Here is a 57,671-nt window from a genome sequence, read left to right on the forward strand (position 1 = left end):
TCAGCCAGGGCATCAGGGCGAAGCTCTGGAAGACCAGGGCCACGCCGGGGTTGGGCCCGTCCAGCTGCCTGCCCCGGTATTCGACGCTGCCCTTGCTGGCCGGTACCAAGCCGGCCAGAATGCGCAGCAGGGTGGACTTGCCGGCGCCTGAGCGGCCCAGGATGGCCACCACCTCGCCCTCGTGCAGAGTGAAGTCGATGTTGTCGAGGACAGTCAGTTCCGCGCCCTTGTCGGACTGGTAGGTCTTGGTCACGTGCTCGGCCGTGATGATCCCGTTGGAATTGATCTTGGTCATTGTCGAACCTCTCAGACTTCTCATGTCAGGGAATAGCGCCGTTGTGCCAGTGATTGCAGGGGAGACCAGAAGAACCGGTCGGCCAGGACCACGAAGACGCTCATGACGGCCACCCCCAGGATGATGCGGGGGGTGTCTCCAGTGGCGGTCACCTGGGCGATGTAGGCTCCAAGGCCCCGGGCCGTCAGTGCGGTCTTGCCGTAGGAGACCACCTCGGAGACGATGGAGGCATTCCAGGCTCCGCCGGCCGCTGTAATGCCGCCGGTGCACCAGGAGTCGAACAGGGCCGGCAGGATCAGGGTCTTCCATCGTTGCCAGCGGTTCTGGCCCAGGCTGCGCGACATCTCCAGCAGGTCGTCGGGGATGGCCGAGGCCCCGGCGATGACATTGAAGAGGATGTACCACTGGGTGCCCAGGGCCATGAGCAGGATGCTGCCCCAGTTGATGTCGATTCGCCAGATGATGAAGATCATGGTGACGAAGGGGAAGATGAAGTTGGCCGGGAAGGAGGCCAGGATCTGCACCATGGGCTGCAGGTAGCGGGAGATGCGCGGATTCATGCCGATCAGAGCGCCTATCGGGACCCATACGATCGTGCAGGCCACCATCAGGATCAGCACTCGCAGGAAGGTCAGCAGACCCAGCTGGAAGACGTGCCCGACCTCGCCCAGGCCCAGAGGGCGGATGACCAGACGGTCCAGTTGCCAGAGTCCCCACAGGCCAATCGAGGCCAGGCAGGCCCACCAGAACAGGTCGCCTGCATGCCTGCGTCCGCCGCTCCGGCTCCAACGCGCCCCGGTTCGGCCCATGGGGCGGGTGATCCGGTCCAGCAAGTCAGTCAGGGGATGGCCCACCAGACCCAAGAGGTCCTTGACCCCGGACAGACGGATGACCGTCAGTACCAGGCTGTGCCGGGGCTCGCTTGACTGGCTGCTGGTGTAGCGGAACTTCTCGGCCCAGGCGGTCAGCGGCTTCCAGAGCAGGAAGTCAATCAATAGGACCACCACGATCATGGTCAGGATGGCCATCCCCACCTTGCCCAGGTCCTGCTCGGCGGTGGCCTCCTCCACGAAGGAGCCGATGCCGGGCAGGGCAAGGGTCCTGTTGTTGACCGAGATCATCTCGGAGGCGGTCAGGAAGAACCAACCGCCGCCCATGCTCATCATGCAGTTCCAGAGCAGGGGGATCATGGCGTTGGGCACGTCCAGCTTCCAGAAGCGCTGCCAGCGGGTCAGGCGCATCAGCCTCACCGCTTCGTCCAGGTCGGCGGGCTCGCTGGTCAAGGAGTTATAGAAGGAGAAGGCCATGTTCCAGGCCTGGCTGGTGAAGATGGCGAAGATGGAGGCCGCCTCCACGCCCATGATGGACCCGGGGAAGAGGACCAGCCAGATGGAGATGGTGGCCGACAGGAAGCCCAGGACGGGCACCGACTGCAGGATGTCCAGCAGGGGGATGAGCACGGCGCCCAGGCGGCGGGAGCGCGCGGCGGCCAGTCCGTAGAGGAAGGCGAAGACCAGGGAGACGATCAGAGCCGCGAACATGCGGAAGAGGGAGCGCAGCGCGTAGTAGGGCAGGTTGGCCGGGTCGGTGGAGACGTGCGAGGGTACGCCTGCAGGACCGATGGGGGCACCCAAGGCTGGCAGCAGATAGGCCAGGGCCCCCAGCAGGACCAGCGCGCCTATGGCTACGGCCAGGCCCGTCCATATACGGGTGGAGCGCGATGCCTGGCTGCGGTCGTCGTTCAGCGGAGAACGGAGCATTCCTGGCAGTGCGACAGCATTCACGATGGCCTCCCTCCAAGGTGCGGAACATCCCTGTCGGCAGCCTCGAAGACGGCGTGGCGATCGGCCATGAGCCGACCATTGTCATCGTTCAAGCTTCGGCTTCGCATGGTATTTGGCCCTGCATTAGTCCCTGCCTTGATCCGACGGGGACTGTTGACCTGCGCGGGGTGTCTCCACCACTTTGCGGCAGCATGCCTTGTCCATGCGGTAGCTTCACCTACCGACCACCCAATAACATAGATGGCACCAAGAGCAGTGTCAAGCATTTGCCAAACCAGCGTTGCCGTCCTTGCCAGGACTGACAATGACAGGGTCTGCACGCAGTCAGTGCAGGCACGAACTTGAATGTAAGGAGCGAATCCCTATGAAGATCGTGGCAGTCACGGCCAACCCCGAACCCAAGAGTCTGACCGATGCGGCGGGCAATGCCCTGCTGGACGGGGCGGCCGAGGGCGGGGCTCGCACCGAGTTGATCGACCTTTGCGCCGAGGGGTTCAATCCCGTCTTCGGCATGGAGGACAGGACCCACTACCTGGGCCTGGGCCCTATGCCCGAGGATGTTCAGGCCATGCAGGAACGCATCAAGGATGCGGACGTGCTGGCCCTGGTCTTCCCTGTCTACTGGTACAGCATGCCGGCCATCATGAAAGGCTTCATCGATCGGGTCATCTGCCGGGGCTTCGCCTATAACGTTGATGGAACCCCCGGAGCCTTGGCCGGACGTCGGGTGGAGCTGATCATGCTGACCGGCGGGGAAAAGGAATGGTACCAGTCCAGCGGCATCGGTGAGGCCCTGGACAACCAGCTCCGTCGGCAGACCTTCCTCAAGTACTGCCAGGTCGCCCAGGTGGAGACCATATATGTGGATAATCTGGAGTCGGGCAACGACGAGCAGCAGGCGCGCGAGGCCGCCGACCGGCACCTGGTGGCCCTGGCCCTGAAGGGTCGTCGGCTGGCCGCAGGCACCGAGCCCGGAGCAGGCCAGGACGCTCAGTGACGCTCAGCATCGGGTTCGTCTTCGATGACACCCTGGATGTGCTTGACGGGGTCCAGCAGCACATTCTGACCCTGGGACGGGAGCTGTGCAGGCGGGGCCATAGGATCCAGTATCTGGTCGGGCAGACCGCCCATCCGCCGGTTGACGGAGTCCACTCCCTGTCCCGCAACGTCATGGTCTCCTTCAACGGCAACAGGATGCGCATACCGCTGCCAGCTCCCAAGGCGCCCATCCGCCGGGTCCTGGAGGCCGAACACTTCGACCTGCTGCACGTCCAGGCCCCCTACAGCCCCTTCCTTGCCGGTCGGGTCATCCGGGCCGCAGACCCGGCAACGGCCCTGGTGGCCACCTACCACATCGCCCCCACGGGGAATCTGCAGCTGCTGGGCGGCCGGCTGCTGGGGTTGATCAACCGCAGGACCCATAGGCGCATCGACAGAGTCATAGCGGTCTCGCCTGTGGCGGCCAGCTATGCCCGGCAGACTGCCGACGCGCCCAGCAGGGTGGTGGCCAACCCTGTGGACGTGGCTGCCCTGCGCCGGGCCCGTCAGGCCGCTGGCGACCAGGAGGTGGCGCGCCTGCACGGCCAGGGGCCGCATCTGGTCTTCCTGGGGCGGTTCGTGGCCCGCAAGGGGGCGGGGATCCTGCTGTCAGCCCTCCAGGCGGGGGAGCGGACCGGCATCCTGCCCGAAGGCCTGCATGTGACCATGGCCGGCAAGGGGCCGCTACTGGAGGACTGCCGTCGAAAGGCTGCAGCCCTGCGCACCCCGGTGGCCTTCCCCGGCTTTGTGGATGAGAAGGACAAGCCCGCCCTGCTGGCCTCATCCGATCTGACCGTCTTTCCCTCCACCAGGGGCGAGTCCTTCGGTATCGTCCTGCTGGAGGCAATCGCCTCGGGCACGGCTCCGGTGCTGGCCGGGGACAATCCCGGCTACCGGTCCACCCTGATGGGTGATGAGCGGGCTCTGGTGACTGTCGACTCGCCCAACACCCCCGAACTGCTGGCCCGGCGAATCGTTCAGGCTCTGGGGGACCCCTCCTGGAGGCGAAATGTGCGCCATGACCAGCTGGCGCTCTTGGACCGCTACGACGTGACCACCGTGGCCGATCAGGTGGAGGAGGTCTACCGGCAAGCCATTCAAGACCGCCGTCTCATGTAGGGTAGGTACATGTCATTCTTTGATTTCTTCGGTTCCATGTTCGACCCTGAGGGCGGTCCAGGCGGACCAGGCCGGCGTCGCAATGACGACGACCCGGTCATCCTGCATGTGCAGACCGATGGGGAGGGTCCCGGCCAAGGGGGCGGCAGCACGCCCCGTTTCCGCTTCGCCGGACCAGGTGACCCCCGGCTGACCTCCCGCAAGAAGGACAGTAACGGACCTTCCCGGGGCATGCGGATTCTGGCCGTGGTTGTCGCTGTCGTCCTGGTCGTCCTCCTGCTCCTGTTCGGGCTCAGTCGCTTCATCACCGATGTCATGTGGTTCTCCCAGTTGGGGGCGGCACGGATTGTCTGGACCCAGCTGGGTATCAAGGTGGGCCTGTGGCTGGCCTACGCCCTGCTGCTGGCCGCGGTGACCCTGTTCTCGGCCTTCCTGGCCATCCGCAGCCGTCCCGATTCGCCCGACGGGTCCACCATCAGGGTCAGGGGCGATCTGATCGAAGTCGGCAAGGGGGTCTCTTCACGCAAGGCGCTTAAGGTGGCCGCGGTGGTCTCCCTGGTCGTCGGTGTTTTCTTTGGCTTCCAGTTCAACGCCGACTGGAAGCAGGTGCTCCTGCTCTTCAACGCCCAGTCCTTCGGGGTGCGCGATCCCCAGTTCGGCTTGGATAACGGCTTTTATGTCTTCATCCTGCCCGGGCTGCGGCTGCTGGTCTCCTCCCTGCTGATGATGCTGCTGGCGGCCACGGTCTTCAGCCTGGTCACCAACTTCCTCATGGGCGGGATCCGGCTGACCATGCCCGTGCAGGGCCGCGGCATTCTGGAGATGACCCGTGCCGCCCGCAGGCAGGTAGCCGTCTGGCTGGTCCTGTTCATGCTGGTATGGGCCGGCGATACGGCCTTGGGCGTCTTCGGCAGGCTGACCGAGGAGGGCGATCGGATCACCGGCGCCTCCTACACCTCGGTCAAGGCGGCCATTCCCGTGACCCTGATTATGGCCGTGGTCATGGCCCTGCTGGGCATTATCCTGGCTGTCTGGATTCTGCGCTCGCCCACCCTGGAACCCGGCCGTGTCCATGCAGGATCGCTGGGGTCGGCCGTCAAGCAGTGGCGGGTTCCCGTCCTGGCTGTGGCCGTCACCATTGTGCTGTCCCTGCTGCTGACCGTCTTCTGGCCGGCACTGGTCCAGCGCTTCCGGGTCAACCCCAACGCTCAGGAGATGGAGTCCGCCTACATCCAGCGCAACATCACCGCCACCGCCCAGGCCTATGGGCTGGACAGGCTGAAGACCGAGGCCTATGACGCCACCACCGAGGTCCAGTCAGGCGCCCTTTCCCGGGATGCAGAGACCACCGCACAGATTCGTCTGCTGGATCCCCAGGTGGTTTCGCCCACCTTCCGGCAGCTGCAACAGTCCAAGCAGTACTACACCTTCGAGGACACCCTGGCCGTCGACAAGTACGACATCGACGGGGTCAGCCAGGATACGGTCATCGGCGCTCGCGAGCTGGACCTGGAGGGCAACGACAACCGCAACTGGGTCAACGACCACACGGTCTTCACCCACGGCTACGGCATTGTGGCCGCCTACGGCAACAAGGTCACCCCGGACGGGCAGCCCGAGTTCTTCGAGCAGGACATCCCCACCAGGGGCAAGCTGACAAGCAGCCAGCACTACGAGCCGCGAATCTACTTCTCGCCCAACGCGCCCGAGTACTCCATCGTCGGCGCGCCCCAGGGCTCCTCAGGCTGGGAATTCGACTATCCCACCGGCTCCAAGGGAGCCACCAACACCTTCAAGGGCAACGGCGGCCCCTCGGTGGGCAACTTCCTGGCCCGGGTCCTCTACGCCATCCGATTTGGATCCGACCAGATCCTCTTCTCGGACCGCGTCACGCCCGACTCGCAGATCCTCTACAACCGCTCGCCCAAGGAGCGCGTGGCCCAGATCGCCCCCTATCTGACCCTGGACGGACGCGTCTATCCGGCTGTGGTTGATGGACGGGTCAAGTGGATCGTCGACGGCTACACCACCTCTGATGCCTACCCCTACTCCCAGAAGGTGGATCTGGGTCCCATCACCCAGGACACGACCACCCTGAGCTCGGAGGCCGTCAAGGGCCTGGGTTCCCAGAAGGCCAACTACATCCGCAATTCCGTCAAGGCCACGGTCGATGCCTATGACGGCTCGGTGGACCTCTATGCCTGGGATGCCAAGGATCCGGTGCTCAAGGCTTGGCAGAAGGTCTTCCCCGGCCAGTTCAAGCCGCTCTCATCCATCTCGGGCGACCTGATGAGCCACATGCGTTACCCGGAGAGCCTGTTCAAGGTGCAGCGCCAGCTCCTGTCCCAGTACCACGTCAACTCGGCCAGCCAGTTCTTCTCTGGCGAAGACTTCTGGCAGACCCCCGTGGATCCGACCGGAACCAGCAAGGAGCAGAAGGCCGGGGTCAAGCAGCCTCCCTACTATCTGACCCTGCAGACGCCGGGGACTGACAAGCCCGCCTTCTCGCTGACCTCCACCTTCATCCCCGCAGGCACCTCCACCAGGGAGATTCTGACCGGGTTCCTGTCTGTGGATTCCGACGCCGGGTCGACCAAGGGGGTGATAGGCCCGGACTACGGGACCATCCGGCTGATGGAGCTGCCCAAGAATTCCAATGTGCCCGGCCCAGGGCAGGCTCAGAACAACTTCAACTCGGATGCCGCGGTCTCCACCGAGCTCAACCTGCTCCAGTCCGGGTCCACCAAGGTCAAACGTGGCAACCTGCTGACCCTGCCCATAGGCGGCGGACTGATCTACATCCAGCCGGTCTACGTCCAGTCCAGCGGCGCCACCAGCTTCCCCCTGCTCAAGCGGGTTTTGGTGGCCTTCGGAGACAAGGTCTCTTCCTCGGCCACACTGGATGCTGCTCTTGACAAGACCTTCCAGGGCAACTCGGGTGCGTCGGCCGGCGATGCCGACAACACCGGACGCACCAAATCTGATGCTGATCAGAGCGACCAATCCGGTAAAGCCCCGGATAAGACCGCCGGCTCCGGTGGGGCGTCGGCCACAGCAGGACAGGCCCTGAAACAGGCCTTGGACAAGGCCAACCAGGCCATGAGTGACGGCGATGCCGCCCTGAAGAAGGGCGACTTCAGCGCCTACGGCGAGGCGCAGAACCGTCTGCGCGAAGCCCTCAAGGAAGCCTCCGACCAGGAGGGTGGCAACAGGTGAGCGCCACCCGGCGCATCCGGCTCTGCCGCCGCGGGGACCTGGAGGCGGTCACCGCCATCTACAACCAGGCCGTCATGGATGGCGGTTCCACGGCGGATACGGCCCCGGTCAGCCTGGATCAGCGCCTGCAATGGTGGCTGGACCACGATCCTGACCAGGGCCATCCGGTCCTGGTTCTGGAGCAGGAGAGCAAGGTGCTGGCCTTCGGCTCCCTGTCGGCCTACTACGATCGGCCCGGCTACCAGGAGACCTGCGAGCTGAGCTATTACGTGGATCGTGGCAGCCGTGGACGCGGCCTGGGCGTCCTGATGGTTTATTCGCTTCTGGAGCGCGCCCAGCAGGTGGGCATGCGTCTGGCCGTGGCCATCATCTTCGATGACAATACGGCCTCCAAGGCCCTGCTGCACCGCTTCGGATTCAGCCGCTTCGGCCTCCTGCCCCAGGCCGCCTGGGACCGGTTCGTCCTGCATGACGTCTCCTACTGGAGCCTGTCCCTTGAGCGAAACGGGGTCGGGGAGCCTGTGTAGAATCTCACCGTCCCGTTTGAGAGCAGGAGGTATCACCTACATGGCATCCGATTTCTGGCTGATAGCCGGACTGGGCAACCCGGGTGACGAGTACAAGGGCACCAGGCACAACATGGGCTTCATGTGCGCCGATCTGCTGGCTGAACGCTGGTCGGTCAACCTGCGCGACCACAAAGGTCTGGCCCAGCTGGGCCGTGGCACCCTGGATCTTGACGGACGCCGCACACCCTTCTTCCTGGCCAAGCCGTTGACCTTCATGAACGACTCCGGCGATGCCCTGGCCTCCATCTGCTCTTATTACCACATACCAGTTGGCCGGGTAGTGGTCATCCATGACGATATGGACTTGGAATTCGGCCGGATCAAGGTCAAGACTGGCGGGTCCTCTGGCGGGCACAACGGCATCCGTTCCATAGACCGCTCCCTGGGCAGCAATGCCTACGCCCGGGTCCGCATGGGTGTAGGGCATGCCCGGAGAGGTCCCGATGCCCACCGCCGCACTGTGGACTGGGTTCTGGGCACCTTTGTCGGCGATCAGCGCAAGCGTCTGCCCGAGTTCCTGGCCGACGGCGCGGATGCCGCGGAAACCGTGATCATCAAGGGTCTCAGCCAGGCTCAGGAGCAGTTCAATGGTCGATGAGCATACCCAGACAGGGCAGGGGGCCAGCAAGAATGCGGAGCCCCAGGAATCGCTGAACGGGTCCCTGCGTCCCCTCCTGGACGCCCTGCAGGCGGATGCTGCTTTCAATAGATTGGTCCATGGAGACTCCCAGCCTGCGGCTGACACCGACACCTCCCTCATGGTCCAGGCTCCCCAGGGGATCAGACCAGCCCTGGTCGCCGCAGCGGCCGGACGTGGCCCGGTCGTCCTGGTGGTCCCCTCCGAGCGTGACGCCCAGGAGATGACCGGCGCCATCCGCTCCTGGTATGAGGGCGACCCGCGTGATGTGGCCCTGCTGCGCTCCTGGGAGACCCTGCCTCACGAGCGGCTCTCACCCCGGGCAGACACCGTGGCCTCGCGGATGGCCGTCTTCAGGCGGCTGGTCCACCCGGTAGAGGATGACCCTGATTTCGGCCCCATCCGCATCCTGGTCATGCCTGTGCGCTCCCTCCTGCAGCCGGTGGTCAAGGGTCTGCAGGATGTCGAGCCCCTGGTCTTCCTGCGCGGCCAGGACATGCCTTTGGACCAGGCAGTCGAAGCTCTGGTCCGCAACGCTTACACCCGTGTGGATCTGGTCATGGAGCGCGGCCAGTTCGCCGTCCGAGGCGGCATTCTGGATGTTTTCGTCCCCACTATGGCCCATCCGGTGCGCATCGAGTTCTTCGGAGACGAGGTGGACACTATCCGCAGCTTCCACGCCTCCGACCAGCGCACCTACGGCCCAGAGCTGGACCGGATCTGGGCGCCGCCCTGCCGCGAGCTGCAGCTGACTGACCAGGTCCGAACCCGTGCCCGCTCCCTGATCGGGAGCATCCCCAACGCCGACGACATGCTGGAGTCGATCGCCCAGGCCATTCCGGTAGAAGGCATGGAATCCCTCCTGCCTGCCCTGGTCGACGATCTGGTGCCGGTAGGGTCCATGCTGCCCGAGGACGCTCTGGTTCTGCTGTCGGAACCACAGCTGCTGGCCCGCTCCGCCCAGGACCTGGTCAAGACCGCCAACGAGTTCCTGGCCGCCAGCTGGCATGTGGCAGCCTCCGGGCAGGGCTCGGGCGCGCCCATCAGCTTCGACAGTGCCAGCTTCCTGGACTACGACGAGGTCATCTCATCCCTGGAATACCGCAAGGGGGAGGTCTGGAAGCTGACCGACCTGTCGGTGGATCCGGACCAGGAAGGGGCTGAGCGTCTGGATGCCCTGGCACCGGACCAGTACCGCGGAGACGAGGATCGGGCCGCCTCAGGCATCGCCTCCCTGTTGGAGCGAGGCGACCGGGTCGTGGTCACCGCTCCGGCCCAGGGGACGCTGAGTCGTCTGCGTCGGGCCGTGCAGACCACAGGCATCACCGGCTTGGAGTACCACCGCTCCCTGGCTGTGGACGGTTTCGTGGACCAGTCCGCCCATCTGGCCCTGCTGACCGAGCGCGACCTGACGGGGCGCACCAGTGTGGCCGCCGGCAGCAAGACCTCCAACCGCCGGCGCAAGGCCATCGACCTGGATGAGCTCAAGCCCGGCGACTACGTGGTCCACGATCAGCACGGCATCGGCCGCTTCCTGGGCATGCGCCAGCGCAGCGTGGGCGTAGGTCCCAGCAAGGGCAGCCGGGAGTATCTGGTCCTGGAGTACGCACCCTCCAAGCGCAACGCCCCGCCAGACAAGCTCTTCGTGCCGGCCGACCAGTTGGATCAGGTCAGCCGCTACATCGGCGCCGAGGTTCCGAGGCTCAACAAGCTGGGCGGATCCGACTGGTCGGCCACCAAGGCCAAGGCCCGCAAGCATGTTCACAAGATCGCCCAGGGCCTGGTCAAGCTCTACTCGGCCCGGCAGCGCACCAAGGGCTTCGCCTTCAGTCCTGACACCCCCTGGCAGAAAGAGCTGGAGGATGCCTTCCCCTACCAGGAGACGCCCGACCAGCTGACCGCTATCGACGATGTCAAGGCTGACATGGAGAAGCCAGTGCCCATGGACCGCCTGATCTGCGGGGATGTGGGCTTCGGCAAGACCGAGGTAGCCATTCGTGCCGCCTTCAAGGCTGTTCAGGATGGCAAGCAGGTGGTGGTTCTGGTGCCCACGACCCTGCTGGTTCAGCAGCACTACCAGACCTTCACCGAGCGCTTCGAGGGCTTCCCGGTGGACGTGGCCGCCATGAGCCGCTTCCAGACCGCCAAGGAGAACCAGGCCACCATGGAGGGCCTGGCCAGTGGGGCCGTGGACGTGGTCATCGGCACCCACAAGCTGCTCAACCCCCGCATCCGCTTCAAGGATCTGGGTCTGATGATCGTGGACGAGGAGCAGCGCTTCGGCGTGGAGGCCAAGGAGACCCTCAAGGCTATGCGGACCAATGTGGACGTCCTGTCCCTGTCGGCTACGCCAATCCCTCGCACCCTGGAGATGGCGGTGACCGGCATCCGGGAGATGTCCACCCTTGCTACGCCCCCCGAGGACCGTCTGCCGGTGCTTACCTATGTGGGTGCCTACGAGGACGCCCAGGTGACCGCAGCCATTCGCCGCGAACTCCTGCGCGGGGGACAGATCTTCTACATACACAACCGGGTCGAGGACATCGGCAAGGTCTCGGCCAAGGTGCAGACCCTGGTCCCCGAGGCCAAGGTGGGCGTGGCCCACGGCAAGATGGGGGAGAAGCAGCTGGACGGGGTCATCCGCGACTTCTGGCACCGGGACATCGATGTGCTGGTCTGCACCACCATCGTCGAGACCGGCCTGGATATTCCCAACGCCAACACGCTGATCGTGGACCGGGCCGACCGTTTCGGGCTCTCCCAGCTTCACCAGCTGCGGGGCCGGGTGGGACGAGGTCGGGAACGGGCTTACGCCTACTTCCTCTATGACCCCAGCAGGCCCATGACCCAGACCGCCCACGACCGGCTAGCCACCATCGCCCAGAACACGGCGCTGGGTTCCGGCTACGACGTGGCCATGAAGGACCTGGAGCTGCGCGGCACCGGCAACCTGCTGGGAGACGAGCAGTCCGGCCACATCGAAGGGGTCGGCTTCGACCTTTACGTGCGTATGGTCTCCGAGGCGGTGGAGGAGTACAAGGAACCCGGACGGACCGAACCTGTCACCGTCAGCATCGACCTGCCCCTGGAGGCCTCCATTCCAGTCGACTACATAGACTCGGACAAGTTGCGTCTTGAGGCCTACCGCAAGCTGGCCTCGGCCCGCAACGAGCAGGATCTGCGCGACCTGCACGAGGAACTGACCGATCGGTATGGGCGTCCGCCGGCCCAGTTCGACACCCTTTTCGCTGTGGCCCGGCTTCGGGCCAAGGCTCGTTCGACGGGCATAGCGGAGATCGCCTCCCAGGGCTCCAGAGTGCGGATCAGGCCTGTGGCCATGCCCGACTCCCTCCAGGCCAGGATTGCTCGCATCTACAAGGGCAGCCAGTATCGACCGGTGACGCAGACACTGATGGTTCCCGCGCCATTTGCGGGGTCGCTGGGTTCGGGCCCCATGGATTCGGCGGCCATGACCGCCTGGGTGGACACCCTTCTGGACGACCTGGCCTGGGGGCTGCCCAAGTCCTCGGATCAGGGAACGCCGACGGGCAACGCACCGGTCCAACAAAACTAGTATCCTGTAAGAGACATCACAACAACTTATTGAAGGAGCAGTTGTGGCAGCAATTGAAAGCGTGTTCGCGCGCGAAATTCTTGATTCCCGTGGCAACCCGACCGTCGAGGTCGTTCTGCAGACCGAGGACGGCGCCGAGGGGCGCGGTCTGGTTCCCTCCGGCGCTTCCACCGGCGAGGCCGAGGCCTGGGAGCGTCGGGACGGCGACAAGAAGCGTTATCAGGGCAAAGGTGTCCTGGATGCCGTCAAGGCGGTCAATGAGACCATCGCTCCCAATGTCATCGGTATGGACGCCACCGATCAGCGCGCTCTGGACGAGACCATGATTGATCTGGACGGCACCCCCAACAAAGGCAAGCTGGGTGCCAACGCCATTCTGGGCGTCTCATTGGCTGCGCTTTATGCGGCTGCCGAGTCCGCCGAGCTGCCTCTTTACCGTTACTTGGGCGGCACCAACGGCCATATTCTGCCTGTGCCCAACATGAACATCATGAACGGCGGCGCCCACGCTGACTTCGCCACGGACATCCAGGAGTACATGATCTCCCCCTACGGCTTCGAATCCTACCGGGAGGCCCTGCGCGCCGGCGTCGAGGTCTACCACACCCTCAAAGGCATCCTGAAGAAGGACGGACACGAGACCGGCCTGGGCGACGAGGGCGGCTTTGCCCCCAAGATGAAGTCCAACGAGGACTCCTTGAAGTACATTGTCGACGCCATTCAGGCTGCCGGCTACGAGCCCGGCAAGCAGATCGGCCTCTGCCTGGACGTGGCCTCCTCGGAGTTCTACAACAAGGACACTGACAAGTACCACTTCGACGGCGAGGACCGCGACGCCGACTACATGCTGGACTACTACCAGGGTCTGGTCGAGAAGTACCCGCTGGTCTCCATCGAGGATCCCTTCGCTGAGGAGGACTGGGGCGCCTGGCAGAAGATCACCGCCGCCATGGGCGACCGCCTGCAGTTCGTGGGCGATGATCTGCTGGTGACCAACCCTAAGAGGCTGCAGAAGGGCATCGACCTGAAGGCCGCCAACTCCCTGCTGGTCAAGCTCAACCAGATCGGCACCGTGACCGAGACCCTGGACGCCATCGAGCTGGCCACTGCAAACGGGTTCACCTCCATGGTTTCCCACCGTTCCGGCGAGACCTCTGACACCACTATTGCAGACCTGGCTGTGGCCAAGAACACCCGCCAGATCAAGACCGGTGCTCCGGCCCGTGGCGAGCGCATCGCCAAGTACAACCGGCTGCTGGAGATCGAGGAGGAGCTTGGTTCCACCGCTGAGTACGCCGGATACAGCGCCTTCAAGGCCTGCAAGAAGTACACTAAGTAAGGCCTTGCCAGTCGGGCCGGACCTCTTGCAGGTTTTGACGCGACTGTAGAGTCTTTCACCCGTGGCGGTCCGCGTCGGCTGCCGCGGGTATTTTTATGGGTATGGCCAAGAACAAACGTGGCGGCGGCGACCGGCGGACGAGCAGGCGGTCGTCGGGACCCATCACCTTCTTTGTGGCGATCATCATCGTGGCCCTGGGACTGATCCAGCTGGTCTCCACCTTCCATGCCTATGCCATCAATCTTTCCGAGCTCAACGGCCTGCGCAACCAGCAGGCCCAGCTTGTCGAGCACAAGCGCGACCTGGAGAACCAAATCCGGCGCTGGGACGACAAGGCCTATGTGACTGCCCAGGCCCGTGACCGTCTGGGATTCGTCTTCCCCGACGAGGAGGCTATCCGGGTCCTGCACCCGGAGGCAGTCACTGGAGGCAAGGACAAGGACCAGGCCGGAAGCAGGGGAGTTCGGGCCCCGAGGAAGAATTCTCTGCCCTGGTATCAGGAGATGGCGTACTCCTTTGCCAAGGCCGATCAGAACTCGGCTGCCAATGGGAGCAAGGGGAGCACAGGCCAGCAACATGGCGACGGAACCAGTCCGAACGAATCTGCTAGTCCGTCTGGTTCAAGCAGTCCAGGTGGCTCTGAGGGCTCCTCCTCATCCGAGGACGGGGGAGGGCAGTGAACTCCGAAGGTTGGGATTTCGTCGTGCCAACTGTTAATGAACTCAGCAGCAGGGAACAATCAGGAAAGATGAGGACAGCGTGATCAAGGCCCAGGAAAGGCCCCAGGCAGCAGTGGAATCTCGAGCCGCAGTCAAGCTCTGGACCGAGCCTAGACTCTCCAACCTGGTTACTGACCGGGACCTGGTGGCGGTCAGCAATCGCGTCCAGGAGCTTCTGGCGACCCCGGCCACACCGGATCAGATAGCCGTCGTGAACAGCCAGCTCGGCCGCTACCCGCGGGGCATGGTGGCTGTGGGTGCCCGTTGCGTCTGTGGGAATCCGCTGGCTGTGGTCACTCGGCCCCAGCTGGAAGATGGCACACCCTTTCCGACCACCTGCTATCTGACCAGCCCCGAGGCCGTCAAGGCCGTCTCCCGGCTGGAGGCTGACGGCGTCATGGCCGACTGGAATGCCGAGCTGGGTTCGGATCCGGATCTGGCCAGCGCCTACCATAGGGCCCACGAGCTCTATCTGGTCTTCCGCTCTGCATTGGCCAAGCTGTTGGGCGACGACGAGGGGCACATCGCCGGAGTCTCGGCCGGTGGCATGCCCAAGCGGGTCAAGTGTCTGCATGCTCTGACCGCCCAGTCTCTGGTTATGGGTTCGGGGGTCAATCCCCTGGGCGACCGGGTCCTGGGGCTGGTGCGTCAGGCATTCGACCCGCAGGTCTGCCGGTGTGCCCAGCCTTGGACTGAGACATCCGGGCAAGAGAACTGGCAGGGAAACCAATGAAAGGGGCTTCCATGGATCAGGTGACAGTGGCGGGCGTGGACTGCGGCACCAACTCTATACGTCTGCTGATAGCCCAGGTGGACTGCCAGGGACTCCATCCGGTGGCTCCCAGGCTGATGCGGGTCATCCGGTTGGGGGAGGGCGTGGACCGTAACCGCCGTTTCGCTGACCAGGCCCTGGAGCGCACCTTTGAGGCATGTCGGATCTTCGCCCAGCAGCTGCAGGAGCACCCGGTGGATGGCCTGCGCTTTGTGGCCACGTCAGCCACCAGGGATGTCGATAACCGCGAAAGTTTCGAGGAAGGGGTGCGTTCCATATTAGGAGTTATGCCCGAGGTTATCAGCGGCTCCCAGGAGGCCTCGCTAAGTTTTCTGGGCGCGGTCAGCGTTCTGGAGCAGCGGGTCAGCGCCGACATGCCTCCTGCACCCTACTTGGTGGTCGATCTGGGTGGTGGCTCCACCGAGCTGGTCCTGGGCGGGGACGGGAGATATCTGCCTGTTGACCAAGTCAGAGCCTCCTACTCCATGAACATCGGATCCGTTCGGATGACCGAGCGCCATCTGCTGGACGATCCGCCCACCCAGGAGCAGATCAACCAGGCGCTTGAGGATGTCGACTGCTGGATCGACCGGGCCTTCGGCCAGGTCCCTGTGGCCAGGGTAGGCAGTGTGATCGGGGTCTCCGGCACGGTCACCACCATGAGCGCCCTGGCCCTGGGATGCCCGGTATACGATCGCCATGCCGTCGATGGCCAGTCCATTTCGGTCGATGCGGCCCGCAGGGTTGACAACCAGGTGCTGAACATGAGCCGTCAGGAGCGTCGGGAGCTCAAAGCCATCCATCCCGGGCGTGTGGATGTGATCGGCGGCGGCGCCCTGATCTGGAGCCGTCTGCTGGAGCGACTAGGCGAGGTCAGCCCGAGTGCACTGGCTTCTGGAACCTATGTGGCCAGCGAGCACGGCCTCTTGGATGGCCTGGTCCTGGACTACGGTCGGACCCTCCTGCGCGAATGATATAATAAGGCGCTATGGGTTACGGCCCCGGTGGCGAAATGGTATACGCATCGGACTTAAAATCCGCCGCCTTCACCGGCTTGTGGGTTCGATTCCCACCCGGGGCACCAAGGCCTCGTCGGCTTGGACGGCAGTGTTGCAACTTGTCACCCGGCCGACGAACCGATACTCTGGTACGCAAGAAAACCAAAGGAGTTGTCATGAGTGACCGATCCATGCCCGAGGTGAACGCCGAATTCGGCGCCACGCCGACCATAACCTTCCATGGTCCTGCGCCCAGCGGGCTACGCGCCGTGGAACTGGTCGAGGGGGATGGGCCTGTCGTCCACAAGGGCGATACTGTCACCGTCAACTATCACGGCGTCGTTTGGGGTTCGGACCAGGTCTTCGACTCGAGCTTTCAGCGTCATCAGCCGGCCAGCTTCGGCATCGGCGTCGGGCAGGTCATTCGTGGCTGGGACCAGACGGTGCCCGGTCATAACGTGGGGTCCAGGTTGGTGGTCTCCATTCCGCCGGAGTACGGATATGGTCGTCAGGGGATGCCCCAGGCGGGCATCGGCGGCAACGATACTCTAGTCTTCGTGATCGACATTATATCGACACGGTAGACAAGGGTCTCCAGGCGCCGGTGAGGGCCGGCGCCTTTTTCATACTCTTGACTTTGCAGTCCAGGTCGGGCCACGAGACAAGTGCATCAAATAAGGAGGAATCACATGGCTGAGGAAAAGACGATTCTGCTGACACAGGCCGCTTACGACAAGTTGAAGGAGGAGCTTGACCATCGTCAGGGCGAGTACCGCGACGAGATCACCGAACGCATTGCGGCGGCTCGGGCCGAGGGCGATCTGAGCGAGAACGGCGGCTATCAGGCTGCCCGCGAGGAGCAGGGCAAGAATGAGGGGCGGATCAACGAGCTGATCGTCAAGCTTCGCAACGCCAAGATCCTCAAGGCCCCCAAGGCGGGCACGGTGGGCAACGGCTCCCTGGTGACCCTGACCATGGCCGGCAACGAAATGGTCTATGTGCTGGGCTCCAGGGATCTGACCGTGGCCACCGAATATGACGTCATCAGCCCCGAGTCGCCCATCGGCGCGGCCCTGATGGGCGCCAAGAAGGGGCAGACTGTGACCTACAAGGCTCCCAATGGCAAGGACATTTCGGTCACCGTCAAGGATGCCCAGCCCCTCAAGTAGCGGGACGACCCCTCACCGTCCCAGCCCGGCTTGAATGAAGCCGCTCCCCGCCACGATCGACGGGGGCGGCTTCATCTATAAGCAGCTGCTTGATTCGTAAGGCAGTCGGACTGGCGAGCTTGCTCAGCGCAGGTTGCAGACCACCAGGTAGATGGCCACGATGTGGCAGGCGTAGCCGATGACCGTGCCGCAGTGGAAGATCTCATGGAAGCCGAATACCCGGGGCCAAGGGTCCGGCCGGCGCAGGCCGTAGACAATCGCACCCAGAATGTAGGCCAAGCCACCCGCCACAATCAGCCAAACGACAGGCGGACCGGCCATGGGGGAGTCCCAGAAGAGCTTCAGGAAGCCCACCCCCGAGACTCCGAAAACCACGTAGACCAGGGTGTAGAGCCAGCGGGGAGCATCGATCCAGAAGACGTGGACAATTATGGCCACCAGGCTGGCCCCCCACATGCCCAGGATGATGACCCGCCGCCAGAAAGGTTCCAGTGCGAAGGAAATAGGCGTGTAGGTGCCGGCGATGAGCAGGAAGATGTTGACGTGGTCCAGGCGGCGCAGCACGTCCGTGGTCCCCGGGGTCCAGTCACCCAGATGGTAGAGAGCCGAGTTGCCGAAGAGGGCCAGCGAGGCGACCATGAAGACTGCACATGCCAGCTTGAGGCCAGTGCCGTGGGCCAGGCAGATCAGTACGATGCCGGCAGCCAGGGCCAGGGGGGCGGCCACAGCGTGGATCCAGCCGCGCAGCAGGGGCTTGGGGCGACCGTGCACATCCAGACGGACCTTGCGCTCGATCTCCATGTCGGGGATTCCCTCGATCCGTGAGGCCTTGATCTCGGCTTTTGCCATGATCCTCGCAGCCTTGGCCTTGGCCTTGGCGCGCACTGCGTCTGCCCTGGCCTGCAGATGGGCCTCGTGAGCCACTTCCGCATCCCGGCGCAGGTAGGTCAGCTCCTGGCGGCGCTGCTGGCGGCGGCGTTCGAGTTCGGCATCGACCCCCTGATCCTCGGGCGGTCTGTCGTCCTCGTTGGTCCTGGTTGCCATGGCCCTCCCTTGGCCCCTTGACTGGTCCGGGTCTGTCGTGTCCGGTTGTCGGGGCGAAACATCCGTGAACCACCCTACCCCAGACCTATGCATTGGACGCGCATGTCACCATCGCCCTTGGCATGACCCGCCTGTCTGCTTCCGAGGGCTCTTTGTATGATGGAGTGCATGGCTGATTTTTCCGAGATTCTGGCATCATGCGACGACTGCAATGAGGAGGACCGCGAGTGGCTCCACCACCTGGTGGCCGACTGGCAGGTCATCGCCGATCTGAGCTTTGCCGACCTGCTGCTCTTGCTGCGCACCGGCGAGGGGGAGTTCACCGTGGCCGAGCAGTGCCGGCCCTCCACGGTCATGTCACTGCGCACCGAAGACGTGGTGGGGGAGCACTTCCCGGCTGATCGCCGCGAAGAGCTGGAGGTGGCCATGCAGTCCAAGGGGGTGTTGCGATCCAACAAGCTGCGCACCATCGGCCGTGCCACGGTCTGCGACGTCTATGCTCCTATCCGTCACCAGGGCAGGACCCTGGGTCTGGTGGTTCGCGAAACCAACATGGCCACCCGCGAGTCCAACGGCCGGTACGAGAGTGAGAGCATCAACGCGGGCAAGGAGCTCTTCGAGATGATCACCCGAGGCGAGTTCCCCTACGCGGATTCGGTGCTCAACCAGCGGCACAACGCCAGGGTGGCCGACGGTTTCTTTGTGCTGACGTCAAGCGGCGTGGTGCGTTACGCCTCGCCCAACGCCATCAGCTGCTTCCGCAGGCTGGGCTCGGTCGAGACCATGATCGGCCAGTACCTGAGCGAGATCGGCACCTCCCTGCTCAAGGAGAACGATCCCGTGCCCGACTCCCTGCCGTTGGTTCTGACGGGCAAGGCGGCCGTGGACTCTGAGCTGGACGCCAACGGGTCGGCCGTCTCCATGCGCTCCCTGCCCCTCTATGGCAAGCAGGGCAGGATTGGCGCCATCGTGCTCTGTCGGGATGTGACCGAACTGCGCCGCCGGGAGAAGGAGCTGCAGACCAAGGATGCCACCATCTCCGAGATCCACCACCGGGTCAAGAACAACCTCCAGGCCGTGTCGGCCCTGCTGCGGCTGCAGGCCAGGCGCACCAAGTCCGACGAGGTCCGCAAGGAGCTGGAGGAGGCCCAGCGACGGGTCCAGACCATCGCTGTGGTTCATGAGGGCCTCAGTCAGACCGCCGACGAGATTGTGGACTTCGACAAGGTGATCGCCAACCTGCTCAAGATGAGCGTGGACCTGGCCACCACCAGCGACCAGCACATCACCATCTCCTACGTGGGCAAGTTCGGGATGATGCCCGCCCAGGATGCCACACCCCTGTCCTTGGTGCTGACCGAACTGGTCAACAACGCGGTCGAGCACGGCTTCGAGGGCCGTGACGAGGGGCATATCACCATATCGGTGGGCCGGGGCGGCAACAATCTCAATGTGGTAGTCGAGGATGACGGCAACGGCTACAGCACCGAGTCGGATCAGGGCCAGGCTCGTTCCACCGGATCCGGGCTGGGCACGCAGATCATCAACACCTTCGTCACCAACGACTTCGGCGGCACGGTCAAGTGGGAGCCCCGCCGGGATGGCGGCACCCGGGTGGTCATCAACATCAAGCTGCGCGTGGCCCAGGACGTGTGATGCCAGGCACTTTTGAGAAAAAGAGAGGGGAGACGGCATCAAGCCATCGCCCCTCTCCTGTTTTGCGCAATCGGAAAGATGTCAGGACTGCATCTGCATGGCCTGGGACCTGCGCGCACGCATGGCCCTGCGCTTCAGAGCCCTGCGTTCGTCCTCGCTCAGTCCGCCCCAGACACCGTAATCCTGGTTGGTGTCCAGCGCGCACTTCAGACAGGCGTCAATGACCTTGCAGGTCCTGCAGACAGCCTTGGCCTCCTCGATCTGCTGATAGGCTGCACCGGTGTTGCCGACGGGGAAGAACAGCTCAGGGTCCTTGTCACGGCAAGCAGCCTTGGCGCGCCAATCAAACGCATTACTCATCTACCTAAGCCTCCAAGAAGTTTTTATCGATGCTTTTATCACTACCCTATGCAAGATAAGCACGATGAGTGACTTTTTTCAAGGGTTCATTTGTTTTACGGCTAAAGAGAACACCTGTAGCGGAATGGCGAGACCCGCTTCCAGAACCAGACACCGTCCGGGAATGGCGCTGGCCCGGGTGGGGAGGGTGGCCAGCTGATCGGCGGGGATGCCAGCTGCCAGATCGGCCCCCCGTTCGCCGCAGGGGAACACCAGACGACGGCTGAAACGCTCTGGTCTGTGCAGGGCGCTGGCCGTATCCACGGCCAGGATCACGGTGGTTCCCTCCTGTCCCAGAGCCTCCTGCAGAAGAGGGGCCAGGGGATCCCGACAAAGCGGATCCAGCAGATCCTGGGCATCGTCAAGAATCCAGACCAATGCACGGCTGCCATCCTGACGGCCTTGAGGCGGTGACGGCACCGGGCCGGGAAAGTCCCGGCTGCTGTAACCATGACCTGTTCGACGCGTGATGCGCAGGTCGAAGCTGGGCTCAGGTCGGGCTCCTGGCTTCATCAGGGTGAGCAGGGAACGCGCCAGCAGCGCCAGCAGGGTGCTCTTGCCCCGTCCTCGAGGTCCGATCAGGGCTGTATGACCGTTGAGTGGCAGGCGATAGAGATGGAGCAGAACCCCGTCGTCCATGTGTCCCAGAGGTATCTGAGGCCGTCCCGATTGCCAGAGGACCTGCCCGCAGGCCGGATCATGCTCTGGCAGGGGAGGGGAGAAAAGCGGTGCCGGCGGTCGGCTGCCGCAAAAGCGACTGGCCTTGACGATCTCGCCCACCAGGGCCTGCGGATCAGCTGATGGGCAGGTGCGGAAGGCCTGGGGACCCCGGCCCTGCTCCAGGAAGCCCAGACCTGGGCAGGCAGGGTCGATCGCCGTAGCACAGGAGGATCCCAGCAGCTCTCTGGACTGCAGGGGATCCCGCACCCGCAGACAGATGCCCAGGTTCATGTTGGCACGCATCTGGGCGCTGACCTGCCCCATGGTCTGCTGGGTGCAGGCCACCAGGTTCATACCCAGGGATCTGCCCTGAGAGGCCAGAGAGGTCAGTCTGTCCAGATAGTCAGGCAGAAGTTGGCGCAGGGCCTGGAACTCGTCAATGATCACCACCAGCCGTGCCGGTGGATCGGCCATACGGGCAGTGTCCTCAACCCCCGCTCTGGCGACCAGGCGCTGGCGGCGCTCCAATTCCCGTTGAAGGCCGTTCAGCGCGCGTACGGCCCGGTCCAGATCCAGATTGGTCACGCAGCCCACGGTGTGCGGCAGTCGGGCCAGCAGGCCAAAGCCGGCACCACCCTTGAAATCCAGCAGGACCAGATTGAGCCGGTCTGGCGGCTGACTGGCGGCCAGGGCCAGACACCAGGTCTGCAGAAAGACTGATTTGCCCGAACCTGTGGTGCCTGCCACCAGGGCGTGGGGTCCGTCGCGGGGCAGATCGATGACCAGCGGACCACGATCAGGGCGGATACCGATGACCGCCGGTGCCGACCTTCCTGATGCGGCAAGCCATGCGTGGACGATGCCCTGCCAGGGCAGACCTTGTGATCCTGAACGCCGTGACCCCAAGAGCCGGGACTCTAGCTGAGGGCCTGGGTTAGAGGCCAGTTGAGCCAGGTCCTGCAAGGTCTCGTTCTCTGTAGTCGTCGAGAGGGATGCACGATCCGATACTGTGCCGTACTTCAATTGTGCGCCTGCCGGTGGAGTGGACGATGATCGGCGATGCATTCGCAGCAGGCTCAGAAGCACCATGGCCAGGGTGCCCGTCAAGCTGGGCAGCAAGAGGAGGAGCAACATCCAGCGGCCCTGGCCTACTACGTACCAGATCATGCCTGCCTGGGCCAGGGCCGGAGCCGTCTGTGCAACCAGGGTCAGAATGACCTGGGCGCTTCCCCCTTTGGCCTTCTTCTCTTTGGAGCCGGCAGAGCGCCAATCGCCACCTGCAGCACCGCTCGGGTCTGTCGATATGGCTGCTGATGAATTGGCCTTGGTCATGCCCTCAGCATGAGCTGCCCGAGGCTGGAGCGCTAGAGCAGGCCTGGCATGTGGTCGAATGTGGACGGGATTGGTGGTGTGTGCAAAGCGGGCGCTACATGCCGCCGACCGTTCCAGCGGCATGACTGCCCTGGGCCAGTTGGTTGAACAGGTCGGTGTTGCGGGCTTGGTCCAGCAGAACGGTGGAACCGATGCCCCCGCCCGGATAGTAGTCGGGATCTGTCCAGTAGACGCTTCCGGTGACCCCCTTGCTGCTGCTGGCACTGCGGAAGGCCAGGACCATGTGCACAAGGTCTATGGGGTTGGCCCGCTCATCCACCACCAGGGCATCCAGACCTGCGGAAAGAACCTTGCCGGCCCTCGACGGGTTGAGCATGACCGAAGGTTGTAGGGCCTTGGCGCTGATGGCCGAGATGGCCTGACGCTGGCGTTCGGCACGCCCAAAGTCTCCCTTGGGATCCGAGTAGCGCATGCGGGTGAAGGCCAGGGCCATGCTGCCGTCGGCCTGATGGCAGCCGCGAGACCAGACCATGCCGGAGTTGGGGTCGTTGACGTCTGCGTCATAGCAAAGCCTGACGCCGCCCAGGGCGTCGACCACCTTGCTGAGGCCCCCGAAACGGATAAGGGCCACATGATCGACCTTATGACCGGTGATGTCCTCGATCTGGCCGGTTAGGGCCCGGTAGCCCGATGTGTAGGCCACGGCGTTGATCTTCATGTAATCCCCGTCCTGCTTGACCAGGGAGTCGCGGGGGATTGAAATCAGGGAGGCGGCTCCGTGGCGGGGCTTGGTCAGCACCAGGATGGTGTCGGTGCGGAAGCCGGTGATGCTGGCATCCTGTCCGGCCCCCGGAGAACCGTCGCGCTGGTCCGATCCCAGCAGGAGCCAGGTAGTGGCCTCTGAGCCAGGGGTATCGGTCAGCATTTTGTCGCGGGTGAGCTTGCCGTTGACCCAGAACCATCCTCCACCTGCCAGTACAACTAGTGCCAGCAGCAGGACCAGCAGCAGAATGATTACGAACTTGCGCACTGGGTGTTTACGGACGAGGGCAGTGCCGTTCCGCATGTTCCGATTGTTGTTGCGCCAGTCGTTTTTAACAGGTGCAGCTGCAGCCGCCGGCCTGGGTGTGGTTTTCGAGGAGCCACTGGTGCGTCTGGCTTTCTGATGCCCCGTCCCGGAAGATGGGGAGAAGCTGGGAGGCGTCTGGCTACGGCTGTGTCTGGCCTCGGTGCCTGGAGATCTGGGGTCGGCCGCCGGACGGTGATGCCCGGAGGGCATGAAGCTAGGAGGCTCCTGTCCTTGTCCGTCTTGGTCTGATCCAGTCCGCATACCCTTAACCTCCGTAGCTTTGACCGACTAGGTAAGCAATAGCATGCCTGAACGACCCCAGGAAGCTTAATCGGCTATCTCTGCGCCGGAACCGCACAGACCGTAGCAAACAGGTAGCGGTCCGCCATGCCGATGTACTGTCCGGTGTTCGCATCCCTGATGGTTCCGTCGTCCGGATCGACGGTCCCGCCCGTGTTGGGATCGATCAGGGTCTTGTCGGGCATGGTGATCAGTCCGGTACGGGGATCGGGCTTGGGAAGAGCAGCGGCGGATGCAGATGGGGATTGGGTGCCGCCCCCTGTGTCAGAGCCGTTGCCAGCCGTCTGAGCGGCACTCTGTGAGTTTTGGGCGCTCTGGGCATCCTGACCATTGCTGGCCTGGTTGCCTGACGAGGAAGCTGACTCTGCGTCCTCATTGGCCTGGGTCAAGGGCTTGCCCTCTCGCAGCAGATGCCAGATGGTTTCGGCCTCGTCCGTCCACACCACCCGGTTGTTGTCCTGGGACCATTCCTCGACAGGTATGGTCCGGGCGTAGATATGTGTGGTGTCTATGTGCTTGAGCGAGTTGCCCAGGCCCAGCAGGGTCTGGAAGTTGCCCAACCCCTCGCTCAGCTGCAGGGTGGACATGGAGGTGGTGGCCAGACGGTAGGCCTTGGGCAGGTCGGAATAGATGTTGACGGTCTTGGCCTCGTTGACCAGGCTCTTGATCAGATACTGCTGGCGGGTGGTGCGCATGATGTCCGACCCGTCGGCGGCGGTTCCGTGGCGCATGCGAGCGTACTCGGTGGCCTGGGTGCCGTCCAGATGCTGCAGACCACGCTTCAGGTTGATGCCGGTATAGCCGTCCCAGGTATCCTTGGGGATGCACACATCTACCCCACCCAGGGCGTCGATGATGGACTTGAGGCCGTTGAAGTCAGCCACCACAAACTGCTGAATGTCCAAGCCGGTCAGGGAACGGACCACTGCCAGGGAGCAGCTGGCGGCCGAATTGGCATCGCCGCCCTGGCTGTAGCCCTCGGCGAAGATGGAGTTGAACATGACCTGGCGGCGGGCCGGGATGGTATCCCCCTTGCTGGTGGTGCAGGCCGGGGCGTTTACGATGGAGTCCCTGGGAATGGAGACCACATTCACATAGGAGCGGTCGGCGGCGATCTGGACCACCATGGCCGTGTCCGACTGGTGGTTCTCCTCCAGGCCGTCGCCGCTGCCGCCCACCTCGGAGTTGCCCTTACCGTCCCGGGTGTCCTGTCCCAGCACTAGGACGTTCAAAGTCCTCCCCTTGTAAATGTCTTCCGGGGCCTTGTGGGCTTGAGTCAGGCTGACGGGCTCGAGCACGTGCATGTGACCGTTGATGTCGGTCCAGAAGGCCGCCACCGTCGAGGCCAGGAAGCAAAGAACGAAGGTAAGGGCCAGGCAGATGCCCGTGCGCAGACGGTGGCTGCTGCGAAACCCGTCGCTGTGCTGGGGCTTGCCGTTCCTGCCCGCCTTGATGTTGGGCAGACCCATCTTTCTGGTTGGGGACGTCAATGGTATGCCTTCCTCATCGGCTGTCGCTGTAGGGCTCATTCCGGCGGGAAGAACCGGGATGGCGGTGACGCGTGCTTGAACCAGTCATAGTATAGTCTGACCCCCATCCGCAGCTCCTCTTCGGGCGATATGGCTCCCTGTATGTGTTGCTCAGTTGCGCTCGCAGATATTTAGGGGTTGACAGAAGACCCCTGCAGCAGCTGTAATAAAAGTGTGTAAACACACTAGGGACTGGGGGGTCGCTATGAGTGGATTTGTTGACACTCGCTATAGCAGTACAACTAAAAACAGGCTGACGCCGCTGATGCAGTGGTTCGAAGTCAACATCGGACCATCCTGGCGAAGCGAGGCGCTCTGTGCGCAGACCGACCCGGAAGCATTCTTCCCGGGCAAGGGGGGCTCCACCCAGGAGGCCAAACGGGTCTGCGCCGACTGCACCGTCCGCAAGCAGTGCCTGGACTGGGCGGTCGAGCATGACGAGCGCTTCGGCATCTGGGGCGGCATGAGTGAACGGGAGCGCCGCCGTTACAAGAAGAGGATGCGCGCGCAGCGTCAGGTCTGAATCGCCGCAGGTGCCCAAGCGAGGCATCCGGTGACCTGGTTTGCGTAGACTGGAACGCATGAGTTTCGTCGCGCCTCAAGCCCAGGATGTCCGGCAGGTCCTCTCTTCAGTCATGAACGAATGTTCGCCCGCCGCCAGCCCTCATGTGGAGGATGCCGTGGCGGCGGTGATCACGGTCGAGCATGATCTGACCTATTTGCCGGACACCCTGCGTGCCCTCTTGCGACAGAGCCTCTTGCCACGGGTCCTGGTTATCGCGGACTGTTCGGGGTCCACCACAGAGCCGCTCTATGCGCAGTTTCCGGTGGATGGGCCCGCGCGTGTGGAAGTGCAGGTGGTCCGCGCGCGAGGTGCCTCCTCCTTCGGCGATGCCTTGGACAAGGCGCTTGGCTACGCCCGTCTGCCTGGTCGGATTCGCGCTCTTTGGCTTCTGCACGACGACTGCCGTCCACTGGATAATCATTGCCTGGACGAGCTGGTGGACACCTGGCACAGCAATCCCACTGCCTCCCTGCTGGGTGCCAAACAGTATAACTGGCAGGGCCAGGGACTCCATGACGTGGGTCGGTATGCCTACCGTCACCGAACGGTGAGTCTGGTGGTGGACAGCGAACCCGACCAGCAGCAATATGACGCGCGTCAGGATGTCTTCGCGGTGAGCCTGGCTGGCGCCCTGGTGCTCATGCAGACCATGAAGGACCTGGGCGGACCAGGCGCTTGGGCTGGCACCTTTGGCCAGGCCGATGATCTCTGCCGTCGTATCTGCCTGTCAGGGGGGCGGGTGGTAATCGTACCCAACGCCCGGGTGGCCCATGCCGGTGCCCGTATGAGCGGGTTGCGTGATCGGAACGGGCGGTCGGTGCAGCCCAACCACCCCTTGGATGCCTCCATGGGTCCCATACTGGCCCGGGAACGCTACCTGCTGACTGATTTTGCCCTGCCCTGGTGGCCGCTGGTCTGGCTCTGGCGAGTTCTGGCGGCATTGTGGTTCATGGCGGTTGATCTTATCGGCAAACGGCCCTACAGGGCCCTCTGCCGGCTGTGCGCACCCTGGCGGATTCTGGCCAACCCCGCATCCTTGTTCACGATGCGTCGCCGTCTGACCTCCGCCTGCCATGGTGGTCCCCGCCGGTTGGACATTCTTCAGGCCAACGGTCAGCAGATCAGACAGTGGCGGCAGCGCAGGCAGGCCTTCCACGACCAGCAGGAACATCCCATGCTCAGCCACCTGGCCTTGGCTCATCTGCGCCAGCAGTTCCTGCGTCGCCTGGCCTGGGCTTCAGGGATGACCATAGCGGTCTTGGCGGCCCTGGTGGCCACCCACTGGCCACTCTGTCGTGCCATCTTCTCGGGAGGGGCCATCCACGCTCCCTCCCTGCCCTCGTCCGGAGCCGACTGGTCCCAGGTGCTGACGGCGGCCACCACCTCCTGGTCCTGGGCCGGGGGTGTGGGGCAGCCCGCAGTTCCTGCCCCCTTCCTCCTGGTCCTCCTGCCCTTCGCTCTGCTGACCGGCGGTCACGCAGCCCAAGCCATGGCCCTGATGCTCCTGGCGGAGACGGGACTGGCCGCTCTGTCTTTCTGGGCCCTGGCCGGCGTGGTCACCAGGTCCAATCCCATTCGAGTCCTGCTGGGGTTGCTCTGGGCTTGTCTGGCATTCGCCCTGGGCATCGTGGATGGTCTGCAGCTGCCCATGCTGACGGTCATGGCCTTCATGCCTGCCGCCTTTGCCTTTGTTTTCAAGGCCGTGGGGCTGTATCAGACTGAGGCTCCCGTGCGCCCCAAGGCTTCGGTGCAGCAGGCGGCTCTGGCCTCTATCTGTTTTCTGCCGGTCCTGGCTGCCGAACCTCAGCTCATGCTGGCCATGATCCCGCTCTTCATTATGGCGATCTGCCTGGTGCCCTCCCATCGGGTCATGCTGCTCCTGATGCCCCTGCCCTCGGCGCTGGCCCTGGCGCCCACCCTGGTCAATTCCTTGCGCCATGCCAATCAAGGACTTTTCAGACAGCTGTTCGCAGATCTTATGATCCCCTCGACGGGCTTGACCGGTCAACCCAGAACCGGGAGCCTGGGGCAACTGCTGGCCCGCCTGCTGGGACTGGATCTTTCGGCCCTGTGGCCCCTCAGGTGGCGACCTGAGCTCTGGCGTCCGGCCACGCTGGCCTGCTGTCTGCTGGTGGTGGCCCTGCTGGCCTTCATCGCCTTGGTTGTGCCTCGGGCGCTCAAAACTGCCAGGATTCTTTGGAGTACGGTTCTGCTGGGCCTGATTCTGGCGCTGATCTCCCAGGCGGTCTGCATCGGCTTGGACGAGACCGGTCCAGTGGCCGGTTCGGTCCTGCCTGGGGTGATGCTTGCCTTCATGGGGCTGCTGGCCTGTCTGGGCCTTCTGGCTGGCAGGGCCGTCCGTCCCTTCTCGCCCCTTGCTCCTGGGCACGATCAGGTTCCAGAGGGCGATGCTGATCGTCCGCCCCTGCCTCCTGCGCAGTCCTCTTCAACCTCTGCGGCTGCGGTTGATGGCGGGGGACGGATTGTCAGACTCTTGCTGGGCCTGGTCCTGACCATGGTAACGGCAGGCGTGGCGGCGGCTGGTCTGGCGGCGCCAGTCGGAGGACCCCTGTCTGCTGATGACCGGCAGCTCCCGGCAGTGGCGGTGGACTACCTGAACAAGGATCCATCCCATCGGGTGCTGGTGCTGACCTCGCCCTCCCATGGCCGCGTGGCCTACACGGGTCTGCACACCTCACGAGGGGATCTGATCGATGCCTCGCCTGCCCTGCGTGCCCAGAGGGTGAACGGCGGGCAGATGGCCGGTCAGGATGTCCTCTCGCATTCAGCTGCGGCTCTGATGGCCAACGCCGACTCCAAGGCTGTAGCGGCTGTATCCGGTATGGGCTTCGGGGGAATCTATGTGCCCGCCGACCGTTCCGGAGCAGTCGGCATGGGATCCACACCCAACGATGACCTGGTATCCAACATCACCGCCAGCGATGGTGCCCAGCAGGTGGCGACCAATGCCCAGGGAACCTATTTCCGTTTGAGCTCGCAATCCGGCAGGGATGTGGGAGTCAACATGGCCGGGGCCCATCAAGCGGCGGCCAGCACCTGGAGGAGGATCTGGCTCTGGACCCTGGGCCTGGTCTTGCTGGGATACTGCTTGGTGGCTCTGCCGCGTCCGGGCTACTTTGGAGGGGAGCAACTATGAGTGTACGAAGCAAGGGATCCCTGGTGGCTGCTCTGGTCACGGCGCCTCTGGTGGCGGTTTTGATCGCTGCTCTCTTGGTATGGACGCCCCCGGCCTCCTTGGCTGATGGGGCCTTGGGCTCGTCAGTCGTTGCCACCCGGGTCAGCCAACGTGGGGTAGCGTCCTACTGCCCGGCTCGAATGACGGTAGCGGATGAGGACAAGGTCGGCGATGACCAGTTCAAAGCCTCGGAAGGCGATCTGAGCGCCCGTGTCACAGCCGCCGCCTTTGGTTCCATCGGCAGTGCCAGCCTGACCCCGCTTGGAGACGGGCGACGCACCACGATGACTGATCCCGACCTCTTGGATGGGCAGAAGACCATGGCCGCCTCGATCGATCCAGGTGCCTCGGCTACGGCTTTCGATTCCCGGATGCTCAAGTCCCAGCCGGGCACGGGAGCTGCTGTCGGTATGGTCTCCTGGGCCACCAAGGGCGATCTGCGAGGGGTCCAGGCGCTGGCCTGCCCTCGGGCCGTCATGGATGCCGGCTTCCTGTTGCCTGCCACCGGTCGAGGGTCCACACAGCGGCTGGTGGCCTACAACCCGTCATCCAAGGCCACGGTGATCAGTCTGGAGATCCAGGGTTCGCATTCCTCTGGCAACCTGTCCCTGGAGACCGGGAACACCATGACTGTGGCGCCTGGCGGCCATGCCTCATACGACCTGTCTGCGGCGGCTCCCGGACAGCAGGCCGTCTACGTCCGGGCTCGCAGCTCCCAGGCGCCAGTGGCCATGTCGGTTTCGGTCAATGTCATGGCTGGACTGGATCCGCGCGGGTCGGATCAGGTAACGGCCTTGGCGGCGCCCGGCCGTGATCTGGTTATTCCCGGCCTGCGCGGGGCAGACCAGGCCACCCTGCTTCTGCAGGGTTCCAAGGCTACCGCGGCGGAGCTGTCCTGGATGGATGAAGGCGGTCGGGAATCCTTGCGGCGGGTGGATTTGCAGGGTTCCAGGGCCACTGCTGTGGACTTGGGTGGCGTGCCTGACGGCAAGCTGGCTCTGCAGGTGCATGCCGACCAGCCTGTCCGAGCAGTCCTGCAGGTGACCAGTCGGGGCAGCCAGGATCAGTCGCAGTCCGACCTGGCTCTGATTCCTGCGGGTACTGCTGCCGCCTCCTCGGCCCTGACCATATCCCAGCCCGCCCAGGCAGCGCTGACCCTGGTCAACCCATCGACGGATCCGATCAAGGCCGAACTGGTTGGGTTCGACGAGAAGGGCAAGAAATTGGATGAGCGCTCGCTGACCGTTGAGCCGGGTCGGGCCCATGAGCTTTCAGCCCACGACCTGGGCGACCAGGTGGCCGCCGTACGGCTGAACGAGGATTCCGAGCATGATTCATCCCGATTGATCTGGAATGCCCGTCTGAGCGTGGACGCGGTCAACCAGGCTGGCCTGGCCGGTCTGGCCGTCATGGCTCCTGACGGGCTCATGCCTGCCACCACGCTGATCCGCTCCGGTCCAGACTCCACTGTCCTGCCCTGAACGTCGGCTGTCAGCGTCCCCACATGGGGTCGATTTCCTCCGGGTCCCGCCCGTAAAGGTCTGCCAACTGCAGGACCAGTTCGTCGCGGATAATCAACTCCAGCTCGGTGCGGTCCCGGGTCTTGCTCTGGATGGGCAGCCGGTAGAGGACGATTCTGGCGGGGATGCCGCGGCCTGCCGGGAAACTGCGTGAGAAGAGGTCCGCCCTGTCCTCCCAGGGGGTGGGGTCGGAGGGCGGCACGTCCTCGACGGCGAATTGGACGGGCTTGACCAGCTGGGGCCAACCGGCTCCCAGACGCCGAATCTGGGCCGCGGTCAGGTCGTCGAAGATCCCGCATCTGGTGCGATAGCGGGGCAGGCGGGTGCCGAAGGTGGGCCGACGAATCCCCCGGCCATGACTGTCCCGGTAGACGCTGCGGGACCAAGGCGGCTGATCGTTGATCATGACACTCACCATAGCCCCTCAACTCAGTGACAGTTTCGATTCAGGGTGTCTTGTAGCATAGAGCGATGATCGACAAGCGGATGGGAGCAATCATGGCGGAGGACGGTGCGATGAACGTGGCCTGGTGGGGCAGCCAAGACATAGGGTCCATCTGCGCACAGGCACGAGTGCTGGCCTTCGATCTGGACAATACTCTGGCGCTGTCCAAGACCCGTATGGACCAGACCATGGCCGTTCATTTCGCCGCCCTGACCCGGCTTCGGCCCGTGGCCATCGTCTCTGGCGGGCGGTTCAGCCAGTTCCGCGACCAGGTGCTGGATGCTCTGCCCGACGATACCCGTTTCGACCAGCTGCATCTGATGCCCACCAGCGGCACCCGCTACTACCGCTGGCAGGATGGAAGTTGGAATTGCGTCTATGCCCACGACCTGAGCGCCCAGGACCTGCAGGCCGCCGAGGCCAGCCTGGAACGCAGAGCCAAGCAGCTGGGCGACTGGGAGGAGCAGGTCTGGGGGCCGCGCATCGAGGATCGCGGCAGCCAGATAACCTTCTCCGCCCTGGGTCAGCAGGCCCCTGTCCAAGCCAAGGAGGCCTGGGATCCGGACAACAGCCGCAAGGATGCCCTGGCCCGGGCCGTGGCCGCCGATCTGCCCAACCTGCAGGTGCGTTCAGGCGGCTCCACCAGCGTGGACATCTCGGCCAAGGGTATTGACAAGGCCTACGCTGTGACCTCCCTGGCCAGGATACTGGGTGTGGATGTCGGCGATATCGCCTTCGTGGGCGACCGGATGGATCCTGATGGCAACGACTATCCGGCGGCCCTGGCGGGGGCCATGGCTCTGCGTGTGCGCGATCCTGCCGATGCCTTGGCCCTGATTCAGGCCATGGAGGCTGATCTGGCCTGAATCTGCTAAACCTGTCCGCAGACAATCCTGTGAACGGATAACTTGTTCATGCACATGGCCCTGATCTGCTTGTCTATCCTCTTTGTTCGAGGGTTGGCTGGGTCATATGCACAATCCTTTATCGGCATCCAGCCGTCTCAGACGGGCCGCTTATGCTGTCGCCTCGGCCATGGCTGGCTCGGCCCTGGACCTGCTGGCTCCTCGAGCCTGCGCCGGCTGTGACCGCCCGGACCTTCTGCTCTGTCCCAGCTGCAGATCCCTGCTCTTCCGGCCCCTGTCGGTGCCCGCGCCCGCCTATGCCCTAGGTCTGGCGCTGGCCTGCGCTTCATATCGTGGACCTGTCAGGCGGATCATTCTGTCCTGGAAGGACCATGACAACAGGCCCTTGGACAGGCCACTGGGCCAGGTCATGGCCGATCTGGCTCCAGCCCTGTCCAGGCTGATCGATCCTCTGCTTCGGCCCAAGTCTGCCAGGGCCATTCTGGTGGTTCCCGCCCCCTCTTCCCGCGCCTCCCTGCGAAGGCGGGGGAGGGTTCATCTGGAGCCGATCCTCCTGTCTCTGGTCCAGGCCCTGCAACGGCAGGGTCTGGCTGCCCAGGTGGAACCGGCCCTGATCATGAACTCCGTGAGAACCAAGTCTGTCCAAGCGGGCGGCCGTCGGAACCGTTCGCGTCGGCTGGCAGGCCGGATTGCGGTTGCGGATCCCTCACGACTGGCCGGTCAACCTGTCCTGGTGGTGGACGACATCATCACCACTGGATCCACCATCCGTCAGTGTGCTCGTGCCCTGGAGGCTGCAGGTGCCCTACCGCTGGCTGCCCTGGCTCTGGCGGCCGTTCCTCCAGGCCATGAGGATCTCTAGCGGGCCTGGGCCACGGCCATCTCGTCCCAGCGGGTGGTGGCCCGGGGGGAGAGCATGCCCCGGTTCATGGCCCAGTCGGCCCCTGTATCCTCGTCGCCCCGGCCCTGGCCGCGGATGCCTCCGTAGCCCACGCCCACGCGGAAGGGGCCGAAACGACGGGTGGCATCCTCCAGGACGTCCCCCAGACCATGGGTGTCCCGGGCTGCGTCCAGGCCTTCCAAGGTGTGGAAGTGGTCGGCGTCGGTCAGGTCCAGCAGAACCACCCCGGCTCGGATCCAGCGGGCGTGCGGATCCACTCGGCCCTTGAGCGCCCGGCTGGCTGCGCCGGCGATGACCAGCGGGTCGTCGCTGGGATCCTCCAGGACGACGGTCCGGCCAGCTGAGCAGAACTGCTGGGGCGCATAGGGGCTGGTGGAGCAGAAGACCCGCACTCTGCCGCACAGGCCGTGCTGTCGACGCAGGCGGCGGCAGGCCTTCTGGGCGTAGATGCTCAAAGCTTGGGCCAGGGTGGAGTAGCCCTCAATGGGGTGAGAGAACATGCGCGAGCACAGAATCTGATCGGTGCGCACGCCCCTGGCGGCATCCGCCTCGGGTTCGATACAGGGTCGTCCCCTCAATTCCAGTACGGTGCGCTGCAGCATGACGGAGAACCGATGCCGGATCAGGGAGGGATCGGCATCGCGCAGATCCAGGGCGGTGGTGATGCCCATGCCCATGAGTCTGCCGGTCAGCCGTCGGCCTACTCCCCAGACCTGGTCGACGGGCACGGATGCCAGAGCCTGGTCGCCATACTGGGACTCCACCTGGCTCCAGAGGGTGATCCCCTCGGTCGAGGGATGGTCCTTGGCCCAGTGGTTGGCCACCTTGGCCAGGGTTTTGGTAGGCGCCACGCCCACGCTGACGGGGATGCCGGTGCACCGCAGGACCGCGGCGCGCAGCTCCCGGCAGATCTGGACGGTGCGCTTGTCGTTCCAGATGCTGTCCATGAAGCACTCGTCGATGGAGTAGGTCTCCTGGTTGGGCAGGAAATGGGCCATGATGGCCATCATGCGCCTTGAGAGACTGGCGTAGAGCTCATAATTGGAGCTGCGGGCTACCACCCCGTCCTGCAGGGCCCTGTCGCGAATGGTGAACCAGGGTGTGCCATTGGTGATGCCCAAGGCCTTGGCCGGGCGGTTGCGGGCCACTACGCAGCCGTCGTTGTTGGACAGCACAACCACCGGGCGGTCGGCCAGGGAGGGGTCGAAGACGGCCTCACATGAAGCGAAGAAAGAGTTGGCATCAGCCAGGACTACCTGGCCTGTCAGAGCGGTCCCGGATGCCGGCTGGGCCGGTCTCTGCGCGCTCATGCCGACCCCCAGCCCGTGGAAGGATAGACGGGCTTCCGGCCCTGGATTCCCGTGTGCCTGCGACCGTGCGGGGTATGCCCGGGATAGGTGACCTGGGGCAGGGGAGAGCCGCTCCGAAGTTCGCCCTTGGTGTCCACCCGCTGCCAGTGATAGTTGCCGATGGCCACCCCCCAGATGACCAGTTCCTCGCCCTCCTGGGGCAGGAAGTCGGGGTAGGCGGGGTTCTCGGCCCGCAACATGGTCCGTCCTTTGCGTCTGGCCAGCCGCTTGACCAGCAGCTCGTCGTCCAGGATGGCGATGACAATGTCCCCCTCACGCGGCTCCAAAGACCGGTCGACCACCAACAGGTCCCCATCGAAGATGCCGGCTCCGGTCATGGAATCGCCGGCCACGTGGATGATGAAGGTGGCATCGGGGTGGATGATGACGTTCTGATCGAAGCTGAAGTCGCCGCTGAAGTAGTCCTGGGCCACGGAGGGGAAGCCGGCGTGGACGGCCTCCAAGGCCTGGGGGACAGGACTGGGGTGCTCTCGGAAGGGACTCAGGGCATCGACCCGGCACTCCGGCAGGGAAGCAGGGGCCGCCTCCGGCGACCCATGGATGGTAGCGACCATGGCACACCTCGAACTCGATGACATTCGAACAAATGTTCGATTTCATTATGAGCCGAAGTGCGCCTCCCCGTCAATGCGGCGCGTCGGACCCGTCAGAGTGGTCTCCGTCCCCCTCGTCCTCGTCGGGGTCACGGTGATATCTGGGCAGGGTGATCTCGAAGTCGGCTCCGCGCGGGTCGTCCACCACCTGCACCTGGCCTCCATGCAGCTGGGCCGCCCAGCGGGCGATGGACAGCCCCAGCCCGGTGCCGCCCGACTCCGTACCCGGGCCGGCCTTGCCCTTGACGAAGCGCCGGAAGATGTCGGTGCGGGCCTCGGGGGGTATCTGCGAGCCGAAGTTGACCACGTTGGTGACAATGGTCTCCTGCTGCCGGTCCTCGTGGGCCTGGATCAGCACCGTGGTGCCGTCGGCCGAGTGCTTCAGGGCGTTGCTGATGACGTTGGTGAAGAGCTGGCGCAGCCGATCCTGGTCGCCCTCCATCCTCAGGCCCTTCTCCAGATCCACCTGGATGTCGTGGGCGTGCCCGGCGTCGGCTATGGCCAGGGGCTGGAGGGTCTCGTCAATGAAGTCCCCGAAGTCGAAGTCCTCGATCTGCAGGCTGGCGGCTCCAGCCTCCATCCTCGACAGATCCAGCAGGAAGGCGATCAGGTCGGACAGGCGATGGGTCTGCTCCAGGATCCCCTCCAGGTTGGCTGGCGTGGGCTCGGTCACCCCGTCCGCCATGTTCTCCACCATGGCCTGCAGGGCCGAGACGGGGGTGCGCAGCTCGTGGCTGACATTGGCCACCATATCCCGGCGCATCTGGTCGGCGTGCTGGAGCTCCTCGGCCATCTCGTTGAAGGATTGGGCCAGGAGCCCCACCTCGTCATGGCTGGTCGTGGTGGCATGGACACGAACCGTATAGTCCCCGTCGGCCATGGCCTCGGCTGCATCCCGCATCTGCCGCAGGGGAGCGGTGAGCCCTCGGGAGAAGAAGTAGGTGATCCCCAGGGCCACGACCAGGGTCAGCGGCATGGCGATCCAGCCGCTCCAGCCCATCTTCAGCAGGAACCAGGCCATGACGAAGGCGATGGCTGTGGAGATGATGATCAGGACGCTCAGCTCCACCTTCAGCGAAGCGAAGGTTCCGATGGGCCGTTCGCGATCCACACGCGCACTCAGACCAGGCCCCTTGCGCCGGCTTTTGCCGTCCTTGCTCATGGCGTGCATCCGCGGCTGCTACCGCTGTCCCTGTTCCTGATCCTCGGGCGGTTCGAAGGCGTAGCCCACGCCGTGCACGGTGCGAATCATCTGCGAGCCCAGCTTGTGCCGCAGGGCCTTGACGTGGGAGTCCACCGTCCTGGTGCCCGAGGCATCCACCCAGTCCCAGACCTCCTCCAGCAGCTTCTCGCGGGTGAGTACGGACTTGGGCCGACGGGCCAGCGTGGCCAGCAGGTCGAATTCGGTGGGGGTCAGGTGGATCTGCTTCCCGCGTAGGGTCACGATGCGCTGGGCCGGGTCGATGACCAGGGATCCGAAGTCCAGCACCTTCTCGTTCTCGGAGTTCTTGGCGATGACCTTGGCCCGCTCCACCCGGCGCAGGAGGGCCTTGCAGCGGGCGATCAGCTCGCGCATGGAGAAGGGTTTGGTCATGTAGTCGTCGGCTCCGGCGCCCAGACCGGTCACCTTGTCGGCCTCGTCGTCCCGGGCGGTCAGAATCAGCACCGGCACCGGTCGCTCGGCCACGATCCGCTTGGTGGCCTCCAGTCCGTCCATGACGGGCAGCATGATGTCCATGATGACCAGGTCGGGCTTGATCTGGGAGGCGGCCTGCACGGCGCTGGCACCGTCCGAGGCCACCCGGGCCGTCCACCCTTCGGCGGTGATGCGCTGGGCTATGGCAGTGGCCAGGGTGGGTTCGTCCTCAACCACCAGGATGGTGCTGGGTGTAGTGTAGCGGCTTGTGTTTCTGATCATGCCTACCTCTGTTTTCGATCACTGATCCGCAAAACGATGCTCGTCATGCGGGGTGGAGCCTTGTCGGCATTCGTTCCACCACCGTCGTTTCTTCCAGAATAGTCTTCAGAGCCTCCAGGGGAAGTGTGCTCGCGGAGAATCGCGTCGTCCCCAGGCGCCCGTCAGCAAGTCCATACGCAATGGCATTATTATATGGTATTTTCTTGACTCGTTCTGGAGGGCATATGGGTTACAAGGTCGGTGACATGGTCGTCTATCCGCGTCATGGGGCCGCCAGGGTGGACGCCATCACCGAACGGACCGTCAAGGGCGTCACCCGCAAGTACCTGCAGCTGTCTGTGCTCTCCTCGGACGGACTGGTCATCAACGTCCCCGTGGAGAACGCGGCCAAGGTGGGCGTCAGAGACATCGTCGACGCCAAGGCGGTGGCCAAGGTCTTCGAGATCCTGCGCACCCCGGTGGTCGAGGAGAAGGAGATGAACTGGTCCCGCCGCTACAAGCTGAACGTGGAGAAGATCGCCACCGGCGAGGTCAACAAGATCGCCGAGGTGGTGCGCGACCTCTCCCAGCGCGACGTGGACGAGCACGGGCTGTCGGCGGGCGAGAAGCGGATGCTGATCAAGGCCCGCAAGATCCTGACCTCCGAGATCGCCCTGTCCGAGAAGCTGGACGAGGACGAGGCCCAGCGCCTGCTGGACGTCAACCTGGGTTATGCGGAACTCATGCCCGGTGACGACAAGCACCACACCAAGTCTCCCAAGGAGCCGGCCTCCAAGACCCTGGCGCGGGTGGCCCAGGAGGCCGCCAAGACCAAGGGCAAGGGGAAGACCAAGGCCAAGCGCTGAGGCCGGATTCGGTCATGGGCCATCCAAACATTGGACTGGGCTTTGACGCCCATCGCTTCGACCCGACCGGTGAGCGTCCCCTCTGGTTGGCCTGTCTGTCCTGGAATGACGGAACCCCCGGCCTGCTGGGCGATTCTGACGGCGATGCAGCCGCCCATGCCCTGATCGATGCCATCCTGTCAGCCGCCGATCTGGGCGACATCGGCACCCTGTTCGGCCTGGGATCGCAGTCCCCTGGTGCGGGCATGCATGGGGCAGCCATGCTGGAGAAGACCATGGACTGTCTGCATGGGCACGGTCGCAGGCTGCTCAACGCCTCCCTGGTCATCGTCGGCCAGCGCCCCAGAATCTCCTCCCGTCGTCACCTGGCCCAGCAGGCCATGAGTCAGGCTGTCCGGGCACCGGTTAAATTGACTGCCACCACCACTGATGGCATGGGCTTTACCGGCCACGATGAGGGCGTCGCCGTCATGGCCACCGCCCTGGTGGACTGACCGGCATCAGGCGCGCAGGGCCGCCCATCCCTTGGCCAGAGCCCAGAAGAGGGTGGACAGGGTCACGATGACGAAGCTGGGAGGGGTCGGCACCATGGCCGAGATCATCAGGCCTCCCCAGATTGAAGCCAGGCAGATCAATCCTGATAGAAGCATGGCCCGTAGGGGAGAGGCCACCAGGATGTTGGCCGTGGCCGCCGGGGTGACGACCAGGGCGAAGATGAGCAGGGTCCCCACTGCCGGTACGGCGATGGTGATGACGCCGGCCATGATGGCCATGAAGGTCAGGTTCATCAGCCCGATGGGCACGCCGCGTGCCTGGGCCACCTGCTCATCCAGGGAGCTGAAGAGCAGGGGCCGGTAGATCAGGGCCAGCAGGATCAGCAGGATTGCATCGAAGACTATGAAGCCGACGACCTGGCCCCGGGTGATGGTGAGGATGGATCCGAAGAGGATGGCCTGCATCTGCTGGGAGGCCGAGCTGGACATCCTGGCGAAGAAGAGTCCCAGACCGGTGGCGAAGGCCAGGACCGTACCCGTGGCGATCTCCCTCTGGGAGGCCCGCTTGCCCAGGGCTCCGATGACCAGTGCCCCTCCCAGAGCGAAGAGTCCCATGCCGGCAGAGACCGGCAGCCCCAGCAGGACGGCCCCTGTGGCACCGGGCAGGCCGATGTGGGCCAGGGCGTGGGCGGCGAAGGTGGAGTGTCTGGCAATGGTGAAGTAGCCCATGGCTCCGGCAGCCACGGCGATGCATAGGCCAGCCACCATGGCGTTGCGCATGAAGGGGGCGGCGAGGATCTCGGTCCAATGGGGGTCGAAGACTGGTGTGGTCATGAGTTCCTTTCCCGGTCCGTCCCGTGCAGGCGGGCCACCTGGCTGGGTTGGTAGCGATTATGGACGGGTCCGATCGGCTCGTCCATGTCGGGGGCCACGAACATGTCCCCCTGAGGAGTGGTGACCACCTCCACCTTGGTGCCGTAGAGGTGGGTGAGCAGGTCCGAATCCAGCACGTCGTCCATGCGGGCGTAATGAGGGTGCCCGTCCAGCAGGTAGACCGCCCCGGTCAGCACAGGCAGCAGCATGTTCAGGTCGTGGGCCACCACCTGGATGGACATGCCCAGACGGCTGTTGAGTTGTGCCAGCAGGTGGACGGTGGCGCGCTGCCCGGCCAGATCCAGATTGGCCAGGGGCTCGTCCAGCATGAGCAGATCAGGATCGCAGACCAAGGCCTGGGCGATGGCCACCCGCTGTCGCAGGCCGCCGGAGAGCTGGGACAGGCGCAGGTGGGCCCTGTCCTCCACACCCACGAAGCGCATGGCCGCTCTGGCGCGCTCGCGGTCCTGCCGGGTGACGGGGTGAATGCCGAAGCGGGTGCCGGTCAGCCCCAGCAGGACGGATTGTTCGGCCGTAAGGTTGGAGTCGATATCCGAGGTGTAGCTCTGTGGTACGTATCCAATGCGATCGTTGGCCTGGCCGGCCGGCTGCCCCAGGACCCGCAGGCTGCCGGCGTCCAGGGGGAGCAGGCCCAGCTCGGCCTGCATCATGCTGGTTTTGCCCGTGCCGTTGGTGCCCACGATGGCGGTCACGGTTCCCGAGGGAATGGTGAAGGTCCCCTCTGACCAGATCAGCCGCCCGGAACGGCGGATGGCGGCATGGTCGAAGACGATGCAGGCCTGCGTGGATGTTCTATCCGTGTCCGTATCCATGACTTCCTTTCCTGCACGGGCTTAAAATGGTAAACCTGCTCTTATTGAGCATGATTCTCATTATCGCTGGGGAGAGGACAGGGCGCAACTTCAGCAGTCGAGTCCTCCCAGACCGGCCATTGGACGCTGGTTCCGTTCGGGGAGGAATCTGAGCTAATCTGGCCCAGACGAATTCGACAAGGGTTTGTGCCCTCTTGGATGATGGAGACGTGTTGACTGCAGTAAAACTGGACGGGAAGGCGGCGGCTGCGGAACTCAAGGAGGACCTGCGCGCTCGGGTGGCGAGGCTGACGGCCATGGGACGTACGCCCGGCCTGGGGACCATCCTGGTGGGGGACGATCCGGGCTCGGTTAAATATGTAGAGGGCAAGCACCGGGACTGCAGCCAGGTGGGCATCAGGTCGATCAGGGTTGATCTACCCGCCGATGCCGGCGAGGAGCGGATTCTTGCTGCCGTGGATCAGTTCAACCAGGATCCTGACTGCACCGGCTACATCGTCCAGCTGCCCCTGCCCGAGGGCGTGGATCCCACTGGGATCATCGATCGCATCGATCCGGCCAAGGATGCCGACGGCATGCATCCTTACAGCCTTGGTCAGCTGGTTCTGCATACCGACGGCCAGGTGCGGACCCCCCTGCCCTGCACCCCGCGGGGGATCCTCTACCTGCTGGACCATTACGGGATAGACCTGGCTGGCAAGGATGTCTGTGTGCTGGGCCGGGGATTGACCGTGGGACGCACCATCGGGCTGCTCCTGACCAACCGCGGGGTGGATGCCACCGTGACCCTCTGTCATACCCGCACCAGGGACGTTGACACCCATCTGCGCAGGGCTGACGTGATCATCTCGGCCGTGGGCCGAGCCGGGCTGGTTGGCCCGGACCAGGTCCGCCAGGGTGCCGTTCTGGTGGATGTTGGCGTCTCCCGGATCTGGGATCAGCAGGAGGGGCGCTGGCGGATCAAGGGCGACATCGACCCGGCCGCCAGGCAGTCTGCAGCCGCTTATACGCCCAACCCCGGTGGCGTGGGTCCCATGACCCGGGCCATGCTCCTGGTCAATGTGGTTGAATCCGCCGAGCGGGCCGCCGGAATCCCTGTCTGCGACACGCCCGAGGTCTCCCGGCGACAATGACCGCGGTGTCTCCTATCATGGAGAATGTTCGCGCCTGCCGGCGGGAACGCATAACTCAATACGGAAAAATATCCACCAACTATACAAGAAACAATTTAATTAATGGCAGAGAACAAGAAGGAAGTCCCCCAGGTCGCGGTCAATGACATCGGGTCCGAGGAAGACTTCATCAAGGCAGTCGATTCCACCATCAAGAACTTCGACGATGGGGATCTGGTCGAGGGGACGGTCGTTAAGATCGACCATGACGAGGTTCTGCTGGACATCGGCTACAAGACCGAGGGCGTGATTCCCTCCCGCGAGCTTTCCATCAAAAAGGATGTCGATCCCGACGATGTGGTCCAGGTCGGTGACACCATCGAGGCTTTGGTCGTCACCAAGGAGGACAAGGAAGGCCGCCTGATCCTGTCCAAGAAGCGTGCCCAGTACGAGCGCGCCTGGGGCGACATCGAGAAGATCAAGGAGGCTGACGGCGTCGTTGAGGGCACCGTCATCGAGGCCGTCAAGGGCGGGCTCATCGTCGACATCGGCCTGCGTGGCTTCCTGCCCGCATCCCTGGTCGAGATGCGCCGCGTGCGCGACCTGTCCCCCTACATCGGGCAGAAGATCAAGGCCAAGATTCTGGAGCTGGACAAGAACCGCAACAACGTGGTCCTCTCCCGCCGCCAGTACCTGGAGGAGACTCAGTCCGAGGTGCGCGAGACCTTCATGGCCCAGCTCAAGAAGGGCCAGATCCGCGAGGGTACGGTCAGCTCCATCGTCAACTTCGGCGCCTTCGTCGACCTGGGTGGCGTGGACGGCCTGATCCACGTCTCCGAGCTCTCTTGGAAGCACATCGACCACCCCAGCGAGGTCGTCAAGGTGGGCGACAAGGTCACCGTCGAGGTGCTGGATGTCGATATGGACCGCGAGCGCATCTCGCTGTCCCTTAAGGCCACCCAGGAAGATCCTTGGCAACGCTTCGCGCGAACCCACGTGCCCGGGCAGATCGTCAAGGGCAAGGTCACCAAGATCGTGCAGTTCGGTGTCTTCGTCTCCGTCGAGGACGGCATCGAGGGCCTGGTCCACATCTCCGAGCTGGCCAACCGCCACGTGGAGAACCCCGAGACCGTGGTCAAGCAGGGCGAGGAGATCTTCGTCAAGGTCATCGACGTCGACTTGGATCGCCGCCGCATCTCCCTGTCCCTCAAGCAGGCCGACGACTCTGTCGACCCGACCTCCGAGGACTTCGACCCGGCCATCTATGGCATGCCTGCCGAGTACGACGAGGACGGCAACTACAAGTACCCCGAGGGCTTCGACCCCGAGAGCAACGAGTGGATCGCCGGCTACGAGAAGCAGCGGGAGGAGTGGGAGTCCCAGTATGCGGCCGCCCACGACCTCTGGGAGCAGCACAAGGCTTTCGTGGCCAAGGAGCTGGAGAACGCCGAGGCTTCGGCTGCCGAGGACAGCCGGTCTTCCCAGACGCCTGCCGCCGGTTCCCGCTCCCGCCGTCAGAACTCCGAGGAGACCACCAACTACAGCTCGGAGTCCAGCTCCGAGGGCACCTTGGCCTCCGACGACCAGCTGGCCGCCCTGCGCGAGCAGCTGCTCAAGGAAAAGAAGTGAGCGTTAAGCGGTAAATGGAGGGGTCCGGCCTCGGTCGGGCCCCTCCATTTGTATGTGCTGCCATAAGGTATAAGCGGGAGGTCGGGATGATACGTGTAGGATTGACTGGCGGGATTGCGGCCGGCAAGAGCACGGTGGCGGCTCGGCTGGCTCAGGACGGGGCCAGGGTCATCGATTACGATCGGCTCTCCCACGAGGTCATCGCTCTGGGCGGACCCGGCGTAAGGCCGGTGCTGGAGAGGTTCGGTTTAGGATGCGGGGACGGCCATGGTGGAGTGGACAGGTCGGCTTTGGCGGCACGGGTCTTCGGCGGGCCGACAGCCGACCAGGATCGCCGGGACTTGGACGACATCATCCATCCGCTGGTCTATGACTTGGCCGCCAAGGCCGAGCAGCCCTGGCTGGACGGCTCCGAGGTGGTGGTCCATGAGGTGCCCCTGCTGACAGAAGTGGGCTCGACCATTCCCTTTCATTTCGACAGAGTCTTGGTGGTGGAGGCTCCAAGCCAGGTGAGGATTGCGCGTATGGTGAATCAGCGGCATATGACGCCAAGCCAGGCTGTTGAGCGCATCGGTTCCCAGAGCAGCAGCAGTTCGCGACGCGCTCAGGCCGATCTGCTTGTTGACGGGTCCCAGCCTATCGAACAAATGTTCGAGTTTGTTGATAGAATATATAAAGAGCTACAGGTCCTGGCCCAGGAGTCCTCGCACAGCGACTGAGGGGCCTTAGGCGGATGACGCATCCTGGAAGGGAGTTTCATGGGGTTCAATATTGAGCGGACCGACAAGCCCTTCGTGGTCAAGTCTCCCTATAAGCCCTCCGGCGACCAGCCAGAGGCCATCGAGGAACTGGCCACGCGGATCGAGAACGGCGAGAACGACGTGGTGCTCATGGGCGCCACCGGCACCGGCAAGACCGCGACCACGGCCTGGCTGATTGAGCGTCTGCAGCGGCCTACCCTGATTCTGGAACCCAACAAGACTCTGGCCGCCCAGCTCTGCGCCGAGTTCCGCGAGCTGATGCCCGACAATGCGGTCTCCTACTTCGTCTCCTACTACGACTACTACCAGCCTGAGGCCTACATTCCTCAGACGGATACCTATATCGAGAAGGACTCCAACATCAACGACGACGTGGAGCGGCTCCGGCACGCCGCCACGGCCAACCTGCTGACCAGGCGCGACTGCGTGGTGGTGGCCACCGTCTCCTGCATCTACGGCTTGGGCACGCCCGAGGAGTACGCCGGGCGCATGCTCTTCCTGCACGAGGGGGACAGGATCAACCGGGACGACCTGTTGCGCAAGTTCGTGGACATGCAGTACAAGCGCAACGACATCGCCTTCACCCGAGGCACCTTCCGCGTGCGCGGCGACACGGTCGAGATCATCCCCGTCTATGAGGAGCTGGCCGTCCGCATCGAGTTCTTCGGCGATGAGATCGACCGCATCTCCACCCTGCACCCGCTGACCGGCGACGAGATTGCCCACGAGACCTCCGTGCACATCTTCCCCGCCTCCCACTATGTGGCAGGTCCCGAGCGGATGGAGCGCGCCTTGAAGACCATCAAGGAGGAGCTGGACTGGCGTGTGGGCCAGCTGCGCAAGCAGGGCAAGGAGCTGGAGGCCCAGAGGTTGACCATGCGCACCACCTACGACCTGGAGATGCTCACCCAGATCGGCACCTGTTCCGGGGTCGAGAACTACTCCCGCCACTTCGACGGGCGCGAGCCCGGGACGCCGCCCCACACTCTGCTGGACTTCTTCCCTGATGACTTCCTGCTGGTCATCGACGAATCCCATGTGACCGTTCCCCAGATCGGAGCCATGTACGAGGGGGATGCCAGCCGCAAGCGGACCCTGGTCGAGCATGGCTTCCGGCTGCCCTCGGCCATGGACAACCGTCCGCTGAAGTGGCCTGAGTTTCTGGACAAGGTTGGCCAGACCGTCTACTTGTCGGCAACGCCGGGCGACTATGAGATGGGTCTGTCCGACGGGGTGGTGGAGCAGGTCATCCGGCCCACCGGTCTGCTGGATCCCGAGGTGGAGGTGAGGCCTGTCAAGGGCCAGGTGGACGACCTCCTGGACGAGATCAAGGCCCGAGTGGCCCGTCACGAGCGGGTCCTGGTGACCACGCTGACCAAGAAGATGGCCGAGGACCTGACTGACTACCTGCTGGAGCGAGACATCAAGGTGGAGTATCTGCACTCAGACGTGGACACCCTGCGGCGGGTGGAGCTCCTGCGGGAGCTGCGCGAGGGCAAGATCGACGTCATTGTGGGCATCAACCTCCTGCGTGAGGGGCTGGACCTGCCCGAGGTCTCCCTGGTGGCTATTCTGGATGCGGACAAGGAGGGCTTCCTTCGCTCCTACCGCTCACTGATCCAGACCATCGGCCGTGCGGCCAGGAATGTGTCCGGCAAGGTCATCATGTATGCCGACGAGGTCACCGACTCTATGGACAAGGCCATCAGCGAGACCAACCGTCGCCGGGCCAAGCAGATTGCCTACAACAAGGAGCACGGCGTGGACCCCAAGCCGCTGATCAAGAAGATCAGCGACGTCAATGACATGCTGGCGAAGGAGGATGTGGACACCCAGACCCTGCTGGCGGGTGGCTACCGCAATGCCAACAAGGCTGGCAACTCCCATTTGGGTGTGCCCCTCTACGACAAGGAGGAGGCCGACAAGCGGCATCAGGAGATTCTCCAGGCTGGTCTGCCGGCTCAGGACCTTGCCGACCTGATCCGTCAGCTGAGCGACCAAATGCACACGGCTGCGCAACAGCTGCAGTTCGAGCTTGCAGCCCGTCTGCGCGATGAGATCAAGGATCTGAAGAAAGAGCTGCGGCAGATGACCGAGGCGAAAAAGTAAGTAGGCCAAAAGTAGGTTTGGCCTGTGATGCGGAGGCAAGAGCATCTCAGGCCCAACCTGCAGACCGCTGCCTGCGAGAATGCTCTGACGGGCAGACGGGGGCGATGAGCACGTCATATCTTGCCGCTAAAATCAGGTGATATGTCCGAGACACCTCTACCTTTCATGGTTGTGAGCCTGGTTGTGCTGGCCATCTTCTTCGTGGTCGATCTGTTGGTGATCGGGCGTCGGCCGCACGTTCCTTCGACCGGCGAATGCGTGAGGCACATCGGCTTCTTCGTGGTTATGGCCCTGATTTTTGGTGCTTTGATCTGGAAGGTGGCCGGTTCCAAGCCGGCCATCGAATTCTACTCGGGCTGGTTGACCGAGTACTCGCTCAGCATCGACAACCTCTTCGTCTTCGTCATCATCATGGGCAATTTCGCTGTGCCCCTGCGGCTTCAGCGCTATGTGCTCAGCGTCGGCATCACCATCGCCCTGCTGCTGCGCGGTGTCTTCATCCTGGCCGGAACGGCGCTGATCACCCGCTTTACCTGGGTCTTCTTCATTTTCGGCTTCTTCCTGCTTTACACCGCCTGGAACATGGTCTCCAGCCGAGGCAAGCAGGAGGAGTACCACGAGAATGGGCTGATCAGGGTCCTGCGCCGGGTCATTCCCATCACCAGCCACTACGACGGTGAGCACCTGCGGACCACCTTCGAGGGCAAGCGCTACTTCACGCCCATGCTGGTGGTCTTCCTGGCCATCGGCACCACTGATGTCATGTTCGCCTTTGACTCCATTCCGGCCATCTTCGGACTGACCAAGGATCCCTTCATCGTCTTCACCTCCAATGTCTTCGCCCTACTGGGCCTTCAGCAGCTCTACTTCTTGCTGGGATCCCTGCTGGATAAGCTGGAGTATCTGCCCCTAGGGCTGGCTGTGGTCCTGGCCTTCATCGGGGTCAAGCTGATCATGGAGGCTCTGCACGGCAACACGCTGCCCTTCATCAATGGCGGGCAGCCCCTGGAAGCCGTGCCGGATATACCGACCTGGGCGTCCCTGCTGGTCATTGTCCTGGCCGTAGGCATCGCCGCTCTGGCTTCGATACTCAAGAGTCGTCGTCAGTCCCTTGAAACAGACTCGCAGAGAGAAAAGTAATAAGCGATCCCTTGAACCACAAGGGATGTTAGCGCTAACGGAAAATAGTGGTTCCCATCAGGCTGAGTCTGTACAATAGAACGGTAAACAGGAAAAAGAACAGGCAGGTAGCATATGCGCAAAGCCAAGATCGTCGACACCATCGGGCCGGCTTCGGAGTCTCTGGAGAACATCACCAAGCTGGTCAAGGCCGGTATGGATGTAGCCAGACTCAACCGGTCACACGGCACCCCCGAAGATCACCTCAAGGTTTACAACAACGTCCGTCAGGCCAGCAAGGAGACTGGACGAAATGTGGCGGCCCTGGTCGATCTGCAGGGTCCCAAGATTCGTTGCGGCTGGTTCAAGAAGAACGAGCAGGGCGAAGACAAGGTCAACCTCAAGGAGGGTCAGGAGTTCATCATCACCACCGACGATGTCGAGGGTGACGAACACATGACCTCCACCACCTTCAAGGGTCTGCCCGGGGACTGCCACCCCGGCGATCCCATCCTGATCGACGACGGCAAGGTCCGCCTGGAGGTCACCAAGGTCGAGGGCAACCAGGTCTATACCAAGGTGGTCGTGGCCGGTCCTGTCTCCTCCCACAAGGGTATCAACCTGCCTGGTGTGGCTGTGAGTCTGCCGGCGCTGACCCCCAAGGACGAGGAGGACCTGCGTTGGGGCATCCGCACTGGCGCTGACATTATCGCCATGTCCTTCGTCCGTTTCGCCACCGACATCGACCGTGCCCATGAGATCATGGACGAGGAGGGTCGCCGCATCCCCATCGTCGCCAAGATTGAGAAGCCCCAGGCTGTTGAGAACCTGGAGGAGATCGTCAAGGCCTTCGACGGCATCATGGTGGCCCGCGGTGATATGGCTGTGGAGATGCCCTTCGAGCAGGTCCCCCTGGTGACCAAGCGCTGCATCGAGCTGGCCCGTCAGTACGCCAAGCCGGTCATCGTCGCCACTGAGGTCCTGGGCTCCATGGTCCATTCGCCCATCCCCAGCCGCGCCGAGGCCTCCGACTGCGCCAACGCCGTTCTTGACGGTGCCGATGCCACCATGACCTCCAACGAGACCGCCGTGGGCGAATACCCCGACACCACGGTCTCCACCATGGCCCGGATCTCCGACTACGCCACTACCCACGGCTTCGACCGCATCCCGACCATGCACAACCTGGACATGTCCAACTCGGGTGCCGTCTCTTCCGCCGCTGTGGATCTGGCCGACAAGATCAATGCCAAGGCCATCGTGGCCTTCACTCAGACGGGCAACACCGTGCACCGGATCTCTCGCGAGCGTCCGGCTGCCCCCATCTATGCATTGACCACCAATGAGCACACCTATCATTGGCTGGCCTTGAGCTGGGGTACCGAGGCGTTCCTCTGCGGGCAGGACTACCATGACTTCACTCGCGCAGACCTGATGAACTTCGTGGACTCCATCCTGAAGAAGCAGGGCAAGGTCTCCGACGGCGACTGCCTGGTGGTGCTTAGCTGCGCCCAGGGCGAGCATGAGCCAGGTAACACCGACTGCATCTACGTCCACACCGTGGGCTCCAACGAGTGATGCTCTGATGTGCCACCTGACTGTCGATTAAGTCAGTCAGGTGGATCCTCAGATCTCCAAGATGCTGATGAAGCAGTGAACCGGTGGTCTTTTCCCCATATCAATGTAGGGGGAGAGGCCACCGGTTCTTTGTGTGAGGGTGTCTGTGTCAGTGCAGGTCAGACAGTCCGATTTTGGCCCGCAGGATGGCGATGGTGGTTTTGGCGTCCAGTATGGTTCCTGCAATCACCATGTCATAGGCCTCATCCACAGTGAAGAGTCGCACATTCTGGTGGGGGGTCTCTGGTGCCAGGCTAGCCGGTTGGACCGGGGTCAGGCCCTCGGCATAGAAGAGTGTGGTGTGCTGGGTGGAGAAGCTGGGGGTGTTGATGAACCTCGCGAATTGGTTGAAGGAGGCAGCCTTGTATCCGGCCTCCTCGCGCAACCGCCTGGTGGCCACATCGATGGGGGCTTCCTTGTCATTGAGTGGATGCCCTGCCGGCAGCTCAAGGGTCCAACGGTGGGTGGGCAGACGGTACTGCTCGACCAGGGGTATCCGTCCGTCGTCGGTGATGGCCAGGACGGCGATGGTGTCTCCATGCTTCTCGCTGACGATGCTGCGATCGAAGGTCTGATTGTCGCTGGATTCAAAGGTGACTCTGTCGACGCTGAAGTAGTGGCTGTCCATAATCTGCTTGCGGGCCTTCTCCTGGACGGGGGAGGTGCGCCAAGGATCGAACCGTCGATAGATCTGAGTGGTCATCATGCTCTCCTTCGACTGCTGATGTGCCTGAATACATAACTGTCTTCATTCTAAGGCAGAATCAACACGAATAACCTTGCGTCGTCGCCAAAGTATGGTAGATTCTCTGTGGTGATGAAAAGCCCCCGTATCCCAATTGGTAGAGGAAACGGCCTCAAAATCCGTGCAGTGTGAGTTCGAGTCTCACCGGGGGCACGATAAAGCGAACCCCCATCCGTCTCTCATCGGTTTTCGCTGAAGCGCGGATGGACTTTCAGGAAACGAGGTTGAAAGTGGCTTCAGAGAGTAAGAACCGCAGCGATTCCCCCGAAGGGCGGACCGTGGTTGTGGCGGAGGACGAGGCTTTGATCAGGCTCGATACCGTCGAAGCTCTCGAGGATGCCGGCTATGACGTGGTCGGTCAGGCGGCCAGCGGCCAGGAGGCCATTGATCTGACCCGCGAGCTGAGGCCCGATGTAGTCGTGATGGACGTGAAGATGCCCGGCACGGACGGCATTACCGCCGCCACTGAGATCGGCAAGGAGAACCTGGCCCCTGTGGTTATGCTGACGGCATTCTCCCAGCAAAGCCTGGTCGAGAAGGCGGCTGATGCTGGAGCCATGGCCTACGTGGTCAAGCCCTTCGCTCCGGAAAAGCTGCTGCCGGCCCTTGAGGTGGCCATCTCACGCTTTGACCAGATCAACGCCCTGAAGGACGAGGTCACCGACATGAAGGCCCGTTTCGAAGCTCGCAAGCGGGTGGATCGGGCCAAGGGTCTGCTCATGGAGAGCATGGGCATGACCGAGTCCGAGGCCTTCCGCTGGATCCAGAAGACCTCCATGGACCGCAGGCTGACCATGCAGGAGGTGGCCGACGTGGTCATCAACAACGTGGCCAACCAGAACGACCGTTAGCCCTCCTATGGAAGACCAGACGAAGAAGCAGGACAAGGACGGCCGCATCCTGCTGGTCGTCGATGGACATTCGCTGGCCTTCCGGGCCTTCTATGCCCTTCCCGTCGAGAGTTTCACCACTTCGACAGGGCAGCCCACCAACGCGGTATGGGGCTTTGCCACCATGCTGGCGGATGTCATGGCCAAGGAGAAGCCCACCCACATGGGCGTGGCCTTTGATGTCAAGGGCGGCACCTTCCGCAATGCCATGCTGCCCCAGTACAAGGGCACCCGTGAGGCCGCCCCAAAGGAACTGCTGAGCCAGCTGCCGCTGATCCAGGACCTGCTCAAGGGACTGGGCATCACCTATATCGAAAAGCCCGGCTACGAAGGCGATGACATCATCGGCACGCTGGCCACCATGGGGGAACAGGCCGGATTCAAGACCCTGGTCCTGTCGGGCGACAGGGACGCCTTCCAGCTGGTGGACGACGACATCACCGTGCTCTACCCCGGCCACCACTTCAAGAACCTCAAGCACATGACCCCGCAGGCCATTATGGATCGCTACAAGGTGACCCCGGAGCAGTATCCCGATCTGGCCGCCATGCGCGGGGAGGGAGCCGACAACATCCCCGGCGTGCCGGGTGTGGGCGACGGTTATGCGGCCAAGTGGATCAACAAGTACGGATCGTTGGATTCCATTCTGGAGCATGCCGACGAGATCGGCGGCAAGAAGGGTCAGGCCTTGGCTGAGAACGCCGACCAGGTGCGGCTCAACCGGAAGGTCAACGCCTTGGTGCGCGACCTGGACTTGGGTGTGAAGGTGGAGGATCTGCGTTTCGGCACCATCCACACGGATCAGGTTCTGCCCATCTTCGAGCAATTGCAGTTCGGCCCCCAAACCCGCAAAAAGATTTTGCGGGGCTTCAATACGGTAGCCGATTACGATTACTCTCCAGCCTCGGCACTGGTCGATGTCAGCAACAAGCAGGAGGAGTTCGTCCAGCCCGAGCGCGATAAGGTGGAGTCTGCAGACCAGTTGCGGAACTGGTGCGAGAAGCATCTGCCGGACAAGGCCCTTTGCCGGCGCTCGGCGGACCATGTCAAGGCCATGGCCGATTCCTTGGACAAAATCAAGGACATCGGCGACTCCGACCAGAATGCCATGCGCTGCAGCGAGGCCATGAAGGAGTACTGGGTTCTCCACGCCATCGGCTGGGCCAAGCATGGCGACTATGGTCTGGAGGAGCTGGCCATTCTCTCCATGGACGGGCACGGCCTGGTCCTCATGGCAGAAGACATAGACGAAGATATGCTTGGGGCCATCCAGGAGCTGATCGACCAGCGGATCGGTACCTGCGTGGTTCATGGTTACAAGGAGCACTTGCACCTCTTGGAGAGTCAGGGGTTGCACATGCCGCTGCCTCTGTTCGACACTAAGCTGGCAGGCTACCTGGCTGAGCCCGATTTTCACGCCGACAACCTCGAGCAGGCCGTCGCCCATTTCCTGGCCATTCCCGTGGAGGAGGAACCTGAGGCCACCCAGGGGGCCCTGGCTCTGGACGGGCGAGAGGACGAGGACGAACGTCGGCGGGGGACCCGGATTCTTCGCCAGGCTCAGTACGTCATGATGGTTTCCGAGCGTCTGCAGGAGTTGATGGACGAGCGTCACCAATATGGCCTGCTGCGCACCATAGAGCTGCCCACCTCCGCAGTCCTGGCGCAGATGGAGACCGAGGGCGCCAAGGTGGACGATGCCCGCCTGAAGGAGATGCACGACCGGTTCGCCGCCGAGGCCCGCCAGGCCCAGGAAATCGCCTGGGATAGGGCCGGCAGCCGTGTCAACCTGCAGAGCCCCAAGCAGCTGAGCAAGGTGCTCTTCGACGACATGGGCCTGGTGCCCACCCACAGGACCAAGACAGGCTCCTATTCGACCAACGTCTCGGTCCTGCAGGACCTCTATATCAAGTCGGTCAACAACGAGCGTGCCAACGACTTCCTGGGGGCCCTGCTCAAGCACAGGGAGACCAACAAGCTCAAGCAGATCGTGCAGACCCTGCGCGAGGCGGTCAATCCCCGGGATGGACGGCTGCACACCACCTACGAGCAGACTGTGGCGGCCACCGGACGGCTGAGCTCGGTGGATCCGAACCTGCAGAACATCCCCAACCGGGATGCCCGGGGCCGTGAGATCCGTTCGGCCTTCGTGCCAGGCAACGGATACGAGGCCTTGCTCTCTTCGGACTACTCCCAGGTGGAGCTGCGGATCATGGCCCACCTTTCCGGGGATCAGGCCCTGATTGACGCCTTCAAGTCTGGCGCTGACTTTCATCGGTATGTGGCCAGCCTGGTCTATGACATCCCCATGGAGGAGGTCACCGGAGACCAGCGCTCCCACGTGAAGGCCATGAGCTACGGGCTGGCCTATGGACTGAGCACCTATGGCCTGGCCCAGCAGCTTAAGATCAGCCCGGCTGCGGCTGACGTGCTGCGTGCCAAGTACTTCGCCACCTTTGGCAAGGTTCATGAGTACCTGGAGTCCCTGGTGGCCGATGCCCGGGAGAAGGGCTACACCGAGACCATGTTCGGGCGGCGGCGCTATTTCCCAGGACTGCGCTCCAAGCGCCGTCCCACCCGCGAGGCCTCCGAGAGGGCCGCCTTGAATGCGCCCATCCAGGGGTCGGCTGCCGACATTATGAAGATCGCCATGATCAAGGCCAGCCGTGCCTTGTCCGATCAGGGGCTGAAGAGTCGCATCTCCCTGCAGATCCACGATGAATTGCTGGTGGAGATCGCTCCCGGCGAGACCGAAAAGGCCACCAAGCTGGTCAAGGACTCCATGGAACATGCCGTTGAATTGGCCGTACCTCTGGATGTATCCACCGGTATCGGCCAGGACTGGGAGCTGGCTGCTCACTGATCCGACATGGAGTGGCCTGGGACCAGCCCAGTAGGATCCAAGGAGGGATCGTCATGCCTGATGAACAGGATGAGGCCCAGAGGCCTTCGGCGCCCCTGGGCCAGGTGGTGGATCTGCTGGAGGGGCTCTACCCTCTGGACTACGCGGAAGACTGGGACCATCCGGGTTTGGTGGCGGGGGATCCGTCCTGGCCAGTCAGACGGATCTGGTGTGCTGTGGACCCTCGGCCTGATGTGGTTCAGGAGGCTCTGGACCACAAGGCCGACCTGCTGATCACCCACCATCCGCTCTTCTTCAGATCGGTCCACCAGGTTTCCGGCCTGGACTTCCGCGGGGATATGATAACCAGACTGGTTGAGGGTCACTGTGGGCTCTGGGTGGGGCATACCAACGCTGATGCCGCCTACCGTGGTGTGGCTCAGGCGGCTGCCGATGCCCTGGACCTGCAGGAGGCGAGACCGCTGGCTCCTCAATTGGTCTCAAACCGCGATTTGCACGCCGATCAGGGGATCCAGGTGGGTCTGGGTCGTTGGGGACGGCTTCCTAAGCCCACCCCATTTGAGGATTTGGTCCATACCGTGGCGGGCCTTTTGCCAAAGACGGCTCTGGGTGTTCAGGCGGTCGGTCCGTCCCTGGCCATGGTCTCTACAGTCGCCCTGCTGCCCGGCTCGGGGGATTCCGAGTTCGACTTGGTTCGATCCACGGGGGCTGATGTCTACATGACCAGCGATTTGCGCCATCACCCTGCCACGGACGCCTACCAACAGGCCCTCTATGAGGCCAGGATGGCCGGTCGGCCCAATCAGCCCAGACCCATGCTGATCAACACCCCACACTCGGCCATTGAGAGCCTCTGGTTCCGCTACGCCAAGGGAGACATTGCCAGGGCCCTGAAGACGGTCACCGGTGTTCGCCCGCAGGTGGAGGTTTCGTCCATCGTCACCGATCCCTGGACCATGGTGGTGCGTTGACGGCTGAGGATTGATGGTTGAGGAGGAGTGATTTCATGAGCGATGAAGCGCAGGATCTGCAGGCACGATTGGCCGCCAAACTGGATGGCCGCGATGGTCAGGGACCCAAGGGTATCGATATGACCCGCGCTCCCAAGCTGATGGATGACAGGGAGGTCTTTCGCGGCCCGATATTCGTTATCGACCAGCAGCGGGTGGCCATGTTCCGGCGTGACGGTTCCAAGGAAACCATCGACCGGCAGCTCATCCGTCATGACCCCTGTGTGGTCATCCTGGTACACGACTGCGCTGCCGATGCCTATCTGCTGACCCGCGAGTACCGGGTGGGTGCCCAGGCCTATGTCTTCGGCCTGCCGGCCGGCTTCATCGACCCGGGGGAGAGCCCCGTCAAGGCCGTCCTGCGCGAGCTGCGTGAGGAGACCGGTCTGGTGCCCGGACCTGAGGGTGCGACGGGCTCAGAAAGCCATCTGGATCCGGAGGACGGTTGGATTGATGCTGCTCCCGATGTCTACTCCTCCCTGGGTATGAGCGACGAGCTCGGCCACATCGTGGTCCTGCATCTGCGTCGCTGGCATCAAGGATCCACCGACTTCGACCCGGGCGAGCATATCCAGTCGGCCTGGGTCTCCTGGCAGGAGCTTTGTGCAGCGGGAGTCGCCGATGCCAAGGCGGTGGTGGCCATTCAGCATGAAGCCATCCGTCGCCTGCAAAAGGATTAATGTCTAGGCTTCAACGCTCGTAATTGCGCAAGCAGAACATACCGGTGGTATGATATCTTCTTGTCAGAAAAGATGGTCATGTCAGAATGATCAGGCATTGTTGCGCTGACAGGGAGAGGAGCACTGCATGGGCACGCCGAAGGATCCTGAAGGACATCGCAATCAGATCCTTGATGTAGCTCAGTGGCTCTTCCTGGAAAAGGGTTACGACGGAACCAGCATCCAGGACATCGTCGACGGCCTGGGTGGCATGACCAAGGGAGCGGTCTACTACCATTTCCCATCCAAGACGGCTATTTTCCACGCGGTCACCGAGCGTATGGCCTCGTCCTCATCCCAGGGAGACTGGCTGGGGGACTGGCCTGGCGAGACCGGGTTGGAGAAGCTGCGCAACGAGCTGATTGCCTCCTTATCGGCATACTCGCGTCTGGATGTCACCTTCTCCGCCAGAACCCTGCTGAAGAGCCCCCTCATGGTAGGGGAGATGTATCTGAAATCCATGGACAGGATTGTGGACGTGATCACCCCTGATGTCCGCGAAGGTGTGGAGGACGGCTCCATCGCCCCATGCAATCCCGAGGATCTGGCCCAGGTGCTCTACATCCTGCTCAACATGTGGATAGGGATTCGATTCTCGACCATGACCCGGGACCAGGTGGTCTCCAAGTTCACCCTGTTGGCGGATATGCTCAAGGGAATAGGGGCGCCTGTCGTCGATGATCGGGTTATTCGCGCGGCCGTGCACCTGCACGCACATCTGAAGAGCAATCCTTTGACTGCCACCAGCGGGGAGTCCACGCAAGAGGAATCTGACAAGAATCAGGATCAAGGGGTCTCTTAGAGCCGATAGATTTCTTAAGGCCAAGAGGGCTCCGGCTACTAGCAAGATTCGGGCGCTCACCGAGGAATGGTTTTTGTTTCCACCAAACATACCATCGGTATTTTTGAAGGGAGTTTTATGCAGGTGCTGAAGGCGGACGGTATTGTCCAAGTATTTGAAGGCAGGGAGGTGCTGTCCGGACTGGATTTGACCCTGGAGCAGGGCGAGATTCTGGGCTTGCTGGGTGCCAACGGGGCTGGCAAGTCCACGCTGTTGAAGATCCTGACCGGAGGCCTGTCGGCGGCAGAGTCTGTTTTCTAGGGAGGCCTCTCCGCGAAGACTATCCGGGCAATCTGGCCAGAATGGGAGCGTCCATCAACGAGCCGGTCTTTTATGAGTCCCTCAGCGCTAGGGAGAATCTTGAAATTGATCTGACCTACCTGGCATTGGCAGACCGGGAGCATAGGGATGCCAAGCCTACCGGGATCAGCCATCTTTTGGAGAAGGTCGGATTGGCCGCCGATTCAACTACTCCTGTCGGCAGGTATTCCATGGGTATGAGGCAGAGGTTGGTCCTGGCCAGGTGCATGGGCCATCATCCTGACCTTTACCTACTGGACGAGCCGCTGAACGGACTGGACCCTGTGGCCATCGAACAGCTGCGAGACAGCCTGCGAAGCCTGGCAGCCCAGGGGAGTGCAATCCTCTTTTCCAGCCACATTCTCTCCGAGGTGTTGCGCACGGCCGACCGCGTAATGGTCGTGGCGGACGGCAGAATCAGCCTACAGGCCAGCGTGCCGGAACTGCTCAATCAAGGCCAGGAGGTCGCCGAGCGAACCCTGGTCAAGGCCATGGAGGGCTGATATGAAGACGCTGCTGAAATTAGAGCTGAAAAAGACCAGGCTATGGCCCTGCATCTTCGGAGGGCTGGCAGTAGTGGCCGCAGCCTTGGCCATCGGAGGCATGTTCCTGGCCATTGGCCACACAAGCGGCCGGTCAGACCCTCGGCTGTCCAGTCTGGCCTTCGTGCTGCAGATGGCCATGGTCATCCTTCTGGTGGGCTTCTCCCTGGTGGCTGCTGCCCTCTGCAACCTGGTCTTCATTGAGCCCTATACGTGGAGGAACCTGGCGCTCACCCTCTCATGCCCGATATCGCGAGGTCGAATCCTGTTGTCTAAGCTGGTTTTCGTCGGCCTCTTTACGGCGCTCTCCTACTTGGTTGGGACGGCCATCACCCTGACTGTCATCTTGCTGATCGACCGTCTTGTGGGTTCGCTTGGAACGGGCTCGTCAGGCAGTCTGCTTGGACAGGTTCTCCTCATGCTGGTTACCAGCCTTGCCGGACCTGGTGGGGTTGGTTGGCATCGCCCTTTCTATAGGCTTCTGGAAGCGCTCGCTGCCCATCATGTTCGCAGTCCTGCTTCTGCTGGACGCTGTAGTGGGCAACCTGCTCTCCCTCTCCCCGCCACTGTCTGCTCTGCTGCTTCTGATTATCTTTCTGGCCTCCCTGCCGGCCTGGTGGCTGCTTCACCGGACCCTCATGAAGATCGAACTGCCCTGATCGACGGCCGACCATGCAGGAGCTTCTGAAGAACAAGCCTTTCGTGACCATGTTTCTGGCCAGTCTCTTGAATACGGTCGGAGGCGAGCTCTTCAACATCGTCTTCATCGTCTATGCCCAGACCATGCCCTTTGCCGGACTGGCCGTCTCCATAGCCTCAATGGCCTGGGTGGCTCCAGCCCTGACGGCCATTCTGACCGGATACCTGGCCGACAGGACCATGCACAAGACGCGGATGCAAGTGGTGATCAAGCTGGTTCAGGTGTGTATCTATCTGGTTATGGCCATAATGATCGGCAGGTCCAAGAGCCTTCCCGTCTTCCTGCTGCTGGTGGCCGTGGATATGACATCTTCCATGCTGGAGGGGTATGCAGGCAGTCTGTGGATGCCGGTTCTCAAACATCTGGTTCAGCCGGGCCAGCTTCACCAGGCTACTTCGATCACCTCTGCTACCTCCAGCGTTGCGGCTGTCATCAGTGCAGGTGGAGGCGCAGTGTTAATTGCCTTCCTGGGTAACAGTTTCGCTATATTTGCGCTGATCAACGCCCTCACCTTCCTTCTGGCGGGGATTCTCGTTGCTGTTGGCTATAGGGAATTCGTCAGGGCGGAGGTCTCAGTTAATGGCTCGCCTGTGGGCAAGCATGTGGGACTAGCATCCAGCCTCCATGTGACCTTGGGGGAGTTCCACCACTCCGCCTTTCTGGTCCTGATGGTGGGTTTCGGATGCATGGTCAACCTTCTGGGGACGGCCCTGCAGCCCCTGCTCAATCTGGGGCTTATCTCCAGCCCGAGGTCTGGTGGGGAAGCTACGGAACGACTATTGCCGCCGTCAACGGCATCTCCTCCCTGGGACTCATCCTCGGTGCACTCATTGCTGCGGATCCTCTCAGGCGGTTACCCATGGCCCACCTGCTGACCGGTGTCATGGCCGCAGCTGCTGTGGTAGGGGTCAATCTGGTCTGGCTGCGCATTCCTGCCCTACTGTTCTTTCCTCTCCTGGCCATGAACTATCTTCTGGGCAAGATCAACCCTAGGTTCATGACCATGCTCATCAGTACGGTGGCCGAGGACCACTTGGCCGCAACTATGGGAGTGGTACAGACTGTCATGATGATCGG

At 63.1% G+C, this 57,671-nt stretch carries 49 protein-coding genes, 2 tRNA genes, 2 pseudogenes and 1 riboswitch (2 of these 54 only partly in view); of the genes and pseudogenes, 38 read left to right on the forward strand and 15 right to left on the reverse strand.

Going from position 1 to position 57,671, the window contains the following annotated elements:
* Positions 1–295 carry the 5' end (the start) of a nitrate/sulfonate/bicarbonate ABC transporter ATP-binding protein gene (locus J3T93_RS02645; RefSeq protein WP_416378814.1) on the reverse strand. Its footprint begins 1,058 nt before the window's first position, so the window shows 295 of its 1,353 coding nt (coding positions 1–295); it begins with the start codon at positions 293–295; its stop codon lies off the left edge, out of view.
* Between the two features lie 20 nt (positions 296–315).
* Entirely contained in the window at positions 316–2,055 is a 1,740-nt protein-coding gene (locus J3T93_RS02650; RefSeq protein ID WP_267430608.1) for an ABC transporter permease, read from the reverse strand.
* 97 nt (positions 2,056–2,152) lie between these two features.
* Positions 2,153–2,311: riboswitch (M-box (ykoK) riboswitch) on the reverse strand.
* Between the two features lie 132 nt (positions 2,312–2,443).
* Between J3T93_RS02650 and J3T93_RS02655 the strand changes: the two genes are divergently transcribed.
* The 13 genes from J3T93_RS02655 (at position 2,444) to J3T93_RS02715 (ending at position 17,229) form a co-directional block, all read left to right on the forward strand.
* Positions 2,444–3,076: an NAD(P)H-dependent oxidoreductase gene (locus J3T93_RS02655; protein ID WP_267430430.1), complete on the forward strand. Its 633-nt coding sequence runs from the start codon at positions 2,444–2,446 to the stop codon at positions 3,074–3,076.
* Positions 3,073–4,236 carry a glycosyltransferase family 4 protein gene (locus tag J3T93_RS02660; RefSeq protein ID WP_267430431.1) on the forward strand — a complete coding sequence of 388 codons (1,164 nt, stop codon included), beginning with the start codon at positions 3,073–3,075 and terminating at the stop codon, positions 4,234–4,236. The genes J3T93_RS02655 and J3T93_RS02660 overlap by 4 nt, the downstream gene beginning before the upstream one ends.
* Before the next feature lie 9 nt (positions 4,237–4,245).
* On the forward strand, positions 4,246–7,452 hold the full coding sequence (locus tag J3T93_RS02665; protein ID WP_267430432.1) for a UPF0182 family protein: 3,207 nt from the start codon (positions 4,246–4,248) through the stop codon (positions 7,450–7,452).
* The gene (locus J3T93_RS02670; RefSeq protein WP_267430433.1) at positions 7,449–7,979 is read left to right on the forward strand and encodes a GNAT family N-acetyltransferase; all 531 of its coding nucleotides are present in this window, start codon (positions 7,449–7,451) and stop codon (positions 7,977–7,979) included. The genes J3T93_RS02665 and J3T93_RS02670 overlap by 4 nt, the downstream gene beginning before the upstream one ends.
* A 40-nt stretch (positions 7,980–8,019) precedes the next feature.
* The gene (gene pth / locus J3T93_RS02675; RefSeq protein ID WP_267430434.1) at positions 8,020–8,619 is read left to right on the forward strand and encodes an aminoacyl-tRNA hydrolase; all 600 of its coding nucleotides are present in this window, start codon (positions 8,020–8,022) and stop codon (positions 8,617–8,619) included.
* On the forward strand, positions 8,609–12,232 hold the full coding sequence (gene mfd, locus J3T93_RS02680; RefSeq protein ID WP_267430435.1) for a transcription-repair coupling factor: 3,624 nt from the start codon (positions 8,609–8,611) through the stop codon (positions 12,230–12,232). Before pth ends, mfd begins: the two co-directional genes overlap by 11 nt.
* Positions 12,233–12,275: 43 nt before the next feature.
* A complete protein-coding gene (gene eno, locus J3T93_RS02685; protein WP_220235973.1) occupies positions 12,276–13,571 on the forward strand; it encodes a phosphopyruvate hydratase in 1,296 nt (431 codons plus the stop codon).
* Positions 13,572–13,666: 95 nt separating this feature from the next.
* On the forward strand, positions 13,667–14,251 hold the full coding sequence (locus J3T93_RS02690; RefSeq protein WP_220235972.1) for an FtsB family cell division protein: 585 nt from the start codon (positions 13,667–13,669) through the stop codon (positions 14,249–14,251).
* A gap of 181 nt (positions 14,252–14,432) precedes the next feature.
* The gene (locus J3T93_RS02695) at positions 14,433–15,023 is read left to right on the forward strand and encodes a DUF501 domain-containing protein (RefSeq protein WP_258561601.1); all 591 of its coding nucleotides are present in this window, start codon (positions 14,433–14,435) and stop codon (positions 15,021–15,023) included.
* Positions 15,024–15,034: 11 nt separating this feature from the next.
* Positions 15,035–16,036, forward strand: coding sequence for a Ppx/GppA phosphatase family protein (locus tag J3T93_RS02700; protein ID WP_267430436.1), 1,002 nt, complete (start codon positions 15,035–15,037; stop codon positions 16,034–16,036).
* 24 nt (positions 16,037–16,060) lie between these two features.
* Positions 16,061–16,146 (forward strand) — tRNA-Leu (locus J3T93_RS02705).
* A gap of 90 nt (positions 16,147–16,236) precedes the next feature.
* Positions 16,237–16,644, forward strand: coding sequence for an FKBP-type peptidyl-prolyl cis-trans isomerase (locus J3T93_RS02710; RefSeq protein WP_220235969.1), 408 nt, complete (start codon positions 16,237–16,239; stop codon positions 16,642–16,644).
* 105 nt (positions 16,645–16,749) lie between these two features.
* A complete protein-coding gene (locus J3T93_RS02715) occupies positions 16,750–17,229 on the forward strand; it encodes a GreA/GreB family elongation factor (protein ID WP_267399777.1) in 480 nt (159 codons plus the stop codon).
* Between the two features lie 123 nt (positions 17,230–17,352).
* On the opposite strand, the gene trhA is transcribed toward J3T93_RS02715, so the two are convergent.
* Complete coding sequence (gene trhA / locus J3T93_RS02720; RefSeq protein ID WP_267430437.1) at positions 17,353–18,273, reverse strand: PAQR family membrane homeostasis protein TrhA; 921 nt, start codon at positions 18,271–18,273, stop codon at positions 17,353–17,355.
* Positions 18,274–18,441: 168 nt separating this feature from the next.
* On the opposite strand from trhA, the gene J3T93_RS02725 reads away from it, so the two are divergent.
* Positions 18,442–19,929, forward strand: a complete 1,488-nt coding sequence (locus J3T93_RS02725) for a sensor histidine kinase (protein ID WP_267430438.1) — start codon at positions 18,442–18,444, stop codon at positions 19,927–19,929.
* Between the two features lie 81 nt (positions 19,930–20,010).
* On the opposite strand, the gene J3T93_RS02730 is transcribed toward J3T93_RS02725, so the two are convergent.
* The 4 genes from J3T93_RS02730 to J3T93_RS02745 form a co-directional block, all read right to left on the reverse strand.
* Entirely contained in the window at positions 20,011–20,289 is a 279-nt protein-coding gene (locus J3T93_RS02730) for a WhiB family transcriptional regulator (RefSeq protein WP_015021978.1), read from the reverse strand.
* 78 nt (positions 20,290–20,367) lie between these two features.
* Complete coding sequence (locus tag J3T93_RS02735) at positions 20,368–22,320, reverse strand: FtsK/SpoIIIE domain-containing protein (RefSeq protein WP_267430439.1); 1,953 nt, start codon at positions 22,318–22,320, stop codon at positions 20,368–20,370.
* Between the two features lie 94 nt (positions 22,321–22,414).
* On the reverse strand, positions 22,415–23,386 hold the full coding sequence (locus J3T93_RS02740) for an LCP family protein (protein ID WP_267430440.1): 972 nt from the start codon (positions 23,384–23,386) through the stop codon (positions 22,415–22,417).
* Between the two features lie 338 nt (positions 23,387–23,724).
* On the reverse strand, positions 23,725–25,179 hold the full coding sequence (locus tag J3T93_RS02745) for an LCP family protein (RefSeq protein ID WP_267430441.1): 1,455 nt from the start codon (positions 25,177–25,179) through the stop codon (positions 23,725–23,727).
* A 304-nt stretch (positions 25,180–25,483) separates the two neighbouring features.
* Here J3T93_RS02745 and J3T93_RS02750 point away from each other — a divergent pair, with 304 nt between their 5' ends.
* From J3T93_RS02750 to J3T93_RS02760, 3 genes are read left to right on the forward strand one after another with little or no spacing between them, the layout of a single operon-like run.
* Positions 25,484–25,741, forward strand: coding sequence for a WhiB family transcriptional regulator (locus tag J3T93_RS02750; protein ID WP_029678496.1), 258 nt, complete (start codon positions 25,484–25,486; stop codon positions 25,739–25,741).
* Between the two features lie 58 nt (positions 25,742–25,799).
* The gene (locus J3T93_RS02755) at positions 25,800–28,940 is read left to right on the forward strand and encodes a glycosyltransferase (protein WP_267430442.1); all 3,141 of its coding nucleotides are present in this window, start codon (positions 25,800–25,802) and stop codon (positions 28,938–28,940) included.
* Positions 28,937–30,460 carry a DUF5719 family protein gene (locus tag J3T93_RS02760; protein WP_267430443.1) on the forward strand — a complete coding sequence of 508 codons (1,524 nt, stop codon included), beginning with the start codon at positions 28,937–28,939 and terminating at the stop codon, positions 30,458–30,460. Before J3T93_RS02755 ends, J3T93_RS02760 begins: the two co-directional genes overlap by 4 nt.
* 10 nt (positions 30,461–30,470) lie before the next feature.
* Here J3T93_RS02760 and J3T93_RS02765 read toward each other — a convergent pair whose 3' ends face one another.
* A complete protein-coding gene (locus J3T93_RS02765; RefSeq protein WP_024627339.1) occupies positions 30,471–30,905 on the reverse strand; it encodes a metallopeptidase family protein in 435 nt (144 codons plus the stop codon).
* A gap of 110 nt (positions 30,906–31,015) precedes the next feature.
* Here J3T93_RS02765 and J3T93_RS02770 point away from each other — a divergent pair, with 110 nt between their 5' ends.
* On the forward strand, positions 31,016–31,810 hold the full coding sequence (locus J3T93_RS02770) for an HAD-IIB family hydrolase (protein WP_416378822.1): 795 nt from the start codon (positions 31,016–31,018) through the stop codon (positions 31,808–31,810).
* Positions 31,811–31,916: 106 nt separating this feature from the next.
* Entirely contained in the window at positions 31,917–32,672 is a 756-nt protein-coding gene (locus J3T93_RS02775; RefSeq protein WP_267430444.1) for a ComF family protein, read from the forward strand.
* Here the strand turns inward: J3T93_RS02775 and J3T93_RS02780 are convergent.
* The 4 genes from J3T93_RS02780 to J3T93_RS02795 form a co-directional block, all read right to left on the reverse strand.
* Positions 32,669–34,021 (reverse strand): Y-family DNA polymerase, encoded by a 1,353-nt coding sequence (locus tag J3T93_RS02780; protein WP_267430445.1) that lies wholly within the window; start codon positions 34,019–34,021, stop codon positions 32,669–32,671. The genes J3T93_RS02775 and J3T93_RS02780 overlap by 4 nt on opposite strands.
* Positions 34,018–34,635, reverse strand: coding sequence for a LexA family protein (locus tag J3T93_RS02785; RefSeq protein ID WP_267399792.1), 618 nt, complete (start codon positions 34,633–34,635; stop codon positions 34,018–34,020). Before J3T93_RS02785 ends, J3T93_RS02780 begins: the two co-directional genes overlap by 4 nt.
* Positions 34,636–34,705: 70 nt before the next feature.
* Positions 34,706–35,845, reverse strand: coding sequence for a sensor histidine kinase (locus tag J3T93_RS02790; RefSeq protein ID WP_416378815.1), 1,140 nt, complete (start codon positions 35,843–35,845; stop codon positions 34,706–34,708).
* A 9-nt stretch (positions 35,846–35,854) separates the two neighbouring features.
* Positions 35,855–36,592, reverse strand: coding sequence for a response regulator transcription factor (locus J3T93_RS02795; RefSeq protein ID WP_267430446.1), 738 nt, complete (start codon positions 36,590–36,592; stop codon positions 35,855–35,857).
* 224 nt (positions 36,593–36,816) lie between these two features.
* Here J3T93_RS02795 and J3T93_RS02800 point away from each other — a divergent pair, with 224 nt between their 5' ends.
* Positions 36,817–37,437: a CarD family transcriptional regulator gene (locus J3T93_RS02800; protein WP_267430447.1), complete on the forward strand. Its 621-nt coding sequence runs from the start codon at positions 36,817–36,819 to the stop codon at positions 37,435–37,437.
* Between the two features lie 14 nt (positions 37,438–37,451).
* On the forward strand, positions 37,452–37,931 hold the full coding sequence (locus J3T93_RS02805; protein WP_267430448.1) for a 2-C-methyl-D-erythritol 2,4-cyclodiphosphate synthase: 480 nt from the start codon (positions 37,452–37,454) through the stop codon (positions 37,929–37,931).
* 6 nt (positions 37,932–37,937) lie between these two features.
* On the opposite strand, the gene J3T93_RS02810 is transcribed toward J3T93_RS02805, so the two are convergent.
* The gene (locus J3T93_RS02810) at positions 37,938–38,765 is read right to left on the reverse strand and encodes a metal ABC transporter permease (RefSeq protein WP_267430449.1); all 828 of its coding nucleotides are present in this window, start codon (positions 38,763–38,765) and stop codon (positions 37,938–37,940) included.
* Positions 38,762–39,637, reverse strand: coding sequence for an ABC transporter ATP-binding protein (locus J3T93_RS02815; RefSeq protein ID WP_121914768.1), 876 nt, complete (start codon positions 39,635–39,637; stop codon positions 38,762–38,764). The genes J3T93_RS02810 and J3T93_RS02815 overlap by 4 nt, the downstream gene beginning before the upstream one ends.
* A 212-nt stretch (positions 39,638–39,849) precedes the next feature.
* Here J3T93_RS02815 and J3T93_RS02820 point away from each other — a divergent pair, with 212 nt between their 5' ends.
* From J3T93_RS02820 to pyk, 6 genes are all read left to right on the forward strand, one after another.
* Complete coding sequence (locus tag J3T93_RS02820; RefSeq protein ID WP_267430450.1) at positions 39,850–40,770, forward strand: bifunctional methylenetetrahydrofolate dehydrogenase/methenyltetrahydrofolate cyclohydrolase; 921 nt, start codon at positions 39,850–39,852, stop codon at positions 40,768–40,770.
* A gap of 102 nt (positions 40,771–40,872) precedes the next feature.
* The gene (gene rpsA / locus J3T93_RS02825; RefSeq protein WP_220235952.1) at positions 40,873–42,378 is read left to right on the forward strand and encodes a 30S ribosomal protein S1; all 1,506 of its coding nucleotides are present in this window, start codon (positions 40,873–40,875) and stop codon (positions 42,376–42,378) included.
* 101 nt (positions 42,379–42,479) lie between these two features.
* A complete protein-coding gene (coaE, locus tag J3T93_RS02830; protein WP_267430451.1) occupies positions 42,480–43,097 on the forward strand; it encodes a dephospho-CoA kinase in 618 nt (205 codons plus the stop codon).
* Between the two features lie 39 nt (positions 43,098–43,136).
* Positions 43,137–45,248, forward strand: coding sequence for an excinuclease ABC subunit UvrB (gene uvrB, locus J3T93_RS02835; protein WP_220235950.1), 2,112 nt, complete (start codon positions 43,137–43,139; stop codon positions 45,246–45,248).
* Positions 45,249–45,389: 141 nt separating this feature from the next.
* Positions 45,390–46,388, forward strand: coding sequence for a TerC family protein (locus J3T93_RS02840; protein WP_267399804.1), 999 nt, complete (start codon positions 45,390–45,392; stop codon positions 46,386–46,388).
* Positions 46,389–46,502: 114 nt separating this feature from the next.
* A complete protein-coding gene (pyk, locus tag J3T93_RS02845; protein WP_267399805.1) occupies positions 46,503–47,945 on the forward strand; it encodes a pyruvate kinase in 1,443 nt (480 codons plus the stop codon).
* Positions 47,946–48,093: 148 nt separating this feature from the next.
* Here the strand turns inward: pyk and J3T93_RS02850 are convergent, their stop codons facing one another.
* The gene (locus tag J3T93_RS02850; RefSeq protein WP_024627356.1) at positions 48,094–48,687 is read right to left on the reverse strand and encodes an NUDIX domain-containing protein; all 594 of its coding nucleotides are present in this window, start codon (positions 48,685–48,687) and stop codon (positions 48,094–48,096) included.
* Positions 48,688–48,808: 121 nt separating this feature from the next.
* Here J3T93_RS02850 and J3T93_RS02855 point away from each other — a divergent pair.
* From J3T93_RS02855 to J3T93_RS02900, 11 genes and pseudogenes are all read left to right on the forward strand, one after another.
* Positions 48,809–48,882: transfer RNA gene (locus J3T93_RS02855), tRNA-Leu, on the forward strand.
* A gap of 50 nt (positions 48,883–48,932) precedes the next feature.
* A complete protein-coding gene (locus J3T93_RS02860) occupies positions 48,933–49,580 on the forward strand; it encodes an ANTAR domain-containing response regulator (protein WP_015021953.1) in 648 nt (215 codons plus the stop codon).
* A 7-nt stretch (positions 49,581–49,587) separates the two neighbouring features.
* Complete coding sequence (gene polA, locus J3T93_RS02865) at positions 49,588–52,482, forward strand: DNA polymerase I (protein ID WP_267430452.1); 2,895 nt, start codon at positions 49,588–49,590, stop codon at positions 52,480–52,482.
* A gap of 53 nt (positions 52,483–52,535) precedes the next feature.
* Positions 52,536–53,453: a Nif3-like dinuclear metal center hexameric protein gene (locus J3T93_RS02870; protein WP_267399809.1), complete on the forward strand. Its 918-nt coding sequence runs from the start codon at positions 52,536–52,538 to the stop codon at positions 53,451–53,453.
* A gap of 35 nt (positions 53,454–53,488) precedes the next feature.
* Positions 53,489–54,172 (forward strand): NUDIX hydrolase, encoded by a 684-nt coding sequence (locus tag J3T93_RS02875; RefSeq protein WP_267399811.1) that lies wholly within the window; start codon positions 53,489–53,491, stop codon positions 54,170–54,172.
* A gap of 127 nt (positions 54,173–54,299) precedes the next feature.
* Positions 54,300–55,013, forward strand: a complete 714-nt coding sequence (locus J3T93_RS02880) for a TetR/AcrR family transcriptional regulator (protein WP_267399812.1) — start codon at positions 54,300–54,302, stop codon at positions 55,011–55,013.
* 117 nt (positions 55,014–55,130) lie between these two features.
* Positions 55,131–55,855, forward strand: a pseudogene (locus tag J3T93_RS02885) (ABC transporter ATP-binding protein).
* A 1-nt stretch (position 55,856) separates the two neighbouring features.
* A pseudogene (locus J3T93_RS10020) lies at positions 55,857–56,306 on the forward strand (ABC transporter permease); the annotation flags it as partial.
* 22 nt (positions 56,307–56,328) lie between these two features.
* A complete protein-coding gene (locus tag J3T93_RS02890; RefSeq protein WP_267430453.1) occupies positions 56,329–56,553 on the forward strand; it encodes a hypothetical protein in 225 nt (74 codons plus the stop codon).
* A gap of 13 nt (positions 56,554–56,566) precedes the next feature.
* Positions 56,567–57,469: a hypothetical protein gene (locus J3T93_RS02895; protein ID WP_267399815.1), complete on the forward strand. Its 903-nt coding sequence runs from the start codon at positions 56,567–56,569 to the stop codon at positions 57,467–57,469.
* A protein-coding gene (locus tag J3T93_RS02900; RefSeq protein ID WP_267399817.1) for a hypothetical protein crosses the window boundary here: on the forward strand, positions 57,454–57,671 show its 5' portion. It continues 181 nt past the right edge of the window; only the first 218 of its 399 coding nucleotides appear in the window; the start codon lies at positions 57,454–57,456; its stop codon lies beyond the right edge, outside the window. The genes J3T93_RS02895 and J3T93_RS02900 overlap by 16 nt, the downstream gene beginning before the upstream one ends.

The sequence above is a fragment of the Bifidobacterium sp. B4111 genome (assembly GCF_026537235.1).
Lineage (GTDB): Bacteria > Actinomycetota > Actinomycetes > Actinomycetales > Bifidobacteriaceae > Bombiscardovia.

Bases quoted from the DNA above. Each gene is read 5' to 3' on its own strand.
- J3T93_RS02700 (WP_267430436.1), top strand. From the start codon at position 15,035: ATGGATCAGGTGACAGTGGCGGGCGTGGACTGCGGCACCAACTCTATA.
- J3T93_RS02730 (WP_015021978.1), bottom strand. From the start codon at position 20,289: ATGAGTAATGCGTTTGATTGGCGCGCCAAGGCTGCTTGCCGTGACAAG.
- J3T93_RS02880 (WP_267399812.1), top strand. From the start codon at position 54,300: ATGGGCACGCCGAAGGATCCTGAAGGACATCGCAATCAGATCCTTGAT.
- J3T93_RS02895 (WP_267399815.1), top strand. From the start codon at position 56,567: ATGCAGGAGCTTCTGAAGAACAAGCCTTTCGTGACCATGTTTCTGGCC.
- J3T93_RS02805 (WP_267430448.1), top strand. From the start codon at position 37,452: ATGGGCCATCCAAACATTGGACTGGGCTTTGACGCCCATCGCTTCGAC.
- J3T93_RS02650 (WP_267430608.1), bottom strand. From the start codon at position 2,055: ATGCTCCGTTCTCCGCTGAACGACGACCGCAGCCAGGCATCGCGCTCC.
- trhA (WP_267430437.1), bottom strand. From the start codon at position 18,273: ATGGCAACCAGGACCAACGAGGACGACAGACCGCCCGAGGATCAGGGG.
- J3T93_RS02785 (WP_267399792.1), bottom strand. From the start codon at position 34,635: ATGGTCGCTACCATCCATGGGTCGCCGGAGGCGGCCCCTGCTTCCCTG.
- J3T93_RS02690 (WP_220235972.1), top strand. From the start codon at position 13,667: ATGGGTATGGCCAAGAACAAACGTGGCGGCGGCGACCGGCGGACGAGC.
- J3T93_RS02810 (WP_267430449.1), bottom strand. From the start codon at position 38,765: ATGACCACACCAGTCTTCGACCCCCATTGGACCGAGATCCTCGCCGCC.
- J3T93_RS02815 (WP_121914768.1), bottom strand. From the start codon at position 39,637: ATGGATACGGACACGGATAGAACATCCACGCAGGCCTGCATCGTCTTC.
- J3T93_RS02750 (WP_029678496.1), top strand. From the start codon at position 25,484: ATGCAGTGGTTCGAAGTCAACATCGGACCATCCTGGCGAAGCGAGGCG.
- J3T93_RS02725 (WP_267430438.1), top strand. From the start codon at position 18,442: ATGGCTGATTTTTCCGAGATTCTGGCATCATGCGACGACTGCAATGAG.
- J3T93_RS02760 (WP_267430443.1), top strand. From the start codon at position 28,937: ATGAGTGTACGAAGCAAGGGATCCCTGGTGGCTGCTCTGGTCACGGCG.
- J3T93_RS02740 (WP_267430440.1), bottom strand. From the start codon at position 23,386: ATGCGGAACGGCACTGCCCTCGTCCGTAAACACCCAGTGCGCAAGTTC.
- rpsA (WP_220235952.1), top strand. From the start codon at position 40,873: ATGGCAGAGAACAAGAAGGAAGTCCCCCAGGTCGCGGTCAATGACATC.
- J3T93_RS02800 (WP_267430447.1), top strand. From the start codon at position 36,817: ATGGGTTACAAGGTCGGTGACATGGTCGTCTATCCGCGTCATGGGGCC.
- J3T93_RS02770 (WP_416378822.1), top strand. From the start codon at position 31,016: ATGAACGTGGCCTGGTGGGGCAGCCAAGACATAGGGTCCATCTGCGCA.
- pth (WP_267430434.1), top strand. From the start codon at position 8,020: ATGGCATCCGATTTCTGGCTGATAGCCGGACTGGGCAACCCGGGTGAC.
- J3T93_RS02850 (WP_024627356.1), bottom strand. From the start codon at position 48,687: ATGACCACTCAGATCTATCGACGGTTCGATCCTTGGCGCACCTCCCCC.
- polA (WP_267430452.1), top strand. From the start codon at position 49,588: ATGGAAGACCAGACGAAGAAGCAGGACAAGGACGGCCGCATCCTGCTG.
- J3T93_RS02715 (WP_267399777.1), top strand. From the start codon at position 16,750: ATGGCTGAGGAAAAGACGATTCTGCTGACACAGGCCGCTTACGACAAG.
- J3T93_RS02875 (WP_267399811.1), top strand. From the start codon at position 53,489: ATGAGCGATGAAGCGCAGGATCTGCAGGCACGATTGGCCGCCAAACTG.
- J3T93_RS02795 (WP_267430446.1), bottom strand. From the start codon at position 36,592: ATGATCAGAAACACAAGCCGCTACACTACACCCAGCACCATCCTGGTG.
- J3T93_RS02775 (WP_267430444.1), top strand. From the start codon at position 31,917: ATGCACAATCCTTTATCGGCATCCAGCCGTCTCAGACGGGCCGCTTAT.
- J3T93_RS02765 (WP_024627339.1), bottom strand. From the start codon at position 30,905: ATGATCAACGATCAGCCGCCTTGGTCCCGCAGCGTCTACCGGGACAGT.
- uvrB (WP_220235950.1), top strand. From the start codon at position 43,137: ATGGGGTTCAATATTGAGCGGACCGACAAGCCCTTCGTGGTCAAGTCT.
- J3T93_RS02710 (WP_220235969.1), top strand. From the start codon at position 16,237: ATGAGTGACCGATCCATGCCCGAGGTGAACGCCGAATTCGGCGCCACG.
- mfd (WP_267430435.1), top strand. From the start codon at position 8,609: ATGGTCGATGAGCATACCCAGACAGGGCAGGGGGCCAGCAAGAATGCG.
- J3T93_RS02840 (WP_267399804.1), top strand. From the start codon at position 45,390: ATGTCCGAGACACCTCTACCTTTCATGGTTGTGAGCCTGGTTGTGCTG.
- J3T93_RS02755 (WP_267430442.1), top strand. From the start codon at position 25,800: ATGAGTTTCGTCGCGCCTCAAGCCCAGGATGTCCGGCAGGTCCTCTCT.
- J3T93_RS02780 (WP_267430445.1), bottom strand. From the start codon at position 34,021: ATGAGCGCGCAGAGACCGGCCCAGCCGGCATCCGGGACCGCTCTGACA.
- J3T93_RS02735 (WP_267430439.1), bottom strand. From the start codon at position 22,320: ATGACCAAGGCCAATTCATCAGCAGCCATATCGACAGACCCGAGCGGT.
- pyk (WP_267399805.1), top strand. From the start codon at position 46,503: ATGCGCAAAGCCAAGATCGTCGACACCATCGGGCCGGCTTCGGAGTCT.
- J3T93_RS02665 (WP_267430432.1), top strand. From the start codon at position 4,246: ATGTCATTCTTTGATTTCTTCGGTTCCATGTTCGACCCTGAGGGCGGT.
- J3T93_RS02870 (WP_267399809.1), top strand. From the start codon at position 52,536: ATGCCTGATGAACAGGATGAGGCCCAGAGGCCTTCGGCGCCCCTGGGC.
- J3T93_RS02655 (WP_267430430.1), top strand. From the start codon at position 2,444: ATGAAGATCGTGGCAGTCACGGCCAACCCCGAACCCAAGAGTCTGACC.
- J3T93_RS02790 (WP_416378815.1), bottom strand. From the start codon at position 35,845: ATGCACGCCATGAGCAAGGACGGCAAAAGCCGGCGCAAGGGGCCTGGT.
- J3T93_RS02860 (WP_015021953.1), top strand. From the start codon at position 48,933: ATGGACTTTCAGGAAACGAGGTTGAAAGTGGCTTCAGAGAGTAAGAAC.